The following is a 57,671-nucleotide window of genomic DNA, read 5'->3' as shown; positions in this document are numbered from 1 at the left end:
CGCTCACGGTCTGCCGCTCGGGAGCAGCGTCGACCACTCCGGCCTCGTCCGCGGGCCGTTCCCGCATCCGCAGGATGCTCAGTGTCCGGTCACCCTGCCCGGACGGTGCGGTGAGCGCCGGCTCGGACGGCTGGTTGGGGACGTGCGTGTCAATGCCCTCCCGGTACGGGGTCACCGGATCCCCTCCTTGGCCGGCGTCGTGCGGCCGCTCCGCGGTGCGAAGTCGGGCTCCCCTGTGCGGCCGGCGGTGGCAATCCATCTACTTCCCATCAGCTCCTCTTCCCCCGTAATGCGTGAGCACTATCGACCCTTAAATGCCGAATGTCCGGTTTGTGCCGATTCGGTCTGGTTTGGGTCGAGATGAATTGGAGGAAAAGCTAACACGGCGCAAAGAGGAACACGCCGGAACTATGTGATGGATCAGGTCGATTGTGCACGACGTGTCAGGAGGGGTGCCCGCGCGGCCGACCGAGTCGGACGGTCGGCTGATGTCCACTCTGGTGGCGCCCGCACGAGCCGCGGTCGTGCACGCGAAGCTGGCAAACGGGATCGCCGCGAGATGCGACGCCGTGAAGGTGCCGCCGGCACCGAGCCGGCGGTCGCGCAGCCGACGGGTGATCAACGACGTGCTGAGCGGGCGGTCGGCGCCGACCGCCAGCGTGAACTGTCCTGAATGCTGCCGCTCTGACCTGCGGTTTTACATTTTCCTGCGCAGGGCGCTGACGGTGTCCCCCCGATTCGAACATGCTGCTCAACTGCACTTGGGGTCAGCATTCAATGCTATTCAATATTGCCTGGTGAGACCGTTTTCGTGGGGCAGGGCGGTAAGGGGCTGGTGGCGGTGGCAGCCCTGCCGTACCCGATCAGTGCGTGCCGGCCGGCTCCGAGCTGCGTCGGAACCGGCCGGCACCGTGTCCAGCGGGTGTTACCTCGGGTCCTTCTTGTGGAAGTTGCGGATGCACTGCTGCAGGTCGACCGTGACCGTCTGGCCCAGGTCGACGTTCACCGGCGTCCGCTGCAGGACCGTGCCGTCCGGCCGCTCGCACGTCAGGATCCACGGCTCGGCGTGGAAGCCGGTCTGGTTCGGGTGCACGCCGTCGGCCTGGTACGGCGGCACCGGCCGGTACGACGGGTTGACCGACCAGCGGAACTTGCCGTTCGGCCGGGTGATGTCCAGGTCGGAGGTCAGGGTCGTGGGGAACCCGCTCGGCCGCGTGGTGCCGTCCGGCTGCGGGTACGGCTGGGTGTACATGTCGAAGGACTTTCTGATCCGCAGCACCGCGTCCTTGGGTGCCTTGCCTTCGATGACCGCATGCTGCGCCGGGTCAGCGGTGTTCTCCAACGCCTCGAACATGGCCAACCGGTGGGCCGGGTAGGCGTCCGTGACCTGGGTCTGGAATGTCCTCGCGACGCCCCGGTCGGGGCAGGTCTCGGCCGTCAGCGCCAGCCCCCGGGTGGCGAAGTAGGCCCAGTCGATCGCCTCACCGGTCGTCTCGTAGTCGTGGGCGGAGTCGCGCGCGATGTAATTCGGGCCGTAGCGCTTGGCCATCCTGGTCGCCAGATCCTCGAACCGCGCCACGTCCTGGGTCGGCCCGGCCGCCAGCTGCAGGGGAGGGTAGAGGACGACCTGGATGCACGTGTGCTGGGTGACGAAGGTGGTGGCCTGCCGGGTTGACAGCAGCCATTCGATGTTCCGCGCCTCCGGCTCCGACCAGGGCGCCGCGCCGCCCGTCGAGATCGGCAGCCAGCCGAACCCGTAGTTGCGGTTCATGTCGACGTTGGTGTCGGTCTGCCGACGGTTGCGCACGAACCCGTCCACGTTGACGACCGGTACGACCACGAGCCGGGCGCGGTCCAGCAGGGACGAGACGTAGGGATCGCCGGCGGAGGCGCTGCGCACCAGATCGACGGCGTACTCCATGACCAGTTCACCGCTGGGCCACTCGTTGCCGTGATGCATCCCGACCGTGACGAAGACCGGCTTGCCGTCGTTGTTCCGTACGTCGCGGGAGATCTCGATGCCGCGGACCAGCCGGCCCGACGACGTCGGGTACGGAAGCGTCAGCGGCTTGACCAGATCGGAATGCTCACGCGCCAACGTCTCCATGTCGCGCTCGTAGTCGGCCAGCGTCCGGTAGGTGGTGTTGCCGCTCGGCAGCGCCGACTCGATGGCGGCGACCGGGGCGGCTGCGGCGGGGGCCGCGAGCCCAGCGCCGGCGAGACATGCCGCGGCTGCCGCCGACAGCACCGCCCGCCAGGGAAGCCGGCCAGGTTTGTTGATCCACATTTCGCATTCATCCCCTTGCTGTCGTTGCATGGACAAGGGCGGGCGAGCGAGACCGGCGTCTCACCTCCGTCCGCCAGGTCGCCAGGCTCGGCGCCGCGGCCCGGACTGCCGTCCCCAGGGCAAGATCAAGCGACCGTATCGACACCCGTCACGGCTGGTCAAGAGCATGCGGCAGGCGGCGTGCGGCACGTGGCTGCCGGGGCGCCTGGGCCACGGTGACCGGCGAAGGCTCGGTGCCGGGCAGTCAACTCACGGACCGAGGCAGCCGCGGTCAGGCCGGCGAGCCGAGCAGCAGGGCGGCGACGGTGGCCGTGGTGCCGAGCACGGCGAGGACGGCGCTGGTGGCGACGAACCGGCCCAGCGGGACGGCCACCCCGGCGGCCCGGCAGCGCTCGTACCAGATCAGGGTGGCGAGCGACGCCCACGGGGTGGCCAGCGGCCCGACGTTGGTGCCCACCAGCAGGGCCAGCAACTGGGTGTGATGGTCGACGGCGATGACCGCCTCGCCGGCCACGTACGCGGGCAGGTTGTTGACCACGTTGGCGAAGAGCGCGCCGACGGCGCCGGCCCGCAACGCACCCTCGGCGCCGGGGTCGGTGCCGATCAGCGTGCCCATCACGGTGTCCAGGCCGTGCCGGCCGATGGTCTGCACCACCAGGAACAGCCCGGTGACGAACACCAGCAGCCGCCACGGGACGAGGTGGAGCGTCAGGCTGCGCCGGGCGCGCAGGGCGAAACCGGCGACCAGGATCGCCGCGGCCACCCCGGAGGCGACTCCGATCTCGACCCCGACGAGGATCCCGGCGACGAAGAGCAGGCACGCGCCGAACGCGGTGCGGTACAGCACCCGGTCGGGCGGCACGTGCGGCGGCGGTGGGACGAACGGATCGGCGCCGGCCCGCGCCGGCCGCCAGTACCACCACCACAGCAGCAGCATGGTGATCACGATGGCGACCAGTTGCGGCCACCACATCCGGGCCGCCCACGGCACCGGTGCCAGCCCGATCCGGTCGCTGGCCAGGATGTTGGTCAGGTTGGACACCGGCAGCAGCAGGCTCGCCGTGTTGGCCAGCCACACCGTGGTCATCGCCAGCGGCGTCGGCGGCACGCCGAGCTTGCGGGCCAGCGCGATCATCACCGGGGTGAGCAGGACGGCGGTGGTGTCCAGGTTGAGCGCGATGGTGGTGACCGAGGCGAAGCCGACGCAGAGCCAGAACAGCGTGCGGTAGCTCCCCCGCGCGGTGATCGCCACCCGAGCGGCGAGCGCGTCGAAGACCCCGGCCACCGCGGTCAGTTCGGCCAGCACCACCACCGTGCCGAGGAAGATCAGGATGGGGAGGATCCGGCGTACGGTGGCCTCGGCGTCCGCGCGGGGGAGCAGTCCGGTGAGGACGCAGAGGACGCCACCCGCGGCCAGCCCGATCGCGATCCAGTCCAGTACGTGCAGCCGGCCCCAACGGGATCGGTCCGGTGCGGCGGACGGTGGCTCGCCGACGGTCTCCACGACCCGTGATCCTCGCACACGCGCGCCCGCCCGGCGGCGCCCCACACGGCTGCCGAGGGTGTCCACGAATTGACGATGGGTGGCCATAATGGCCGGGTGGCTGTAGGCGCGCACCCGACCCGGTCCGACCGCCCCATCGACTTCTTCATCAGCTACTCGCCGGCCGACGAGCGCTGGGCGACGTGGCTGGCCTGGGAGTTCGAGGCCGCCGGCTACCGCACCCTGCTCCAGGCGTGGGACTTCGTCGCCGGCACCAACTTCATCGACTTCATGGACCGTGGGGTGCGGGAGGCGGCCGTCGTGGTCGCCGTCCTCTCCGAACGCTACCTGCACTCCACGTACGGGAAGCTGGAGTGGCAGGCCGCGCTGCGCGCCGACCCGGACGGCACCGGCAACAAGCTGGTCACCGTCCGGGTCGAGGACTGCCCGATCGACGGGCTGCTCGCCACCATCACGTACGTCGACCTGGTCGGGGTCACCGACCCGGGGCAGGCGCGGGCCCGGGTGCTGGACCGGATCGGCGAGGCGCTCGACGGGCGGGCCAAACCGGTCCGGCAACCGGCCTTCCCGCACCATCCCGCCGACCCGGCCGGGGTGCTCGCCGCACCCGTCGCCGGTCCGCCCGCGCCGCGCCGAGCCCGGCGTACGCCGATCAACCCGCCGCCGTTCCCGCCCGCGGCGGCGACCGTGCCGGCGACCCGGGGCACGCTGACCGTGCTCCAGGTGGCCGGGCCGCGCTTCGGCCGGGGCGTGATCGAGCCGGGCGCCCCGGTCACCCCCGGCGAGCTGCAGGAACACCTGATGGGTGACCTGACCCTGCTGGTGAACGACGGGGTACCCCGGCCGGACCTGCTGGTGGTGGCCGGCAATCTGACCGAGTCGGGCAGCCCACGCGAGTTCTCCGACGCGCTCACCTTTCTCACCGGGTTGCGGGTGCTGCTCGGGTTGGAGCCGCACCGCCTGGTCGTGGTGCCCGGCCCGCGTGACGTCACCATGGCGGCCAGCCGTGCCTACTTCGCCACCTGCGAGGCCGACGACGTCGACCCGCAGCCGCCGTACTGGCCGAAGTGGCGGCACTACGCCCGGCTCTTCGACGAGCTCTACCAGGGCCTCGACGACCGGATCTTCGACAGCGAGCAGCCGTGGACGCTGTTCCCGGTGCCGGACCTGCGGGTGGTGGTGGCCGGGCTGAACTCCACCATCGCGATCACCCACCGTGAGGAGGACCGGTACGGCTTCCTGGGCGAGGCCCAGTCCACCTGGTTCGCCCAGCGGCTGCGCCACTACCAGCAGTCCGGCTGGCTGCGGCTGGGCGCAATGGCGCACGCCCCGGGCGGGCGCACCCCGTACGCCGACGAGCTGGCCGTCCCGGACGGGGTGACGCTGCGCGACCGCGCCTCGTTCCACCGCCTGGTCGGTCCGATGCTCAACCTGCTCCTGTCCGACGCCGCGTCCGGCGCGCGGGTCGACCCGGTGGTGCCGGTGGCCACCGCCTCCCGCGACGGCCGGGCGCAGGTGCTGCGACTCGCCGCCGACGGGATGACCCGCTGGGTGCTCGGCCGCGACGACCGGCACGACGTGGGCGAGCCGACGGCGGCCGCCTGGCCGCGGGCGGCGGCCACGTTCGGGGCGACCGGCCCGGCCCAGGTGCCCGACCCGCGGCTGCCCACCCCGGCCGAGGGGCCCACCCAGGCCGCGCCGGCCGACGGGCGGGCCGCCGCGCCGGCCGTGGTGCCGCCGGCCCCGCTGGACCGGCTGCTGGACCGGCTGGCCGAGGTCTGCGAGGCACGGCACGACCGGGTGCTGGTCCGCCGGGTGTCGGCCGAGCCGCCGCACCTGTTCGTCACCTACCGGTCCGACGGGGTGATCCGGCAGCAGCGGGTCGGCGCGCACGTGGGCACCCCGACCCCCGCGGACGTCGACCACTTCGCCCGGCGGGTGCACGCCACCGACCCGGACATCCCCTCCGAGCTGGTCTACGACGGCGACCGGGCGCCGCGCGGGCTGGCCGAGGCGGCGCAGCGGCGCGGCGTACGGGTGCTGCACCTGACCGAGTTCCAGGGCCTGCTCGACCTGCGCGAATACGTGGCCGCGCAGACCGCCCGGCTCCAGGCCGACCGGCTCTATCCCCCCGGCCAGTACGTGCCGCAGCGCTACCGGCACCTGGTCGGCGCGGACCAGCGGGTCCGCGAGGACGTGGTGGACGAGCTGCTGGAGCTGGCCTCCGCGCCGGACGGCCGGTTCGTGCTGGTACTCGGCGACTTCGGCCGGGGCAAGACGTTCGCGCTGCGCGAGGTGGCCCGCCGGCTGCCCACCGCCGCTCCCGACCTGATCCCGATCCTGGTGGAGCTGCGCGCCCTGGACAAGGCGCACTCGGTGGACGGCCTGGTGGCCGCGCACCTGGCCAACCACGGCGAGCAGGTGATCGACCTCAAGGCGTTCCGCTACATGCTCCGCCAGGGGCGGATCGTGCTGCTCTTCGACGGCTTCGACGAGCTGGTGGCCCGGGTGACGTACGACCGGGCGGCCGACCACCTGGAGACGCTGCTGCAGGCGGCCGAGGGCAACGCCAAGATCGTGGTGAGCAGCCGCACCCAGCACTTCAAGACCAACTCACAGGTGCTGACCGCCCTGGGTGAGCGGGTCGGGCTGCTGCCGCACCGCCGGGTGCTGGCCATCGAGGACTTCACCCCCGGGCAGATCGAGACCTTCCTGCGCCACCGCTACGGCGGCGACGAGCGGGCCGCCCGCCAGCGGTTGGACCTGCTCGCCGGGGTGAAGGACCTGCTCGGGTTGTCCCGCAACCCGCGGATGCTCGGCTTCATCGCCAACCTGGACGAGGGTCGGCTGGCGGCCGTGGCGGGGGCCGGCGGCGCGTTCAGCGCGGCGGCGCTCTACCGGGAGATCCTGGAGTCCTGGCTGGACTTCGAGGAGCGGCGCACCCAGGGGGTGCCCGGGGCGCCGGTGAGCCTGCGCCGCCCCGAGCTGTGGCACGCGGTGAGCCGGCTGGCGTTCCAGCTCTGGGAGAGCGGGGAGTCCTACCTGCGGCTGGCCGAGCTGGCCGAGACCGCTGGCCAGCTCGCCGGGCTGGCGGAGTCCCGGCTGTCCGGGCCGCAGGCGGTGCACGCGGTCGGTGCCGGCAGCCTGCTGATCCGGACCGACGACGGCCTGTTCGGGTTCATCCACACCTCGGTGATGGAGTGGCTGGTCGCCGAGGGGATCGCCGCCCAGATCAACCGGGGGGAAGAGCCGGCGGCCCTGGCGGTGCGCCCGCTGTCGGCGCTCACCGTGGAGTTCCTCGGCGATCTCGCCGACCCCGCCCGGTGCACGGCCTGGACCTCCCGGATGCTCGGGGACGAGACGGCGGGGGAGACGGTCCGGGCCAACGCGTTGCGGCTCAGCGCCCGGCTGCGGCTGCCCGACCGGGCCGACCTGCGCGGCGCGGTGCTGCGCGGCGAGGACCTGTCCCACCGGGAGCTGACCGGGGCGGACCTGACGTCCGCCGACCTGACCGACACCCGCCTGGTCGCCACCAACCTGGCCGAGGCCCGGCTGGAGCACGCCCGGCTGCGCGGCGCCCGTCTCGACCAGGCCCGGCTGGCCGGCGCCGACCTGCGCGGGGCGGAGCTGGCCGGCGCCCGGCTGTTCCGCGCCGACCTGCGCGGCGCCGAGATCACCGGCAGCAGCTGGCACCGGGCCGCCCTGATCGACGTGACGGCGGACCCGGCGCTGCTGCGCGCGCCGGAGCTGCGTGGCGCGGTGGTCGCCCCGGGCCGCCCGGTGGCGCCGGGCCTGGCCCCACCCGCCGTCGGCGTCTCCTACGGCTTCGAGGTGGGCCGGCTGCCGGTGCCGGTCGCGTACAGCCCGGACGGGGCGGTGCTCGCCGTCGGCAGCGACGACGGTGGCGTGCTGATCTGCGACACCGCCAGCGGCCTGCCGGTGCGTACCCTGCAGGGCCATCGGGGGCGGGTGTACGCGGTCCGCTTCGACGCCGCCTCGCACCAGCTGGTCACCGGCGCGGCCGACCTCACCGTACGGCTGTGGGACGCCGACCACGGCGACGTGCGGCACGTCATCGAGGACGTCTTCGCCGGCTGGGTCTGGCCGCTGCTCACCGACGGGGCGCGGGGCCGGTTGGTGGTGGGCGACGCCGCGGGAGTGGTCCGCCTCTACGACACCCGGACCGCCCGGCTGCGTCAGGAGTGGCCCGGGCACGCCGCGCCCATCTGGGGCACCTCGTTCAGCCCAGACGGCCGGCGGGTCGTGGTGGTGGACAGCGCCGGCGTGATCCGCGGCTGGGACATCACCTCCGGCGACCTCGCCTTCGAGGCGCGGGAGCCGGAGGTGGTCTACCGGGTGGTGCACACCCCCGACGGCCGGTCGCTGGTCGCGGTCGGCCAGCACGGCCGGGTGTGGATCCGCCGGGCCGCCGACGGCGAGCTGCTGCGCCAGCCGCGCGGCCACGAGGCCGACGTGTACGCCCTCGACGTGCACCCGGACGGCGCGCTGATGGCCACCGGCGACACCCACGGCGCGATCCGCCTGTGGGAGGTGGAGACCGGGCGGCCGGTGCGCGTGCTGGGCCGGCAGCGCGGCGCGATCTACAGCGTCCGGTTCAACGGCGACGGCAGCCTGCTCGCCACGGCCGCCAGCGACGGCGCCATCCAGCTCTGGGACACCGCCGACGGCCAGCCCCGGCACGAGCTGACCCGGCACCGCGGCTCGGTCTGGCCGGTGGTCTGGCGGCCGGACCAGGCGCAGGTGGCCAGCAGCAGCAACGACGGCACCACCCGGATGTGGGACGTCCGCACCGGGCAGCTCCAGCACACCCTGCGCGGGCACGGCCGGCGGGTCACCGCGCTGTCCTTCCGCGACGACGGTGAGGTGCTGGCCGCCTGCGGCAACGACGGCGTGGTACGACTCTGGGAGCCGCGCACCGGCCGGCTGGTGCGGCAGCTCGCCAGCCCGGCCGACCGGCTGCTCTCCGCGGTGTTCTGCCCGGGCGAGTCGTTGGTCGCCTCGCCCAGCGGCGACGGCGGGGTCCACCTGTGGAACACCGACACCGGCGTCGACGAGCGGGAACTCAACGTGGACACCGACCACGTCTGGGCGGCCGCGTTCAGCCCCGACGGCGACGCGTTGGCCACCGCCAACGACGACGACACCGTACGGCTCTGGTACCGACGCACCGGCCGGCACTTCGCCACGCTCACCCCGCACCAGGGGCGGGTGCGGGCGGTCGCGTTCAGCCCGGACGGCGAGACCATCGCCACCGGCTGCGACGACCGCCTCGTCCGGCTCTGGGACGCGGCCACCGCGACCTGCCGGCTCACCCTCGAACACCACACCGACCGGGTGTACGGGGTGTCCTTCAACACCGAGGGGACGCTGCTCGCCAGCGCCAGCAACGACGGCACCGCCGTGGTGTGGGACGTGCTCACCGGCGAGCGGCGCACGGTGCTCACCGAGCACACCGGCCGGCTCTGGTCCTGCGCGTTCAGCCCGAACGGCGCGCTGCTCGCCACCGCCGGCGACGACCTGATCATCCGGCTCTGGGATCCGGGCACCGGCCGGCTGCACGGCACCCTGGCCGCGCACACCCGGCGGGTCTGGTCGGTGGCGTTCAGCCCGGACAGCAGCCTGCTCGCCAGCGCCGGGGACGACGGCACCGTCCGGCTGTGGGACGTCGCGGACCCGGAGCACGCGCAGTTGCGGACCACCCTGATCGGCCTGCCGGACGGCTGGGCCGCGGTCAGCCCCGACGGCCGGTACAAACTGGACGGTGACCCGGGCGGCCAGTTCTGGCACGTCATCGGCACCTGCCGGTTCGAGGTGGGGGAGCTGGACCCGTACCTCACGCAGGTGCGGCGGCTGTCGGTGGACGCGCCGTTCTGAGCGAGCCGGCCCGGCGCGTCGCGTCAGTCGGTGACCTGGCGCGACTCGCGCGCCGGGCCGGAGGCGGTCGGGCCGGGTCCGCTCAGCGTCGCCACTTCTGGTTCGCGCCGCCGGTGCAGTCCCAGATCTGGAGTCGGGTGCCGTCGACGGAGCCGACGTCGGTGGCGTCCAGGCACTTGTCGGCCTGCGGGTTCACGATGTCCCCGGCGGAGGTGAACACCCATCGCTGTGCGCCGGTGCCGTTGCAGTCGTAGAGCTGCACCCGGGCGCCGTTGGCGGTCGACCCGCCGGTGACGTCGAGGCACTTGCCGAGGGCGCGCACCGAGCCGTCGGCGTGCCAGCTCCAGCGCTGGGCGGCGGTGCCGTTGCAGGTCCAGAGCTGGACGGCCGTGCCGTTGGCGATGTTCGCGCCGGCGACGTCCACGCACTTGTCGCCGAAGCCGACGATTGGGGTGCCGTTGTCGCCGGCGTTGTCCCAGGCCTGGACCCGGACGTAGTCGACGACCATCGCCTGCGGGAAGACCGTGCTGCCGTCCGGGGAGCCGGGCCACCTGCCGCCGACCGCCACGTTCATGACCATGAAGAACGGGTGGTCGAAGACCCACCGGTCGCCGCCCGCGTCCGCCGGGGTCTTGCGGGAATACGCCACGCCGTCGAGGTACCAGGTGATGGAGTCGGGCGCCCAGTCGACAGTGTAGGTGTGGAACGCGTCGGCGAGGGCCTGGCCGCGGGGCAGCGAGGTCCGGCCGGTCAGCGCGTTGCGACCGGAGTAGCCCGGCCCGTGCAGGCTGCCGTGCCCGGTGGACGGCTCGCGGCCGATGTTCTCCATGATGTCGATCTCGCCGTTGTCGGGCCACGGGTTGGCGGCGATGTCGTTGCCCAGCATCCAGAACGCCGGCCAGAGCCCCTGCCCCCGGGGGATCCTGATGCGCGCCTCGAACCGCCCGTACGCCTGGGTGAACGTGCCGGCGGTCACCAGCCGGGCCGAGGTGTACTGGCAGCTGCCGTACCAGCACCAGTAGCCGGACGGGTTCTCCCGGCGGGCGGTGATCACCAGGTTTCCGTTGCCGTCGAGGGCGGCGTAGCGGGTGCTCGAGGTGTAGTACTGCAGCTCGTTGTTGCCCCAGCCACCGCCGCCGATGTCGTAGCGCCACCTGCTGGCGTCCGGCGGCGCGCCCGCCGCCCCGTCGAACTCGTCGGCCCAGGTGACGGCGCTGGGCGCCGCCGCGGCGGGGGTGCTCGTGGTCACCGTGAGGGCGACCGTGAGGCCCACGCCGGCGAGGGCGACGGCGGCGATGGCGCGGATGCTGCGCAGACGGATACCTCCCCTCGGTCGGCCGGGTGCGGTTGCGGGACCTGCCTGACATATTGACGCCAAACGAAGCAATTGGGAAGGATCCCCTGCCGGGACACGGCCCCCCCGGGCGGTGGCCGCGCCCGCTGGCGTCCTGCAGGCGGCGGCCGTCGTCACAGCCGGGTCAGAGCGAGAGCTTCCAACCGGTGAGGGTGCCGGTGTCGTTGATCGCGGCGTCGTACACCTTCCAGCTGCCAGGCGCCGCCACGTGGCCAGCAGCGTGACGCCGGCGAGCGGTGGTGCGCAGGGCACTGGTCCATAGCGGCACGAGGCCTCCCGGCGGGCTGGTGGACGGGGGTGGCGCGGCGCGGCGGGCGCAGTCCGATCCGCGAGCACAGTCTCTTCGGGCCGGCCGTATCGAGGGTCTCGACCGAATGGCTCAACGCTGTGTCACCATCCCGACACAGTCGTTGTGAGCAACTTCCGCGATCGATGTGCTGTCGCCGACCAGCGCCGTCGGTGACGGCCATCGAACTGGACGAGGTGGCTCATGGTGGCTCTACGGCGGCTGCTGGCCGCGGCGATCGCGGCGGTCCTGACGGCCGCGCTGGCGCTGGTGTGGACGGCGGCGCCGGCCCACGCCGACGAGGCGTGGGAGACCGCGCTCAAGTCCCTGATGTCCCGCACCGCCACCTGGGCCGACGGTGGACTCTCCCAGATCGGGCAGCTCGGCCAGCCGTTGCCCCTGCTCGGGGTCAGCCCCGGCGCGCTGGTCGACGCGGACAAGCTCGCCAAGACGGCGTCCGACGCGCTGGCCAGCGGCCTGACCAAGGACGACGTGGACCTCGGCGGCGGCACCCGGCTCACCAGCTCGGTGACCACCAGCGGCGCTGACCACCTGCTCGACGTGCTGCTGACCACGAAACGCGAGGTGGCCGACAAGGAGTTGACCGTCAACGGGATCACCCTCGCCAAGGCGGTCAGTGTCACCGGCTGGGCCACCCTGCACCTGCGCGCCCGGCACACCGCCGCCGGGGAGACCTACCTGGTCCGCGACGGCGACACCCCACGGATCGACATCGACGCGGCGGCGCGACTGCGCGCCGACCTGGACAAGGCCACCGCCTCCGTCGGCATCCTCGGCGTCACCCTCACCGCCGGCAGCACCCTGACCGCCCGTACCCACCTCAAGGTCACCGTCACCGACCCCAACGGCGACGGCCGGCTGGCCTTCGACACGCCCGCCGGAGCCGGCACCGGTGAACTCGCCGCGGCCGGCTCCCTCTCCGGCCTGGCGCAGGTGGCGCTGGACGGATCCGGCGGCGGCCGGATCTCCGACACCGAGACCGAGCCGGGCCCGGGCTCGGTGCACGGCGTGATCAAGCTCGGCGCGGCCACCGCCGGCGTGCCCTTCGCCCTGCCTGCGGTGGCGGCGACCGTGAACATCGACTGGAATGACATCTCGGCCGGCAGCCCGACGGTGACCACCACCGGGCTGGACGAGACGATCGCCAAGTTCCGCAACATGAGCCCGCTCGACCTCGCCTCCGGGCTCGCCCAGCTCGCCACCCTGCTCAGCGGCGTGCAGCAGAGCGGCCCGGCGGGCAACCTGAACCTGCCGTTCCTGCGCGGCACCTTCGCCGACGCCGTCAAGGTCAACGAGAAGCTCACCGACTTCCTCAAGAAGTACGTCCACCCGCGGCCGGACGACCCGCAGTTCGATCCCACCAAGGACGACCCGGCCCTGGCCGGGCAGCCCAGGTTCAGCTCCATCCAGGAGCTGCTCGCGCTGCTCGCCGCCGAGGGGTTGCCCGTGGACAACCTCTCCTTCGCCGGCGACAAGCTGGCGTTCCGGGTCAAGCTGGAACGGGAGTCCACCGTGGAGGTGCCGCTCGACCCGGGCGCGGCCTCGCTCTCCGGCCGCGGTGCCACGTTCACCGCCAACGGCTTCAGCGTCAGCGGCAACCGGTTCACCCCCGGTGACCTCGTCGGGCAGCGGGTGGTGGCCGGCACCTCCGCCGGCACCGTCGCGGCCAACACCGCCAACTCCGTCACCCTGGTGCAGGACTGGATCGGCGGCCAGCCGGCCAACGACAGCGTCTGGGTGATCAGCGGGTCCAGCCCGAACATCGGCGCGGTCGAGCTGGCCGGCACGCTCACCGACCCGGTCGACGACGACAAGAAGGTCGGCCTGCGGGCGGCGAACGCGCAGGCCAGCTTCGCCAAGGTGAAGCCGCGCTACAGCGCCGCGCTCACCCTCGTCCTCGACCTGCGCGACGACCTCGGCAGCCCGGCGGCCAACGCGGACCGGGTGCTGCTGCGTACCGATCCCGCCGTGCCGCTGTTCACCGCGGACTTCCCGATCACCACCGGGGTCGACTTCTACGCCACCGCCGGATTCCTCAAGGTCAAGCTGGGCGGCGACCTGTCCGTCGGGCCGGCCGCCGCCGGTCAGCGGATGCTGGAGGTGAAGTTCAAGCAGGCCGAGGACATCAGTCTGGGCGCGTTCTTCCACCGGCTGCAGTCCGAGCCGACCACCCTGCTCGCCGCGTCCGCGTCGGTGAAGACCACCGGCCGGGTCAAGGTCAGCGTTCCCGGTGACACCGGCGCCCTGGGACAGGGCATCGGGGTGGATGTGAGCTGGAAGGCCGGGGAGGACCCGGTGGTGAACACCTCCGGGCTGACCGGGCTCTTCGCCGTGGACTTCGACCCGAACGACCCCAAGGCGCTCTTCGCGGTCGTCGTCGAGGCGCTCCGGCTGGTCAACGCGGCGCTCTCCCAGGCGGACGCGGGCAGCGGACCGCTGGACAAGAAGATCCCGCTGCTCGGCCGCTCCGCCCGGCAGCTGCTCGGCGCGGACGAGAGCGGCGTCGGCAAGGACGTCACCTTCGTCGCCGACGGGACGAACTTCCTGCTCAAGGACGGCACCCGCAAGGATGACGCCGGTTTCGACGCCCGGCTCGAGGGGCGGACCGTGGTGATCGGCAGCAAGGCGTACCGGGTGCTGAAGCAGGTGGACGCGCAGACGCTGCGGATCGACGCGGCGGGCACCCCGAAGCCGGCGGACGGCACCGCGTACGCGCTGCGGCCGGAACTCGCCGACGCGCTGGACCGGCTCCTCGCCGCGCCACCGGACAATCTCCAGGACGCCCTCGACGTGCTCAACAACGCCATCGGCGCGGGCAGCGGGGTCAGCTTCACCGTGGACCAGCGCGAGGGCGGCCCGTTCCTGCGGATCGGGCTGGACTGGAAGCGCAACTTCCACACCGGCGGTCCGCTCGCCTTCGGCTGGGGCGGCGGCAAGGACCTGATCAGCCTGGACAGCTCCGGCACCTTCGCCCTCGACGTCTCGGCGAACGCCAAGCTCGGGCTGCTGCTGCCGTTGCGCCTGGACGCCGCGCCGATCCTGGACCACACCTCCTCGGCCAGCGTCACCGTCTCCGGCGGGATCACCAACGGCGCGATCGCCGCCCGGGTCGGCCCGCTCGCCCTCGACCTGGGCAAGGACCCCGACTTCGCCACCGTCAAGGCCAACCTCAGCGTGGGGCTCGGCGGGTTGACCGAGGACGGCCCCATCAGCGGCCTGCTCGGGCTGGCCCCGCAGTTCAGCACCGCGGGCGTCGACTGCGGCGGTGGGGTCGGCGGCGCCAACGTGCCGATCTGCGCCCGCGCCCCGCTCTTCGTCAACAACTGCGAGCCGGCCGACGCCACCAACCTGCTCACGTTCACCATGGGCCTGGACCTCACGCCCACGGCGAACACCCCGAACCTGGACTCCTGCTTCGCCAACCTGACCATGAAGCTCACCGACTTCAACGTCGGCATCGACGGCTACCTGGCGAAGGTGGAGGAGGCGCTCCGGCTGGCCAGCTTCGACGGCAAGCTGCCCCTGGTCGGCGACGACCTGCAACAGGGCCAGCGGTTCGTGGCGCAGCTCCGCGAGCAGATCAAGGCGGCGATCGGCCCGGTGCTGGCCGACGCCACGCTGGACAGCGCCGGCCTGAACGCCGCGCTCAAGGAGGCGCTCAAGCCGGTCGACGAGAACGTCACCGCCGAGGTCAGCTGCCGCACCGGGGTGGCCACCCCCTGCCAGCCGGAGGACTTCCAGGCCGTCCGGATCAAGCTCACCTCGGCCAAGGGTGACCCGTCCGCGAGCGGCGGCTGCCAGACCGGCTGTGCCGAGGCCAACGTGCCGCTCGACCTCGGCATCCCCGGCCTGTCACTGAAGGCGAAGAGGGGCGCCGCCGACGGCATCAAGGCCAAGCTCGGCTGGAAGCTGCACCTGGACCTGGTCCTCGACCGGGACGAGGGCTTCTACATCCCCACCCACGACGGGGACACCACGCCTGAGGTGCAGATCGGGGGCAGCTTCGACACCACCGGCGACCTGGCCGCGCAACTCGCGTTCATCCAGGTCAACGCCACCAAGCAGAGCACCGACCCGCTAGTGCGGGCGTACTTCGGCATCGACCTCAAGGGCTCGCCGGGGGAGAAGAGCTGCTTCGACCCGACGGTCACCGCGGACTGCACGGCCGACCCGGACGCCAAGCTCACCCTCGCCGAGTTCGGCGACCTGGGCTCGCTGCTCGCCACCGACCTCACCGCCAAGGTCGACATCGACTGGAAGCTGGCGGCGGTGGTGAACACCGGCGACGAGGTCGTCCCCGCCCTGCCCGGCATCAGCGCCCGCTTCGGGCTGAAGTGGGGCCTGGAGCACAAGCAGGGCGCCCTCACCGCCACTGGCGACGGCGTCACCACGCCGCTCAAGGTCACCTTCACCGACATCGCGCTGGACGCGGGTGCCTTCTTCGACAAGATCCTCAAGCCGGTCGTGGCGAAGCTCAAGGCGGTCACCGGTCCGCTCCAGCCGGTCATCGACACCCTCTACGCACCCATCCCGGTGCTGTCGGACCTGTCGAAGGCCACCGGCGGGCCGGACATCACCCTGGTCTGGCTCGCCAAGACCTTCAGCACCCTCAACGGCGGCCCGAAGCTGGACTTCGTGGACACCGTGCGGGCGGTGATCACCTTCGTGAACCGGATACCGGACTGCGACTCCGGCTGCTCCATCCCGCTCGGCCAGTTCCTGGTCGACCCGGCGAAGGCGCTCACCACCGAGGTGTCACCCGCCTCCGCCGAGAGCCTGATCAAGCGGGACGACCCGTTCACCCAGGCGAAGTCCGCCGCCGAGGTGAAGAGGAAGATCGATGACGCCGCCGGCGACGACGGGGAGAAGCTGTTCACCCCGAAGAACGCCGGGGAGAAGTCCAACGCGGAGAAGACCGGCTTCAGCTTCCCGATCTTCGACAACCCGGGCTCCCTGTTCGGACTGCTGCTCGGCCAGGACGTTGAGCTGGTCAGCTTCGACTCCGGTCCGCTGGCGCTGGGCTTCAGCTGGCGGCAGTCCTTCGGCCCGGTCTACGCCCCGCCGCCGGTGCTGGTCACCCTCTCCGGCAGCGCCTCGGTCACCGCCCGGTTCATCGCCGGGCTGGACACCGCGGGCATCCGGCACGCCGTCGAGGCGGCCACCGACGGCAGCAAGCTCGACGCCGTCAGCCTGCTCGACGGGCTGTACTTCAAGACCGCCGACAGCACCGGCAAGCCGGTCCCGGTGGTCACCCTGCGTGGCGAGATCGGTGCCGGGGCCGAGGTCAGCGTGCTGATCGTCAAGGCCGGCATCCAGGGTGGCATCCGGCTGACCGTCGGATTCAGCTGGAACGACCCGAACAACGACGGCAAGTTCCGCACCAGCGAATTTCTCGAGAGGCTGCGGGTGAACCCGATCTGCCTGTTCACCACCAGCGGGCAGCTCTCGGTCTTCCTCAAGGTCTACATCACCATCGACCTGTTCCTGTTCTCCAAGACCTTCGACTTCACCCTGGTCGACGCGACCCTGCTCGACTTCCGGGCGCAACCCGACTGCACCCCGCCACCACCGGAACTCGGCGGCACCGTCGGGGACACCCTGGTGGTCTTCGCCGGCAAATTCGGCAAGCAGGAACAGCGCGGCGACAAGGCCTGGGACAACAGCGCCGGCACCTACGCCGGTGACGTGGTCAAGGTGTACGCGCTGCACTACGCCGACGCCGGCACCGAGGGCGCCAGCGACGACTTCGACGGCTTCGCGGTCGAGGCTCTCGGCCGCAAGCAGGAGTTCCTCGACCCGTCCCTGACCCGGGTGGTGGTCGACGGGCGCGGCTACCAGGTCGCCGACGCCGACAAGATCTCGCTGTCGGTGCTGCTGCTCGGCGACGGCGACACCAGCGGCGACGGCACGAAGACCTCGGCCTTCGACAAGACCGCCGTGGTGCTCGGCTCCGACGGCAAGGACCAGATCCGCACCGGCACCGGACCGGCGTACGTGGACGGGCGGGGCGGCGACGACGTGATCGTCACCGCCGAGGCGCCCGGCACGGTCAGCCGGGTCGCCGGCGGGCTCGGCAAGGACACCGTCACCACCGGGGACGGCAACGACGTGGTGGCCGGCGACAGCGGTCTCGGCGGCACCGACCGGGGCGCCACCACCGTGCACACCTCCGTCGGCGACAAGACCCTCACCGGGCTGATCGACTGGACCACCCTGACCGACCCCACGGCCGCCACGGCCGGCGAGGACGACCACGTCACCGTCGGGCACGGCGCCAGCCGGATCTACGGCAACGGCGGCGACGACGTGCTCGGCGTGGTGGTCGACGACCGGCCCAACGGGAAGAACACCCTGGTCGGCGGCCCCGGCGGCGACACGATCAACGGGGGCCGCGGCGACGACACCATCCACACGTACGACACCGCGATTCCCGCCGACGTGGACCAGGCCGGCAGCGGCGACGTCGGGCTGACCAACCAGGTGGACACCGGCGCCGGGCAGGACACCGTCTACGGCAGCGCCGGCATCGACCTGGTGGTCTCCCACTCCGCCAACGGCCAGACCGGTCGCCTCTACGGCTACGGCGGCGACGACGTGCTGGTCGGCGGCTACGGCACCGACGAGCTGTTCGGCGGCCCCGACGAGGACTACCTGATCGCCGAGCCGTCGCAGGTGGGGGAGCCGGGCGCCACCGACGGGTACGGCCCGTTCCGCCAGGTCACCCACCAGCCGCTGCCGGCCGGCACCCAGTCGCAGACCAAGCTGCTCGTCGGTGGGCTCGGCAGCGACCACCTGATCGGCGGGGACGGCGGGGCCACCGTCTTCGGTGACCGGCACCTGCCCGCCGAGACGTGCGTCGACGCCACCCTCGCCGACGCGCAGCCGGCCCCCGCCGACCAGGGCGCGGCCGACCTGATCCGCGGCGGCGCCGGGGTCGAGGTGGTCTCGGCCGGCAGCGGCGCCGACCGGGCCGACCTCGGTGCCGGCGACGACCGCGCCTGCGGCCAGCTCGGCGACGACACCCTGCACCTGGGCGGCGGCAACGACCGGGCCTGGGGCGGCGCCGGCGTCGACCAGCTGCACGGCGACGACGGTGACGACCTGCTCTTCGGCAACACCGGCAACGACGGTCTCTACGGCGACGCCGGGCACGACACCGCCGAGGGTAACGAGGGCGGCGACCAGGTCTTCGGCGGCCCGGACGCGGACGTGCTCTACGGCGGCTCGCGGGTCGCCGGCGCGAGCGACGGCCGGGACTTCCTCTACGGCGAGGAGGGCACCGACCGGATCGTCGGCGACAACGGCACCCCGCGGATCGGGGACGTCGGGCCGTACCCGCTGGACCTGGCCGGGGACGTGGCCGGGGCCGGTGCCGGGGATGTGATCTCCGGCGGCGGGGACGACGATGTGGCGTACGGCGGGCTCGGCGCCGACCGGATCAACGGCGACGCCGGGGACGACCAGCTCGAGGGCAACAACGACGCCGACCTGATCCACGGTGGCCTCGGCCGCGACGAGATCGTCGGTGGCTCCTCGCAGGAGCCGGTCGCCGGCACCGGCCGCCCGGACACCGGCGACCAGCTGTACGGCGACGCGGACGCCGACCTGATCGCCGGGGACAACGCCCGGTTCACGCCGGCCACCACCGACGCGACCCGGGTCACCCAGGGCCGGACCGGCCGGGCGCGCAAGGTCACTCTGCTCGACCTCGGATTCACCCCGGCGGCCGGCACCAGCGGCGGCGACCTGATCTCCGGTGGGGACGCCGACGACGTGATCTTCGGGCAGGGCGGACCGGACCGGGTGCACGCCGACGCCGGGAACGACTACGCCGAGGGCGGCCCGGGCACCGACTGGGTCGAGGGCGACGCCGGCGACGACGACCTGGTCGGCGGCTCCAGCACCGCGTACGACGGAACCGGGGCGACCACCACGGGCCAGCCGGACACCGCGGACGCCGTCTTCGGCGGACCCGGCTCCGACGCGGTCATCGGCGACAACGGCGCGGTGCTGCGCCCGCTCGCCGGTGAGCAGCCGACCGCGGTGACCGTGCGGCTCGGCGCCGACGGCAGCCCGTTCGGGCCGCGGATCGTGGTGCTGCTGGACCGGGCGGCGGCCACCGCCAACCGGTACGGCGGCGACCGGCTCAGCGGCGGCGACGGCGTGGACGCCCTCTGGGGCCAGGACGGCGACGACGCGCTGACCGGTGACGGCGACGGCGACTACCTGGAGGGCAACGGCGGCGCGGACAACCTCCGCGGCGACAGCGCCCTCGGGGCGGCGGGCCGCCAGGCGGTGGCCCCGCTGCCCGACCCGGGCTGGCCGGGCGAGCCGTCGCCGCCGGCCGAGCTGGTCGGGGCCGGCGCCCCGGCCGGGCAGGACGACCTGATCGGTGGCAGCTCGGCGGCGGGCTTCCGGGACACCGGGGACGTGGTCGAGGGCAACGGCGCGGACGACGTGATCCTCGGCGACAACGGTTCGCTGCTGCGGACCGTGACCACGGTCGACGGCAAGGCGGCCGAGCGGGTCTACACCGAGCGGTACCCGACCGGCGCGGTGCCGGTTGACGCCACGGTGGCCCGGACCCACGACCCGGCGCTGCCCGGCCCGTCCACCCGGTTCTGCACCACCGCCCAGGCCACCTGCGAGCCGGCCGGCGCCTTCGGCAACGATCAGCTCTACGGTGACGCCGGCAACGACGGTGTCTGGGGTCAGGACGGCGACGACCTGATCCGGGGCGGCGCCGGCGACGACGACCTCGTCGGTGAGCTCGGCACCGACACCCTGTACGGCGACGACGGCGCCGACGCCATCCTGGGCGACCGGGGCGGCGTGGTGAACCAGTACCTCAACGCCGACGACGTGGCGACGCTGGGCTTCACCGCCACCCTGTCGTCGGTGCCGCAGGAGACGTTCACCGGGTTCCGGGCCGGCGACTACGACCGGCGGGTGGACCTGCTGCACGACACCGACGGCGACGCCTGGATCGGCAGCGCCACCTCGGCGCCGATGCCGCACGCCGGGCTGACCGCCGGCGCGGGTGACTTCATCCGCGGCGGGGCCGGCGCGGACAACATCCACGGCGGGTTCGGCGACGACGTCGCCAACGGCGACAGCGGTGGTGACCAGGTGTTCGGCGGGGAGGGCTCGGACGTGCTCTGGGGCGGCAAGGGCTGCGACCCGGCGCTCGACGCGACCAACCCGCAGTGCCTGGTCGACGGCGTGTTCAGCGCCGCCGCCCGGGGCGACCACGACCAGTACGTCGACCACCTCTTCGGCGGTGCCGGGGCGACCAGCGGCCCGGCGGTGACCGCCGTGCTCAGCTCCGACCTGCTGGACTTCCGTCCGCGCGGCGCCTACCCGGGCAACTGCGCGGCCGGGGCCTGGCCGGTCGACCTCACCTCGGGGACGGTCGACCCGTGCCGCTGGTTCGAGATGACGAACCTGGACAACGACGAGGTGGCCGACAACCAGCACCACCACGGCACCGACTGGATCTACGGCGGCTGGGACCGGGACGTGCTCCAGGGCGACGTCACCGCCAACGGCCCGAACAACGGCGACCGGCTCTTCGACTGGAACGGCGCCTACAACCTGTTCACCCACTGCAACTCGGCGTACGGCGGGTTCAACGACGTCCGCCAGCACAGCCCGGCGATGCAGGACTTCCTCACCCGGCTGGCCTGGGCCACCGGCGCGGGTCGCAGCGCCTCCGACGTGACTACGGCGGGCACCTCTGCCTTCCTGGAGTTGTCCTACGTCTACCCGAGGGACAACAAGGAACAGGGAGCCGGGGCCGCGTTCCCGGGCACCCCGGGGCACTTCGACGAACCGTCCTGCACCGACTGACCGGTCACCAGGGCCCGGCTTCCCGAGCGGGGAGCCGAGCCCTGGCCCGCCTGCGTCCAGGCCGCGTTCGGGTGGGCGTGGCGGGGTGGGGTCAGCGGGTGGGGCGGGCGCCCTTGAGGCGGCGGCCCAGCTCGCGGGCGATCTCCTTGTTGGCGTCCCGCTCGGCGAGGGCCTGCCGCTTGTCGTACGACTTCTTGCCGCGGGCGAGGCCCAGTTCGACCTTGGCCCAGCCGTTGGAGAAGTACATCGACAGCGGCACCAGGGTCACCCCGCCCTCGCGCAGCTTCTCCAGGATCCGGCCGATCTCGATCCGGTTGAGCAGCAGCTTGCGGGTGCGCCGCGGCTGGTGGTTGGTCCACGTGCCGTAGCCGTACTCGGCGATGTGCAGGCCGTACAGCATGAGCTCGCCGTCGCGCTCCTGGGCGAACGCGTCGACCAGCGACGCCCGCCCCTCGCGCAGCGACTTCACCTCGGTGCCGGCCAGCACGATCCCGGCCTCGTACGTCTTGAGGATGGTGTAGTCGTGCCGCGCCTTCTTGTTGGAGGCGATGAGCTTCCGTCCGGTCTCTCTGGCCACGCCCCACCTCCCCGTGCTCTCGGCCCCATGCAGGATAAGCGAACGGTCAGGGCGGCACGCCGCGCACGCCGCTCTCGGTGTCCGGCCCTACCCCGGTCCAGCGGAACCAGGGTCTCCGGGGCGGACGAGGCCCGTCTCGTACGCGGTCACCACGAGTTGGGCACGATCCCGCGCCCCGAGTTTGCCCATCGACCGGTTGACGTGCGTCTTGACGGTGGCGGGGCTGAGGAACAGCATGCGTGCTATCTCGAGGTTGGACAGGCCCCGGCCGACCATGGCGAGGACCTCCCGTTCCCGATCGGTCAGCACGTCCAGCGGGCGCGGATCGGGCCGGTGCGGTGGGTACGCCACGAACGTTTCCACCAGCGACCGGGTGGCCCTGGGCGAGAGCAGGGCCTGCCCGGCGGCAACTGTTCGAATGGCGGCCCGCAGCTCGGTCGGGCTGACGTCCTTGGTGAGGAAGCCGCTCGCCCCCGATCGGATTGCCTCGAAGACGTTCTCGTCCTGCTCGTATGTGGTCAACACCAGCACGCGGACGCCCGGACCGATGTCCCGGTCGGCGAGGATACGGCGGGTCGCCGCCAGCCCGTCTAGCACCGGCATCCGGATGTCCATGAGGATGACGTCGGGGCGACGTTCCCGGGCGAGGGCAACCGCCGCCTGCCCGTTCTCCGCTTCCCCGACCACGGTGATGTCGCCGTCGTGCTCACACAGCGTCCGCAGCCCCGTCCGGACCATCTCCTGGTCGTCGGCGACCAGGACCCGGAGCGTCATCGGGCGTCGCCCGTGGGGAGGCGGGCCTCGACCACGAACCCCCGGGGCGGGTCCGGGACCGGGCCGAAGGACAGCGCGCCGCCGAGGGCGGCCACCCTTTCCAGCATTCCCTGCAGGCCCGATCCCGGAACCGGCCCGCCGGTGGGCGACTGGCCGGGAACGTGCCCGTCGTCCCGCACCTCGACCCGTACCTCGTCGGTGCCGCGTTCGACGAGGATGGCGACCGAGGTGGCGCGAGCGTGGCGTAGCACGTTGGTCAGGGACTCCTGCACAATCCGGTAGATCGCCAGCTCGACGGCGGGCCGCAGGGGCCCCGCATCGCCCCGGACGCTGAGCGAGGCGGTGAGCCGGTCCGAGCGGACCGAGTCGACGAGATCCGGCAGCTGGGCGAGCCCCGGCGTCGGGCCCCGCCGCGTCTCGTCCGCGATGTCCTCGCGAAGGACGGCGATGGTGCTGCGCAGGTCCAGCATGGCGTCCCGGGTGGCCGAGCGCACCAGCTCGACCGCCTGCTTGGCGCGCACCGGGTGGCTGTCGATGCTCTCCGCGGCGACGCCCGCCTGGATGCTGACGACGGCGATCGTGTGCGACAGTACGTCGTGCAGGTCGCGGGCGACCCGCAGCCGCTCGGCCGTGAGGCGCCGCTGGTGCTCCTGTTCCGCCATCCGCAGCCGCCCGACCGCCTCCGCCCGCAGGGCCCGGCGGCTGCGCAGGCTGTCACCGAGGAGCAGCAGCACCGCCAGCAGGGCTACGTCGAACATGGTCGCCAGCGCCACCTGACCGACCGGCTCCGCGCCCGCGTCGAGGAGGCGGAACGGCACGCCGATGGCCAGGACGGCGACAACTGCCGTCACGCCCCACCACAGATATCCCGCCCAGGCCACCGCGAACAACGGGACGCCGAGCGCCAGCGCCGGGGAGAACCCGGGCACGCCGAAGAACAGGGCGACGTACAGGCTCGCGCAGCTGCCCACCAGCGCGGTCCGTGGCACGCGCCGCGCGGCGGCGGTCCAGCTCCCGACCAGCGCCACCGCCGCGATCACCGGCGCGTCGACCGGCCGCGCCGGAAAGTCGTCCGACTCCGCCGCCGCGACGACCATCACGGCCGTCATCACCCCGGCGCTGGTCACGTCCGCCGGTAGCCACCTCCACCAGCCCGAACGCACCAGGCAAGTTTAGGGCCGCACGGCGCGGTGGTCGCGGCGCTGCGCGTACCGCATCCGCGGTATCTCGAACGATCCCCGCAGCCGACGCCGGCGGCGCCTGCGGCCCCATACGTTCGCTTGACGAACAGTTGCACCGGCGATCCGCCGGTGGCCCTGACCCAGGAGCTGATGTCCCGGATGTCGATCCAACCCGTGGCCCACCCGCCCGCACGGCCGCCACGGCGTCGCCGGTTGGCGCGCTGGCTCGGTGGATTCCTGGCCGTCGCGCTCCTCGTCCCCGCCGCCGCTGCCGGGGTCCTGGCCCTGCTGTGGGCCAACGCCGTCACCAACACCGCCGGCCGGACGGTTTTCGTCCGCCCGCTCGCCATCCCCCCGCTGGCCACCAGCCGCGTCGAGGACGGACGCCGCGTGTTCGACCTGCGCGCCATCGAGGGCGTCAGCGACTTCGGCGTCGGCGACCGGAAGACCCTCACCTGGGGGTTCAACGGCTCCTACCTCGGTCCGACGCTCCGCACCAAGCGGGGCGAGCAGGTCCAGATCAACGTCAGCAACGAACTCGGCGAGACCACCACGGTGCACTGGCACGGCCAGCACCTGCCCGCGGCGATGGACGGCGGCCCGCACCAGATGGTCGAACCCGGCGAGACCTGGAGCCCCCACTGGCAGATCGATCAACCGGCCGCCACCACGTGGTACCACCCGCACCTGCACGGCTCGACCGCCGCCCACGTCCATCGCGGCCTGGCCGGCATGTTCATCCTCGACGACGACAGGACCGCCACCCTCGGCCTGCCGTCGATGTACGGCGTGGACGACGTGCCGCTGATAGTGCAGGACAGGTCCTTCGACGCCGACGGCCAGTTCCACGACGGCGATCCGACGTTCAGCCCCGTCGGCTTCCTCGGCGACACCATCCTCACCAACGGCACCATCGGCGCCTACCACGACGTCACCACCGAACTGGTCCGGCTGCGGATTCTCAACGGCTCCAACGCCCGCGTCTACGACTTCGGGATGCACGACGACCGCGACTTCTTCCTCATCGGCACGGACGGCGGTCTGCTGCCGGCCCCACACGCCACCAACCGGGTGCGTCTCTCGCCTGGTGAGCGGGCCGAGATCGTCGTGCGGGTGCGGGCGGGCGAGCACGCCGTGCTGCGCAGCTACCCACCGGAGCTGGGCACCGACTTCTGGAACGAGCGATTCGCCGGCGGCGACGACACCTTCGACGTCCTGCAACTGCGGGCCGCCGACAGCCTCACCTCCTCACCGGCGCCGCCCGAACGCCTCGCGGACGCGCCCGACCTCGACGCCGCCGACGCCAGGAAGACCCGCACGTTCCGGCTGGGCGGCTCCAACATCAACGGCAAGAAGATGGACATGAGCCGGATCGACGAGGCCGTCGAGGTGGACACCACCGAGATATGGGAGGTCACCAACCCCGGCAACACGCCGCACAACTTCCACGTGCACGACGTCCAGTTCGCCGTCCTCGAGGTCGGCGGCCGCCGCCCGGGACCCGAACTGTCAGGCTGGAAGGACACGATCTACGTGGCGCCCGGCACCACGGCCCGACTGATTCTCCGCTTCTCCGACTACGCCGACCCGGACGTCCCGTACATGTTCCACTGCCACGTCCTGCGGCACGAGGACCGCGGCATGATGGGCCAGTTCGTCGTCGTGCGGAAAGGTCAACGCCCCGGCCGGCCACCGGCGGCTGAGCATGATCACCAAGGGTCTGGCGGTGGGCTGCTGCCCGACAGGCCGCCGGCGGGTGCCGGCACCAGCGTTCGACGGTAGCCACTGCCGTCCTCGGCACCCGACCGACTCTGGGTCGCGCAGGTTGCGGTATCCGACACGGGGCGGATACCGCAAGCTGCGCGACCTTGAGTCACAATCCAGGCTGGTCCGGCGGTGGTCGGGCCGCGTCCAGCCGGTGGGTCAGCCGGTCCGTGCCACCCGTAGCGCGAGGGCGGCGAAGCCGACGGCCTGGAGCGTGGCGCCGGCGACCTCGAACCACTCGGTGCCGGCGATCAGGCCGGTCACGTGCAGCACCGGCCAGCAGCAGATCGCGGCCGCGGCCCAGGCCGGTACGGTCCGGGCGCGCAGCAGGGCGATGCCGAGCAGCAGCGTGCCGAGCAGGTTCCCGGCCACGAAGAGCAGCAGCCACGGGATCGCGGCCTCGCTGGCGGCGTCCAACACGGCGGCGTAGTCGCCGGTGGGGCCACCCCGCTCGGCCATGGCCAGGTCGACCAGACCTCTCATCACGGCGCCGAAGTACGCCACGTACCCGGCGATCATGAGTGACCCGCCGATGAGGCCGAGTCGGTTCGCCCGGTGCCGGGTGAAGCCGATGGCGCCGAGCGTGGCCGGGACGATGAGCAGGCAGCCGAGCATGGCCGCGATGGCCCCCACCCGCACTGGCGTCGGATGCGCGGCGGCGAGCGTGAGGCTGTCCGCGCCGGTCGCGTCGCTGCCGCCGTCGCGGGTGGCCCAGGCGTAGCCGACGTTGGCCACCACGAACCCCCACGGGGCGAGCAGCATTGCGGTGGTGGTGCCGACGCGGCGCAGCGCGTCGGTCGGGGCGACCGCGACCTCACGGTCGAGGATGGTGGTCATGACGCGGCCACCGCCGGCCGGCGCAGGCCCGGCCAGATCAGCGCGAGGGCGGCCACGGTGACCGCGAGACCGACGCCGAGGAGAACCTCGTTGGCGGTGGAGATGGTGTCGTCCCCGAACGCCGGCAGCATGGCGAGCCCGGACAGGATCCGGCTGACGACCACCGCCACCAGGCCACCGCGCCGGCCGCGCCAGGCGAGCCAGGTGCCGGCGAGGGTGATCGCGCCGAGCAAGGTGATGACCGCCGCCGCGGCGACCGGCGGCTGGCCCGGGCCGCCCACGCCGAAGAGCCAGGTGGCCACGTCGCTGAGGCCGAGCAGGCCGGCGAGCACGAGACCGACGGTGAAGGTACGGGTGTGTCTCACGATTGCCCTCCTTGAGCGGATGTCCTGGCCAGCAGTGTTGGTCCGCGGGCCGCCGGCGGGCATCGGGGCGGGCGCGGGATCCGGCCTGCGGGGAGGCACGGAAGCGATCTCCGTACTGGCACGCATCCGCCGCTGTGGTGGAGGGCTTACCGTGAGCCCATGACCCTGCCGCGGCTGGTTGCGTACGGCATGGCGGCGCTCACCGCCGCGCTCGTCGGCGCGGGTGGCTGGCTGCTGACCCTCGGCGCCGACGCCGGTCAGGTCGGCTACTTCGCGACCGCCTGTCTGCTCGCCTCGGCCTCCGTGGTCCTGGGCGTGCTGATCGCGACGAAGCGTCCGGCCAACGTGATCGGGGCGCTGCTCACCCTCTTCGGGCTGCTCTCGATCTGGATCGCCGGGACCGACGTGTACGCGTACGTCATCGCGCACCGCCCGGAAGCGTTGCCGGTGTCGCCGCTCCTGGCCACCGCGAGCCAGGGGCTCTGGATGCTCAACTACGTGCCGGCGGCGCTGCTCATGCTGTTCTTTCCCGACGGGCGGCTGCTGCCCGGGCGCCGCTGGCGGGTGGCGGCGGCCGGCATCGTGGCGGTGCCGGCCGCGTTCATCGTGCTCGCCGGTCTCGACCCCGCCCCGTTCCCGGCACCGTTCGCGGGCGTCGACCACGCCTTCGGCAACCCGCCGCCGGCGCTGTGGCGGGTGCTGCAACCGATCGTGTTCGCGCTGCTGCCCGCGCTGCTCGCCCTGCTCGTCGCGTCCGCGACGGCGATGGTCGTGCGGTACCGGCGGGCCACCGACCCGGAACGCCGGGCGCAGCTGAAGTGGTTCGCGCTCGGCGCGCTGTTCCTCCCCGCGACGCTGCTGCTGTGCTGGCTGAGCTACCTGCTGCTCGACGGGCCGGAGCTCGCCGTCGCCGGGCTCGCCGCCACGTTGATCGCGATCCCGGCGGCGACCACGGTCGGCATCCTCCGCCACGACCTGTACGACGTGGACAAGGCGCTGAGCGCCACGGTCACCTACGGCCTGGTCACCGCCGCGCTGCTGGCGTTCTACACGGCCGCCACGGTCGTCGTCGGCGTCGTGGCGGGTCGGTCGTCGCCGGTGGCTGCGGCCGGGGCCACCGCCGTCTGCGCGCTGGCGCTGTCCCCGTTGCGGGTGCGGTTGCAGCGCCGGGTGGACCCGTCGGCTCTATCCCGCCCGCCGGGCGGCGCTCGCGGCGATCGAGGACCTCCGGGACCGGATGCACGCCGGAGAGGCGGCGCCGGAGCGGCTCGAAGCCGCGCTGCGACAGGCGCTGCGTGATCCGCAGCTGCGGGTCGGATATCGGATGCCGGGCACGGACGAGCTGGTCACCGCGACCGGGGCCGGCTTCGAGCCGGCGGACGACGCGGTCGCCATCCGGCTGGGTGGCCAGCAGGTCGGCGTCCTCGTGCGCGGCGCGGCCACCACCCGTGAGCTGATGCGCGAGCTGGCCGACGCCTGTGCCCTGCTCGTCGAGGTGGTGCGGCTGCGGTTGCAGCTACGTCGGGCGCTGCGCGACGTGGAGGCCAGCCGGGCGCGGCTGCTGCGCGCCGGCTACGCCGGGTGCGGCTGGAACGCGACCTGCACGACGGTGCCCAGCAGCGGCTCGTCTCGCTCGGCATGGCGCTGCGCCTCGCCCAGCGGCACCTGCCCGAGACCGACGTCGCCGGCCTGCTCGACCAGGCAGTCGCCGAACTCGGCACCGCGGTCGCGGAGCTGCGCCAGATCGCCCACGGGCTGCGCCCGTCCAGCCTGGACGAGGGGCTGACCTACGCGCTGACGATGCTGGTCCGTGGCGTGCCGCTGCCCGTCACGCTCGACATCGGCGGCGAGCCGGTGCCCGAGGAACTGGCCACCACCGCCTACTACGTGGCCAGCGAGGCGCTGGCCAACGTGGTCAAGCACTCCGCCGCCACCAGCGTCCACCTGCGGGTGTCGCACACCGACGGCCGGCTGAGGGTGACGATCCGCGACGACGGCGTGGGCGGGGCGTGCGTACGACCGGGCGGTGGCCTGGCGGGCATCACGGACCGGGTGGCCGCCGCCGGGGGCGCGCTCACCGTGGCGGGCCGACCCGGCGACGGGACTCTCGTCGAGGCGGTGCTGCCGTGCGGATCGTGATCGGCGAGGACTCGGCGCTGTTCCGGGAAGGGCTGGCCCGGTTGCTCGCCGACGCCGGCCACGAGGTGGTCGGCAAGGCGGTCGACGCGCCGAGCCTGCTGGCCGTCACCGACGCGGCCCAGCCCGACCTGGCCGTCATCGACGTACGGATGCCGCCCGACCACACCGACGACGGCGCGCGGGCGGCCCGCGAGATCCGCACCCGCCATCCGCAGCTCGGCATCGTGCTGCTCTCCCAGCACATCGAGACCCGGCACTCGGTGGACCTGGTGGCCAGCGGACGGTTCGGCTACCTGCTCAAGGACCGGGTGCTCGACGTCGACGACTTTCTCGACGCCCTGCGGCGGGTGGCCGCGGGCGGGTCGGCGCTCGACCCGGAGGTGGTCACCCGGCTCATCGGCCGCCGGCCGCCGGACGACCCGCTCAGCACCCTCACCGCGCGGGAGCGGGAGGTCCTCGCGCTGATGGCCGAGGGGCGTACGAACGTGGGGATCGCCCGCCGACTGTGGCTCACCGAGCGGACGGTGGAGGCGCACGTCAGCTCCATCATGGCCAAGCTCGACCTGGCCGCGTCCGACGAGGACCACCGCCGTGTCCTCGCGGTGCTGGTCCACCTCCGCCAGGCCACCCCACGTCGGACGCACGGCTGAGCACCTCGTGGGTCGGCCCCAAGCCCGCCCGCGCCTTCGGTCAGGACTTCGCTTTGCGGGGCGCGAGCGTGTAACTGAACGAGATCAGGAAATCGATGATCAGGACGATGCCCCATCCGCCCATCGGCCCCCACATCGCCGCCACCCGGGTGTCCCCGACGAGCAGGGTGAAGAGCCCCATGACGGCCGCGGCGACCGCGTACGCCAGGAGATGCCGCAGCCACTGCCGCCGTTCGTGGGCGGCGTGCTCGAGCCCGGTCTTCCGCGGCCGTTTGGGGCTGGGTCCGCCGGCGAACCGGTGCGCGAACCGCTCGTCGGCCCAGCGGAGCAGCTGGCCACCGAAGGCGACCGAGACTCCGAGGTAGATCGCGGCGAGGCCGTGCGCGGTGTCGGCGTCCGCGCCGCGGCGCAGGTCGAGGACGGAGGCGGCCAGCAGCAGCACGTCGACGAGCGGCACGCAGATCAGCAGGACGGTGCTGAGCTTCCGGGCGCGCAGCAGATAGCGAGCGGCGAGGCCGAGCAGGAGTAGGACCCAGAACGCGATCTCGCAGGCGACGATCAACGCCAGCACGGCCGACCCTCCGTTTTATCGCACGAGCGTGTCATTTCCGTTTTTACACGAGCGTGCGATAATCATCAAGTGCCGAAGATCGTCGACCACGACCAGCGCCGACGCGAGCTGGCCGCCGCCGTCTGGCAGGTCATCGCCCGGGACGGGGTGGACGGAATCTCCATCCGATCGGTGGCCGCCGCCTCGGGTTGGTCCTCCGGCGCGCTGCGCCACTACTTCTCCACCCGCGCCGAGCTGCTCGCCTTCGCCTGCGAGCAGGTCATCGAGCAGGTGACCGAGCGGATCCAGGCACTGCGGCACACCGGCGACCCGGTCCACGCGGTCCGCGCCATCCTGCTGGAGACCATGCCCGTCGACGAGACGCGCCGCACCGAGGACTCGATCGCCTTCGCCTTCCTCGCCCTCGGCCTCGGCGATCCCGAGCTCGCCCGGGTCCAGCGCCGCCACTTCACCGGCATGTACGAGCTGTGCCTGCGGCTCGTCCAGGACCTCGCCGAGCGCGACGCGCTGGCGCAGACCGGGCAGACCGTGGAGACACTGGCCCGTCGCATGCACGCGGTCGTCGACGGGCTCACGGTCCACGCCCTCGCCGGTCACCTCACCGCCGAGGAGATTGTCGCGCAGCTCGACGCGTACCTCGCCGACCTCACGGGAGCCGAACTCACCGGTTAGGCACGCAAGATACGGGATGTGGCGGTATCCGTCCGGCGTGGACACCGCCACCTGCGCGACGTGGAGTGGATCAAGCCAGGGCTGGCCCGATCGCGGACGGGTGGCGGTCGGCGGTGGTCGGAGCCGCCGCCCAGCCCGTGGTGATGAGCAGCAGCGCGGCGATGTAGGTCGTCATCACCAGCAGACCGTGCCCGGGCAGGTGGACGCCGGCCGCGTCGAGCCCGATCAGCAGGTCCGAGCCGAGGAAGAGCGCCCCGCCGGCCGCCACCCGCCGGGACACCCCGGTCGCGGCGGCGGCCATCAGGGACAGCGCCAGGCTGTAGCCGAGCACGGGCAGCCGCAGCGGTCCCAGCGCGCCCCAGAGCAGCGCGTTGGCGACCGCCCAGAGCGCCACGTACGCCAGCATCGCCGGGGCCGGCGGCCGGCGGTGCCGGACGAACGCGGTGAGGAACGCCAGCTGGGTGACCAGGAAGCAGCCCATGCCGGCCAGGAACGCGGCCTGTCCCGGCACCAGCAGGGCCACGTCCCCGGCGGTGGCGGCGACCAGCCCGACCGCCACCGGGTCCACCCGTCGCCGCCGGTCCCACAGGTACGCCAGCAGCAGCGGCGCCAGCAGCGGCTTGGTCAGCCACTGGATCGCGGTGGAGTCGACCGCGACGCCGGCCAGCTCGATCGCGGCGACGGCCCCGAACAGGAGCAGCCAGGGGCGCCTCACCGGGCCGGCTGCCAGCCGGGTCGGCCGAAGACGTAGCCGAGCCGGTCCCGCCAGCTGCGGGCGGCCCGGGCGTCGGCCCAGATCGCGGCGAACTCGTGGGTGGCCACCCGCAGCGGGTTGTAGGTGTTGATGTTCTTGGTGAGCCCGTACCGGACCGCGGCCCGTTCCGGCTCGAAGGTGCCGAAGAGCCGGTCCCAGACGATCAGGATGCCGGCGTAGTTGCGGTCCAGGTATTCGGTGTTGGCGCCGTGGTGGACGCGGTGGTGCGACGGGGTGTTGAAGACCAGTTCGATCGGCGGGGGCAGGACGTTGATCCGCTCGGTGTGCAGGAAGAACTGGTAGAGCAGGCTGATCGACTGCTGCAGGAAGATCATCCACGGCGGTACGCCGAGCAGCGCCAGGGGCAGCCAGAACGGCAGCGAGGTCATCGGCGTCCAGCTCTGCCGCAGCGCGGTGGAGAGGTTGAAGTAGACGCTGGAGTGGTGGACCACGTGGCTGGCCCAGAACACGCGTACTTCGTGGTGCAGCCGGTGGAACCAGTAGTAGGCGAGGTCGTCGGCGAAGAACAGCAGCACCCAGGTCGACCAGTGGGTCGGGGAGAGGTGGATCGGCGCGACGAGCCACAGCGCCGCGTAGACGCCGGCGGTGACCAGCTTCCACGGCACGCCGATGAGCACGCTGCCCAGGCCCATGGAGAGGCTGGTGGTGGTGTCGCGCAGCTCGTAGCCGCGTTCGTCGTCGTCGGGCAGGAGCCAATAGGAGACCGCTTCGATGATGATCAGCAGCAGGAACGCCGGGACGGCGTAGAGCACGGCGGGGATCATGCTCGGGCTTCCTTTTCGGACGGGGTGGTGGGGGTGGTGACCGGGGCGGTCAGCAGGGCCCGGGCGTGCCGGGCGGCGGCCGCGCCCTGGCCGGCCGCGATGGCGGCGGCCAGCCGGCGGTGGCCGGCGACGTCGAGCAGCTCGGCGGCCCGGCCGTCCAGCGGCACGTCGTTCACCGCGAGCGCGCCGGCCACCAGGCTGTTGAAGGCCAGCAGGTAGGCGGTGTTGCCGGAGCCGGTGACGATCAGCCGCCACATGGCGATGTCGGCCTCGTGCATCCGGGGCAGGTCGGGAGCGAGCACCGCGTACTCCTCGGCGGCCCGCACCACTTCGGCGGTGATCGCCGGGTCACCGCGCTCGGCGCAGAGCCGGGCCGCGTCGATCCCGACGCAGGCCCGCATCTCCAGCATGTCGCGGACCAGCGTCTCGACCGGGAGTACGTCGCCCGAGCGGGCCAGCGACAGCGCCAGGTCCAGCCCGGCGTGCACCCGCCAGTCGAGCACCCGGGTCGCGCCGCCCTGGCTGACCCGGAGCAGGCCGAGCTGCTGGAGCCGGCGCAGTGCCTCCCGGACGGCGTGCCGGTTGACCTCGAAGGCGGTGGCCAGCTCGCGTTCGCCGGGCAGCGTCTCCCCCGGCCGGTACCGGCCGCTGACGATGGCGTCGCGGAGCTGGCCGAAGACGTGGTCGGAGACCGAGGCGCGGGGCACGGGGGCGAAGGCCATGGCAGCAGTGTGGTCCCCGACACATCAACCCGTCAACTGGTTGGACCAGACCGAACCCGCCACCCTGCGGTGGCCGGATGCGCACGCCTCGTATCCTTTCCGCCGGAAGGCCCGCGACATGGAAGGGAGTCGGTGTGAGCGACCGGGTCGAGACGTTGGAGTTCCAGGCGGAGGCCCGTCAGCTGCTCCAGCTGATGGTGCACTCGATCTACTCGAACAAGGACGTCTTCCTGCGCGAACTGATCTCGAACGCCTCCGACGCGCTCGACAAGCTGCGGTTGGAGTCGTTGGTCGACAAGGACCTGCAGGTCGACACCGCCGACCTGCACATCGAGATCGAGGTCGACAAGGAGGCCCGCACGCTGACCGTGCGGGACAACGGCGTCGGCATGTCCCGCGACGAGGTGATCGGGCTGATCGGCACCATCGCCAAGTCCGGCACGGCCGAGCTGCTGCGCAAGCTGCGCGAGTCCAAGGACGCCGCCGCCTCCCAGGAGCTGATCGGCCAGTTCGGCGTCGGCTTCTACGCCACCTTCATGGTGGCCGACAAGGTCACCCTGCTGACCCGCCGCGCCGGGCAGAACGGGGGCACCCGCTGGGAGTCCACCGGCGAGGGCACCTACTCGGTCGAGTCGGTCGACGACGCCCCGCAGGGCACCTCGGTCACCCTGCACCTCAAGCCGGCCGACGCCGAGGACAACCTGCACGACTACACCGCCGAGTGGACGATCCGGGAGATCGTCAAGCGGTACTCGGACTTCATCGCCTGGCCGATCCGGATGACCGTCGAGCGGTCCGGCCAGGACGGCGCCACCACCCGCGAGGAGCAGACCCTCAACTCGATGAAGGCGCTCTGGGCCCGCTCCCGGGACGAGGTCGACGAGGCCGAGTACAAGGAGTTCTACCGGCACGTCGCCCACGACTGGGCCGACCCCCTCGAGACCATCCACATGCGCGGCGAGGGCACCTTCGAGTACGAGGCGCTGCTCTTCCTGCCCTCGCACGCCCCGCTCGACCTGTTCTCCCCGCAGGGCCGCCGCGGCGTGCAGCTCTACGTCAAGCGCGTCTTCATCATGGACGACTGCGACGCGCTGATGCCCAACTACCTGCGCTTCGTCAAGGGCGTGGTGGACGCGCACGACCTGTCGCTGAACATCTCCCGGGAGATCCTCCAGCAGGACCGGCAGATCCGCGCCGTACGGCGCCGCCTGGTCAAGAAGGTCCTCGCCACCCTCAAGGAGCTGTCGGCGGAGACCTACCGCACCTTCTGGAGCGAGTTCGGCGCGGTGGTCAAGGAGGGGCTGCTCGAGGATCCGGACAACACCGAGGCGCTGCTGGACCTGGTCCGGGCCGCCAGCACCCACGACCCGGCCGAGCTGACCACCCTGCGCGACTACGTGGAGCGGATGAAGGACGGCCAGACCGAGATCTACTACGCTACCGGCGAGAACCGGGCCACCATCGAGAACTCGCCGCACCTGGAGGCGTTCCGCGCCAAGGGCTTCGAGGTGCTGATCCTCACCGACCCGGTCGACGAGGTGTGGGTCGAGCGGGTCGGCCAGTACGACGGGAAGACCCTGCGCTCGGTCGCCAAGGGGCAGGTCGACCTGGAGACCGACGAGGAGAAGGAGAAGGCCGAGGCCGAGCGGCAGGAGTACGCCGACCTGCTCAGCTGGATGAGCGGCGCGCTGACCGACAGCGTCAAGGAGGTCCGGCTCTCCTCGCGGCTGACCACCTCGCCCGCCTGCGTGGTCGGCGACGCGCACGACATGACGCCGACGCTGGAGAAGATGTACCGGGCGATGGGCCAGGAGGTGCCCCGGGTCAAGCGGATCCTGGAGCTCAACCCGACCCATCCGCTGGTCACCGGGCTGCGCAAGGCCCACGAGCAGGGCGGCGACCAGACCGCCCTCACCGAGACCGCCGAGCTGCTGTACGGGATGGCGCTGCTCGCCGAGGGCGGGGAGCTGGCCGACCCGGCCCGGTTCACCCGCATCCTCGCCGACCGGCTGGCCCGTACGCTGTAGCGCCCGCCGCCTCCGTCGGCCGCGGCAGCCACGTCGCGGCCGACGGAGACCACCGCCGTCGCTACTGGGTGGCCGCGGTGAGGGCCGCGGCGAGTGCCGCCGCCCGGTCCTTGCCGATCGCGGCCACGATGGCGGCGGCGGCGTCGGCCGGGGCCTGCCCACCGAGCGCCTGCACGGTCGCCGCGGCGATCGCGGCGGCGGTCGGGGCGGCATGGGTGGTCTGGTAGAGGTCGTTGAGCACGTTCAGCGTCGACATGCCCGCGGGGATGCCGCCACCGATGTACTGCCAGGGCAGCGCGCGCATCTTCGCGGCGACAGCCGGGTCGGACAGGATCGCGGAGAATTCGGCGGGGGTCATGGTGTCGTCCTTCGTCAACAGGGCCCGCAGCTGGGCGAGCGTGCCACGGTATGCGTTGCAGTCGGTCTGTCCGGACGCGCCGGGGCAGGCGACGTTCGACCCGTACTGCCAGATCGACGGGGTCACCCCGCCGTACGCGGCCCAGCCCGGGCCGCCGTCCCCACCACCTTGCGCGTAGACGGCAGCGGGCGCGCCGGTGGGGTTGCTGCCGTAGTCGCTGGCGACCAGGGGTGCGTTGAGCGGCCGGAGGTCGGGCCGGCCGAGGTTCCCGTCCCAGTTCCACTTCGGCAGGTAGATCGCCAGCACCCGCTGGTCGACGGCGTGCCAGCGGTCCACGAACCGGCGTACGTCGTCCCAGCGCGGCCAGAGTCCGTTGGCGACCAACTCCGGGTAGCGCTCGACGTCGACCATCGCCCACACCGCACCGATCCCGTCGAGCGTGCTCCGCAGAAAGTCGACCTGCCGGTTGGTGCTGGCCTGATCGCCCCGGATCAGGTTGTGGTAGCCGCCGATCACGTCGAAGCCGGCGCTGGCCGCACCGTGCGCCATCTCGCTGACGTGGGGGCTGGGCGGGTGATAGCCCTGCGGATCGCCGTAGGTGGCCCGCAGGCACAGGACCGGGGAGGTGGCCCGGCGGACGGCCCCCCAGTCGAACTCGCCCTTCACCCGGTCCCAGTCGTGGTAGGACAGGTCGACATAGATCGTGACCATTGCCATCACCTCTGCCGCCCACCGTAGCTCGGCCCCTCTGACCTGCGCTAACGCGAAAATTGGTCAGTGGTTGGGATGGCCGACGGCCCCGTGGTGGCCCCGTGGCGGCGGCCGCCGGCGGTCAGATCTGGCCGGCGTAGAAGCCGTGGCGGGCCAGTGGCTCGACGATGTTCTGCTCCTCGTACGACAGGTGCGACAGCAGGGTGTCGGTGAGGATGTCCACCGCCTTCTGGACCTCGGTGAAGTCGCCCGGGTTGCGGATCAGGTCGACCAGAGCCCGGTCCACGCCCTCCACGACATCGTGGATCACCACGTGCTCCGCCTCCAGCCGGTCCAGCACCGGGCCCAGCCCGGGGTCGGACCGCCGCAGGTGCGGGAAGATCGAGTTGTCCTCCAGCCCGTGGTGCTGGGTGACCACCGTGCAGTACGCGGCGCAGTATGCCCCCAGCGTCCAGTTGTTCTGCCGCATAGTCATCTGGTTGAGCACGGCCCGGGCGGCACCGGCCGAGACCACCCCCCGCTTGACCTGTTCCAGCAGGTCGCGCACCTGTGCCAACTCCTGGCGCAGGTGGTCGTGCACGTCGACGAGGTGCGCGCCGACGGCCTGCCCGTGCGGGGGGTAGACGTGCCCGGCCGGCGCCGGCGGGGCGACCGGGCGGGTGGACTCGTCCCACAGCTGGTGGTCGGTCAGCCGTACCCCCGGGTCGGGGGTGGGGGTGACCGTGAGCGTGGTCGACCCGCCGGCCTCGATCGCCTCGCGTTGTTCCGCCACCGCGCTGGCCCGGGTGCCCGGCTCGGCGCGCTCCGCGGCGACCAGCTCGCGCAGCGCGGGCGCCACCTCCCGGGCGAAGAGTTGGATGGCGGTGGGGTCGTCGGCGCCCAGGATGAAGGTGGAGATGCCGTGGTCCAGCGCCAGTCCGGCCAGTTCCTCCACCCACTGCTCCGGTGGCCCGGCGAGGAAGTCGGTGGAGGAGCGGGTGAACCGGCCGTTGATGTTCAGCAGCCGGCGGACCGACCGGGGGTCCCGTCCGGTGGCCTCGGCGCCCTCGTCGATCAGCGTGTTCAGCCCCGGCAGCTCGGCCGACCCCTTGGGCAGGTACGACAGCGACGGCAGCCAGCCGTCCGCCGCCCGCCCCACCAGCCGCAGCATCCGGGGCTTGTACGCGCCGACCCAGATCTCCACCGGGTGGGCCGGCGCCGGTCCCCGTTTCGCCCCGACCACCCGGTAGTACGCGCCGTCGACCCGGACCATGTCCCGCCGCCCGGCGTCCCAGACCTCGCGGATCACCCGGATCGCCTCGTCCAGGGCGTCCACGGCCTTGCCGGGGCTGAGCCGCCGACCGCCGACCGCCTCGATCGCCTCCCAGAACGCCCCCGCGCCGAGACCCAGCTCGACCCGGCCGCCGGTGAGCAGGTCCAGGCTGGCCACGCTGCGCGCCAGCACCACCGGCTGGCGCAGGGGCAGGTTGAGCACGTTGCCGGCCAACCGGATCCGGCTGGTCGCCGCGGCCAGGTAGGACATCAGCGTCCAGGTGTCCAGGAAGCCCGGCTGGTAGGGGTGGTCCTGGAACGTGACCAGGTCCAGGTTGACCTGCTCGCAGAGCTTGGCCAGCGACACCACCTGCGCGAACTGGCCGGCGGTGGGGGTGAGGAAGCCGCCGAAGGCCAGCTCGTGTCCGTAGTCAGTCATTTCTCTCCGCCTGCGCCCGGGCCCGGCGACCGTGCCGGACCTCGCCACCGTAGTCGGTGCCGGGGCGGCGCGCGCCCGCTCCGGCAACCGCGAGGACTTTTCGCGCAGGGTGACGAACGCAGTGGTGTTGATCAATGTCTCGCTGGCCTAGGGTTCTGGTGAACGGCCTTCACGTTCCTTCGAAAGGAGCGACCCGTGATCCGCCACCGCCCCCTCGGCCTCGCCCTCCTCGTCGTCGCGGTCACCGCCCTGGCCGCGCCCGCCCCGGCCGCTGCCGCCGGCTACCCGTACCAGGACCCCACGCTGCCGGTCACCACCCGCGTCGCCGATCTGCTCTCCCGGATGACCCTGGACGAGAAGATCGGCCAGATGACCCAGGCCGAGCGCGGCTCGGTCACGGCGAGCGACCTCACCACCTACCGGCTCGGTTCGGTCCTCTCCGGTGGCGGCTCCGCGCCGACGCCGAACACCGCCACCGCCTGGGCGGACATGTACGACGGCTTCCAGCGGGCCGCCCTCGCCACCCCGCTCGCCATTCCGATGATCTATGGCGTCGACGCCGTGCACGGGCACAACAACGTGTACGGGGCGACGATTTTCCCGCACAACATCGGCCTCGGCGCCAGCCGCGACCCGGCCCTGGTGCAGCAGATCGGCCAGGCCGTGGCCGAGGAGGTCGCCGGCACCGGCGTCGACTGGGACTTCGCGCCCTGCCTCTGCGTCGCCCGCAACGACCGCTGGGGCCGCACCTACGAGTCCTTCGGTGAGACCCCCGACCTGCCGTCGAGCATGTCCACCCTGGTCACCGGCCTGCAGGGGGGCACCCTCGGCGGGAGGCCCACCTCGGTGCTCGCCACCGCCAAGCACTACATCGGCGACGGCGGCACCACCGGCGGCGACGACCAGGGAAACACCCAGCTCAGCGAGGCCGAACTACGGACCGTCCACCTGCCCCCGTTCCAGGCGGCGGTGCAGCGTGGCGTCGGCGCGGTGATGATCTCCTACAGCAGTTGGAACGGCGTGAAGCTGCACGGCAACCAGTATCTGATCACCACTGTCCTCAAGGGAGAGCTGGGCTTCTCCGGCTTCGTCGTCTCCGACTGGAACGGCATCGACCAGATCGACGGCAGCGCCGGCTTCACCGCCGCCGAGGTCACCACGGCGATCAACGCCGGCATCGACATGGTCATGGTCCCGACCGCCTGGAAGACGTTCATCAGCACCCTCCGCGCCGAGGTGCAGAACGGGCACGTGCCGATGAGCCGGATCGACGACGCCAACCGGCGGATCCTCACCAAGAAGTTCGAGCTGGGCCTCTTCGAGCGGCCGTACACGGATCGGAGTTGGACCCCGACGGTTGGCAGCGCGGCGCACCGGGCGCTCGCCCGGCAGGCCGTCCGCGAGTCCCAGGTGCTGCTGAAGAACTCCGCCGGGATCCTGCCGCTGGCCCGGGACAACAACAAGATCTTTGTGGCCGGCAAGAACGCCGACAACATCGGCAACCAGAGCGGTGGCTGGACCATCTCCTGGCAGGGCTCGTCGGGCGACATCACCCCCGGCACCAGCATCCTCCAGGGCATCCGCGCCGCCGTCGGTCCGACCACGACGGTCACCTACAACCAGCGCGGCACCGGCATCAACAGCAGCTACGGCGCCGCGATCGCCGTGGTCGGCGAGACACCGTACGCCGAGGGCCAGGGCGACCGTACGGGTGCCATGAGTCTGGACCGGGAGGACCTGCGCACCATCGCGACCCTGCGCAACGCCGGCGTACCCGTGATCGTGGTGCTGGTCTCCGGTCGGCCGCTGGACGTGGCCGGCGAGTTGCCGAACTGGACCGCGTTGCTCGCCTCCTGGCTGCCCGGCACCGAGGGCGCCGGCGTCGCCGACGTCCTCTTCGGCGGGTACGCGCCGACCGGAAAACTGCCGATGACCTGGATGAACTCCGTTGACCAGCAGCCCATCAACGCCGGTGACGGGCAGGTTCCGCTTTTCCCGCAGGGCTTCGGCCTGACCTACTGACGGCCGCTTGTAAGGCACCTGTGGACGTCGCGCAACTCGTACGGTGCGGCCTTCGCCCGGCTGGGTGAAGAACTTCACAAGAAGTGGGCGATCGTCCGAATCCGTCCCTAACGTCGACTGCGTTCGCGATCGCGGACACCACGGGCCGGCAACGCCTAATCCCGCCGCCGGCCCGTCGGTCACTGGACCTCAGGCGGGAGCGGGGGACCCACATGTTCCTCGGTGCTCGACACCTCGGGGTGAAGCCGCCCTTCCGGCGGCCGGGCTCCTCGGCCCGAACCCGACAGCTCACCTCGTCGGCGTGGAGGAAACCAACATGGCAACTGAATACGTCGCACGCCACCGGCGGGCCACGCAGCGTCGCGTCGCCGTCGGGGCGCTCGTCGTCGGTGCCGCCACCGGCGCCGCCGCCATCCTCGGGCCGGCCGCGCCGGCCAGCGCGTCCAGCGTGAACTGGGACGCCATCGCCCAGTGCGAGTCCGGCGGAAACTGGCACATCAACACCGGCAACGGTTACTACGGCGGCCTCCAGTTCTCGAAGAGCACCTGGAACGGCTACGGCGGCCAGAAGTACGCCAGCCGCGCCGACCTGGCCAGCCGCAGCGAGCAGATCGCCGTCGCCGAGAAGGTCCTCGACGGACAGGGCATCGGCGCCTGGCCGGTCTGCGGCAAGAAGGGCGGCTCGACCAGGCACTACTCCACCAAGGACGCCGGCTCCCCGAAGCCGCACAAGAAGGTGACGAAGAAGGGGCCGTCCCGCGGCGACCAGCCGGCCACCCGCAGCCAGCGGCGTACCGCGCCGGCGTCGGGCGGCGCGACCTACACCGTCCAGCCGGGTGACTCGCTGTCGCTGATCGCCGAGGCGAAGCACCTCGCCGGCGGCTGGCAGGCGCTCTACGAGCGCAACGAGCGCGTGGTCGGCGACAACCCGGGTCTGATCTTCCCGGGCCAGCAGCTGCGCCTGCGCTGACCCGCGTTCCGCGCTGATACCCGGAAGGAGTGGCCGTCCCGCCCGGATGGCCGCTCCTTCCGGGTTCCGGGCTCTGGGTGCTCGCGGTGCCCGGGTCGGGGCGGTTGCTATCGTCGCGGTGCTCCGGAAAGACGTGAAGAAGGCGCGGATATGACCAACGACTCGTTCTCCGCGGCCGCGAGCCTCGACGAGCTGCTCACCAGGACGCAGCAGGCGCTGTCGGCCATGCGCTCGCGGGCGGCCGAGCACCCCGACGGCGACCCGGGCGAGCTGCTCCGCGCCGAGGGTACGGCGGCCGACGGCCGGGTCCGGGCCCGGGTCGTCCAGGGCGGCCGGCTGGAGTCCGTCACTGTGGACCCGGCACTGGAAGGGGAGGGGTTGGCGGCGGTCTGCGGGCACGTCGTGGTGGCCGTCAACGCCGCCCTCGCCGAGCTCGACGCCCAGGTCAGCGCCTCGGCCCAGGCCGACGTCGACGCTCTGGCCGCGCGGCTCGGCGGGCTCGAGGAGCAGCCGGTGCGACAGGTGGAGCTGTTCAGCCGGGCGGTGGACGACGTGCTGGGCCGGCTCAACCGCGGCGGTGACGCCCGGGCGGGTCGCCCGGGCTGAGCACCGCCCGCTGTCGGACCCGGACGGCACAATCCCGGCATGGAGAAGCCACGGAGCGGCCGGCCGTCGGGAGGACGACGGCCGGCCGCTCCGGTCGTGCTCAGGAGAGGTTGACCGCGGTGTCGTCGATGACGAAGGAGGTCTGCAGGGAGACGTCCTCCGCGCCGGTGAACGAGATGGTGGCGGTGGTCCCGGCCAGCGACGAGACGTCGAAGGACTTCTGGACGTAGCCGGCGGCCTTGTTGAGGTTGGAATAGGTGGCCAGGGTGGTGCTGCCCGCCTTCACGGTCAGCTTGTCGTAGGCGGTGGTGGTCGTCGACTCCGCGCTGTCGATGTGCAGCCAGAAGGTGAGGGTCGCCCGGCAACCGGACGGGATCGTCACCGACTGGGACAGCGTGTCGGTGTGGGTGGTGCCGTAGCCGTCCAGCCACGCCTTCCACGAGCCGCTGTGCGCGGCCTGGCCGGTGGAGCTGGTGATGACCCCGGAGGAGGCGCTCCAGCTCACGTTGCCGGACTCGAAGCCGGGGTTGGCCAGCTTCTGGCCGGAGCAGGAGCCGGTCGGCGGCGGGGTGGTGCTGCCCGAGCAGGTCGGGTCACCGGACTGCGCCGGCACGCTGACCGCGTCCCAGGCGGCCTTGACGGTGTTGAACTCGGTGCAGCCGGTGCTGCCGTAGAGGTTCTTGGCCGCCTGCAGCGTCCAGGTGCGGTACTTCAGGTACGACGACGACGAGGTCTTCATCAACATCGCGTTGTACATGATCTTGATGGCCTTCTGGATGCCGAGGCCCGTGACCGAGCTGCCGTTGCAGGTCGGGCTGGACGGCTGGCCGTTGGTCGGGCTGCTGCCCATGGCCAGCAGATAGAACCAGTGGTTGCCCGGGCCGGCCGCGGCGTGCACCTCGGTGCTCGGGATGCTGCTGGAGTAGCAGTTCGGGTCGCCGAGGGCCGACGGGTTGTACATGTTGCGGATCGGGCCGCTGCCCACGAGGTTGACCTTCTCGCCGACCAGGAAGTCGGGGGCGTCGTAGGTGGAGGGCTCGTTGGCGAACCACTCGGTGGCCGCGCCGAAGGTGTCGGCGACGAACTCCTGGGTGCCCGAGCCGGAGATGCCGCCCGGGGTGTGGTCGTCGATGCCGTGGCCGATCTCGTGCGCCACCACGTCCAGCGAGCCGATCCACTGGCCCGAGGTGTTCTTGCCGATCTGCACCTGGGTGCCGTCGTAGTAGGCGTTCTGGTCGTTCAGGCCCACCCGGATCGGCCAGTAGCCACCGTTGCCGTCGGCGCCGTTACGGCCCAACCACTGCGAGAGCATCTTGTGCTCGGTCTGGGCGCCGTAGAGCGCGTCGACGCAGCCGGTCTCCTTGTTGGTGGCGGTGCCGTTGCCCCAGACGTCGTCCGAGCCGGTGAACGTCGTGTTGGTGGCGGCGTCCTGGCAGCTCAGGTTGGTGACAGTCGGGTCCTTCATGGAGTACGTGCTGCCCGACAGCGTGGTGTTGAGCGTGAGCGGGCTCGGGCCGTTCCACGCGCCGGTGCCGGTGCCGTGCACGACGTGTTCCTGCGTACGCAGCACCTTGCCGGTCAGGGCGTCGACGTCGACGGTGAGCCGGCTGGGGCCCTCGGCGCCGCTGCCGCGGACCGTGGTCTCCCAGGCCAGCGCCGGCGTGGCGTCCAGCGTGAAGACGACGAGCCGGGTGCCCTCGACGGCGCTGACCGTCTTGAGCTGGGCGCGGGCCGTCTTCTCCGCCGCCGTCGAGGCGAGTTTCGGCGTGGTGGACAGGCTGCCGATGGCGCGCCGCTGCGCGACGGAGGCGTACTTCAGGTTGCCGAGCGAGCCGGTGGCCAGCACGAAGTCGCCACCGGTCACCGGAAGGCCCTTGTAGGTGCGCTCGTAGGGCACGTACTGGGTGCCCTCGGAGCTGATGACCGGCTTCTGCACGAACGCCTCGTCAGAGCTGGCGTGCAGGTAGCCGGGCCGGCTGGCGACCAGCGCGCTGGCCGAGTTCGCGGCGAGCGTACGGGCCTGGGCGGGGTCGGGAGCGGGACTGGACGGCGCGGCCTGCACGGCCGCGGCGGTGCCGGCGGCGATCAGGCCGGCCGCGGCCGCGCCGGAGAGCGCGGCGAGGCGGGGTGAGAGCTTCACGGGGGTACGCTCCTGTTCCTGGGCGCGCAGTATGGAGCCCGGTGGGGACACGCGGCGCGACGTGGTGATGAGGCGGGACGACGGTCGGTCCCCGGGGCTGCCGGCGTGGCCCCGGTTCGACGGATCGACCGTCCGAGCCGCCGGGGGTCGGCGACTCGCTGGAGCACAATCACACGGCCGTCGACCCGGATCAATGGGTGACCCGGGCAACCACCTCGGTCGATCTCCGCGCCGGGTCGCCGGAGCCAGCGATCCAGGGTCTTCTATAGCCCCTGGCCAGGGCTAATACGCTCCGGAGTGGAGGAGCCGCGCCCGAGAGGCGGCTATTGCCGCTCCGCGCGGATGGCGCACGTTCACCCTCGGTCGATATGTCGATCTACCCGACCCGACCGGTCGGGTGCCGGGTGCCGAAACGGACGGCCACGATCATCCGTGGCGTCCGGGGAGATCGCCGTTCGGCTGATCTCGCCGCACCGGGTGCTGGCCACCCCATCGGGACCTTCCGGCCACTTTCGTCTGTCGTGGAGAAAAGTAGTCCGTGAGCCGACGAAAGCTATGGACAGCCTGAGAGGAAGTTAGTACTGTCGGGCACCATCAATATGTTTCGTCGAGATGAACTACCGGCACAGTAGTTCTCGACCGTGGCCTTCAGGCGGCGCAACACGTCCGAGGGTCATGACCGGCCAGCGACGGCCACCCCGGGTCAACGCCGCACCACGGGCGACTCGGCGCGGGCACGCGCCACGGGTCGACCGACCGCCCGTACCCGACAACCTCCGACCAGCTCCGACGCGCCACCCTGCCCGGTGTCGCGGGCGATCCGGCTCGCCGCTGACATCGGAGCCGACCAAGCATCCATATCGGACGACCGTGGCCGCCGCCACGGCCGGGGATCCCGTGCGGCCAGGGAGGGGCCGGCGGGACGCCAGCACGCGACAACGCACCTCTGACGACACCTGACACCGACGGGCCGAATCCGCCCGGTTGTTCCCGGACCGTGAAAGAGGCATCCATGAACCCATCCGCACCGCGGGCTCGGCTCTCCGGGAGCCGGCTCCGGAGATCGGTGGCCGCCATCGCCACGATGGCGCTGCTGCTGACCGCCGGTTTGACCGGCTCCCCGGCGAACGCGCGTCCGATCGACACCGAGCGGTCGGCCACGGCCGGGACCAGCTCCTCGACGCAACTGCAGGCCCAGGTCCTGACCTGGACCGCCGGCGACAACTTCCTGTCGTACCTGTCGGCGCCGACCACCGCCACGGCCGGGCCGGCCACGCTGGTCTTCGAGAACAGCCGGGCCACCGGCAACACCACCGGCATGCAGCACACGCTCACCTTCGAGACGGGCGACCCGAGGTACAACAGCGACGTCGACGTGAACATCCTGGCCGACCCGACGGACGCCAACGGGGGCCGCTGGACCGTCGACGTGGTGTTGTCGCCCGGCACCTACCGGTACTTCTGCTCCATCCCGGGCCACGGCGGCATGACCGGGCTCCTGGTGGTCAGCGGCGGCAGCTCGGACACCACGCCGCCTACCGTGACCGCCACGGTGTCCGGGGAGAAGGATTCCACCGGGGCGTACGTGGGCAGCGCGACCGTGACCCTGTCGGCGACCGACAGCGGCTCGGGCGTGGACCGGGTCGAGTACTCCCTGGACGGCGGGGCGTACGGCACCTACTCGGCGCCGGTGACGGTGAATCAGCCGGGTCAGCACACGGTGAGCTACCGGGCCACGGACAAGGCGGGCAACACCTCGTCGCCGCAGTCGGTGTCGTTCACGGTGGTCGAGACGCCGCCGACGGACACCACGCCACCCACGGTGACGGCCGCGGTGACCGGCCAGCGGGACGCCAACGGCGCGTACGTGGGCAGCGCGACGGTGACGCTGTCGGCCACGGACACAGAATCGGGCGTGGACCGGGTCGAGTACTCCCTGGACGGCGGGGCGTACGGCACCTACTCGGCGCCGGTGACGGTGAATCAGCCGGGTCAGCACACGGTGAGCTACCGGGCGACCGACAAGGCGGGCAACACCTCGTCGCCGCAGTCGGTGTCGTTCACGGTGGTCGAGACGCCCCCGGCGGACACCACCCCGCCCACGGTGACGGCGACGGTGACGGGGGAGAAGGACGCGAACGGCGCGTACATCGGCAGCGCCACGCTGACCCTCTCCGCCACCGACACCCAGTCGGGCGTGGACCGGGTCGAGTTCTCCCTCGACGGGCAGCCGTACGCCACCTACTCCGCGCCGGTCACGGTGAACCAGCCGGGCCAGCACACGGTGAGCTACCGGGCGACCGACAAGGCGGGCAACACGTCCTCGCCGCAGTCGGTGTCGTTCACGGTGGTCGAGCCGACGCCGACCGACACGACCCCACCGACGGTGACGGCCGCGGTGACCGGTCAGCGGGACGCCAACGGCGCGTACGTGGGCAGCGCGACGGTGACGCTGTCGGCCACGGACACCGAATCGGGCGTGGACCGGGTCGAGTACGCGCTCGACGGCGGCGCCTACGCCACGTACTCGGCGCCGGTGACGGTGAATCAGCCGGGTCAGCACACGGTGAGCTACCGGGCCACGGACAAGGCGGGCAACACGTCCTCGCCGCAGTCGGTGTCGTTCACGGTGGTCGAGACGCCCCCGGCGGACACCACCCCGCCCACGGTGACGGCCGCGGTGACCGGCCAGCGGGACGCCAACGGCGCGTACGTGGGCGGCGCCACCGTCACCCTGTCCGCCACCGACACCCAGTCGGGCGTGGACCGGGTCGAGTTCTCCCTCGACGGGCAGCCGTACGCCGCCTACTCCGCGCCGGTCACGGTGAACCAGCCGGGCCAGCACACGGTGAGCTACCGGGCGACCGACAAGGCGGGCAACACGTCCTCGCCGCAGTCGGTGTCGTTCACGGTGGTCGACCCGCCGGCCCCGGACACCACCCCGCCGACCGTCACCGCCGCGGTCTCCGGTCAGCTCGACGACGACGGCGCGTACGTCGGCAGCGCCACGGTCATCATTTCGGCCAGCGACAGCGGCTCGGGCGTGGACCGGATCGAGTACTCCCTCGACGGCGGCGCCTACGCCCGGTACTCCGCGCCGGTCACGGTTAACCAGGCGGGCCAGCACACGGTCAGCTACCGCGCCACCGACAAGGCCGGCAACACCTCCGGGGCCGCCTCGGTCACCTTCACGGTGGTCGCCAGCGGGCCGCAGCCGGAGTGCGTGAAGGACACCCGGCCCACCGTGTGGTTCGGCACCGTCGACAGCGGTGTGCCCAACCGGGTGGTGGCGGGCGACTGCACCATCAACAACGTCATCGAGGACGAGCGCCCGTGGCCGAACCACGGCCAGTTCGTCTCCTACGTGAACGAGGTCGCCGAGCACCTGCACCACCTGGGCGTCATCAGCCACCAGGAGCACGGCAAACTGACCAGCGCCGCCGCCCGCTCGGGCGTCGGCAAGCCGGACACGAAGAACGGCTACCAGGCGATCCTCGACGACACCGCCGCGTCCTTCGGCAAGTGGCAGCAGGTCGGCGCGGGCGGCTTCACCCGCAACGCCGACGGGTCGATCACCAGCAAGCCGGTGCCCGGGCTCGGCATGCTCTGGTACCCGGTCGCCCAGTACGGCGACTTCTCGCTGAAGTTCCAGTGGCGCGACGACGCGCCGGGCGACGCCCGGGCCAACAGCGGCGTCTTCGTCCGCTTCCCGGACGTGCGCCGCCACCCGGCGGAGTCCCGGCCGGAGTGGGTCGCCATCAAGTACGGCCACGAGCTGCAGATCCTCGACCGGCCCGACGGCGACCAGTACAAGAGCGGCTCGGTGTACGGCTTCGACCAGGTCAACCTGGCCGGCGCGGGGGTCACCCCCAAGGGCACCTGGAACGACTACGAGATCCGGGTGGTCGGCCAGCACTACTCCGTGTTCCGCAACGGAAAGCTGATCAACGAGTACGTCAACCGGGCGGACGCCGTGTTCAGCCCGCCCCGGGCGGACGACCCGGGCGGCGCCGGCCGGCAGCACGCCACCGGCTACGTCGGGCTGCAGAACCACGGGACAGGCGACGTCATCAGCTTCCGCAACGTCCGGATCGCCCCGCTGACCCCCTGCTGCCCCGGCGGCGCGGCGGGCGGCCCGAACTCCTGCTGCTGATCGAGCGAAAGGGAACCACCATGGCAAGGAACAGGATCGACAGACGTACCCTGCTGCGAGGCCTCGCCGGCTCCACGGTGGCGGTCAGCGCGGCCAGCCTCGCCGGCGCGCTGCCGGCCGGAGCCGACCAGGGGGGCCAGGGCAAGCTGATCCCGCAGGGGCACCTGGGCATCCAGCTCTACAGCGTCCGCGACAAGATCTCCCAGGTCGGCTTCGCCGCGGTCTTCGAGGAGCTGTCCCGCATCGGCTACCGGGAGGTGGAGTTCGCCGGCTACACCCAGGGCTCGGTGGGCGCCATCACCCCGGAGCAGATCCGTCAGCTGCTCGACGACAACGGGCTGAAGGCGGCCGGCAGCCACCGCGGGCTGCGAGACTTCCGCACCAACTTGGAGTGGGAGCTGGACGTCGCCGAGATCCTCGGCATGCCGGCGATCGGCACCGCGGAGGCGCCCACCGGCAACCGGACCATCGCCGGCTACCAGGCGGCCGCGGCCGAGTTCAACGCGTGGGGCGAGGCCGCCACGGCCCGCGGCCTCAAGCTCTACCAGCACAACCACACCATCGAGTTCAGCTTCGCGACGGACCGGCCCGACGTGCGGCTGTACGACCTCTTCCTGGAGCTGACCGACCCCCGGTACGTGTTCCTGGAGATGGACATCCTGTGGGCGTACGGCGGGGCGCGGAAGTACCCGGGCTTCCGCCCGGTCGACTACGTCAACGCCCACCCGCACCGCTTCCCGCTGTTCCACGTCAAGGACGGCGTGCCGCTGCCCAACCCGCAGCAGGGCAACTCCTACCTCGACGTGGAGTTCGGCGCCGGGGTCATCCCGTTCGCCGAGTTCTTCGGCGAGCTCAAGGGCCGGGGCCGCTTCGAGTTCCTCTGGGAGCAGGACTCCGCGCCGGGTGCCCAGCCGAACCCGCCGGGCTCGCTGGGCGCCGCCGAGCGTAGCTACCAGCGCCTGGTCGAACTGCGGGGTGCCCGATGAGCTCCTGGCGGCTGGTCGAGGACGACCCGGCACCCGAGGCCGGGCCGACGAGCGGGGCCGGGCCGACGAGCGAGGCCACCGGTCCGCTGGGCGGCCGGACCGAGCGCCCGCGTACCGGTGCCCGGCGGATGCTGGTGGTCGCGGCGACCGTGCTGCTCACCCTGATCGGCGCCGGCGGGCTAGCCGTCGCCGGCACCGGGATGTTCGCCGAGAAGCCGGAAGGTTGCAGCAAGCCGGACCGCAGCATCCAGCTGTACGCGGTGGAGCTGCCCAAGGACGGCACCCAGATCCGCCTGGGCTACGGCCTCACCCCGCAGACGGCCTCCTACCCGGGCCCGCTCATGGAGATGATGGAGGGGGAGTGCCTTGCCATCACCCTGCACAACCAGGTGTCCGCCGAGACCCTGGCGGCGCTGCGCACCGACCCGGCCCACCCGCTCGGCGTCTCGCTGCATGTGCACGGGGTCAAGTACACCCAGCAGTCCGACGGCACGGTGCAGAGCGGGTCGTACGTCCCGCCGGGCGAATCGCGGACCTACACCTGGTACGCCCAGCCGCGCAACAACCGGACCGGGGCGCAGGGCACGGCCGGCTACTGGTGGTACCACGATCACGTGGTGGGCGGCCCGCACGGCACCCAGGGCCTCTCATCCGGCCTCTTCGGTGGCGTGGTCGTCCGGCGTCCCGGCGACCCGAAGCCGGACCGGACCTACACGGTGGTCTTCGGTGACCGGCAGAGCATCAACCTGCGCCGTGGTGCCGCCACGGACACCTGCACCGAGGTGAACCCGCAGCCGGGCCCGAGCTGTCTGGTCGCCCGCAAGGGCGAGCGGGTGGAGTTCGTCGTGGTCGGCATCGGCAACGACATGCACACCTTCCACCTGCACGGACACTCTTGGGCGGACACCCGCACCGGGGTGATCAGCAACAACGGGCAGCCGTTCGTCGACTCCATACCGATCATCGACAACAAGACGCTCGGCCCCGGCGACTCCTTCGGCGTGCAGGTGGTGGCCGGCGACTCGGTCGGACCGGGGCACTGGATGCTGCACTGCCACATGCAGTTCCACTCGGACGCCGGCATGTCGACCATGCTGCACGTCCTCGACGAGAACGGGAACATGCCGCCGGGCATGGACCACCAGCACGGCGCCAGCACCGCCGGCACTGCGGGCACTGCGGGCGCCGCCTCGGCGCCCGCCGCCGGCGGCGGTCAGCACCAGCACAACTGACGGGTCCCTGGCTGCTGGCCTCCGTCGAGGGGCCAGCAGCCACCGGACCGGCACCACCACCCGCGACACCGCCGCACCGGCCGCCCCACCCGGGTGGCGCCGGCGGTCGCGCGGCCAATGCTCCGGTGAGCGCCTCACCTCACCGGCAGATGGACGACCCGGAAGAACCTGTCCCTCAATCCAGGAGGAGTCGAGATGGCCGACAGACGCCATTTCCGGTTCTCCCGATGGGTCGGACGCCTCCGCGCCGACTCGACGGGATCCACCACACCCACACCGCTCACCGCAGCTGTACCGCGTCGCACCCAGGGGCGCCGAATCGGTGCCCTGGCGTCGAGCGCCGCCCTGGCGCTCGGTGTGCTGGCCCTGCCCGCCCAGGCGGTCACCCCCGCGGCGGCCGCCGCCGAGGCCGCCGCGGCGGTCAAGGTGCTGGTCTTCCATGGCCCGGTGGACAAGCAGGACGACCCGGTCGCCCGGGCCACCGCCACCATCCGTGAGCTGGGCGAGCAGCAGGGCTTCAGCGTCGACGACTCCGCCGACCCGGCGGTGTTCACCTTCGGCAACCTGGCCCGCTACCGCGCGGTGGTGTTCCTCTCCGCCAACGGCGTCACCCTCAACGAGGCCCAGGAGGCCGCCTTCCAGGCGTACGTGAAGGGCGGCGGCGGTTTCGTCGGCGTCCACGACGCGGCGCGCGCCCAGCCGGAGTCCTCCTGGTTCACCGGCCTGATCGGCACCCGCCCGGCCGCCAGCCTGCCGAACGCCGAGAAGCCCGTCTCGGCCACCGCGAGCGCGGAGAACCCGCCGAACGAGACCGCCGCGAAGGCCATCGACGGCTCGACCGGCACCAAGTGGCTGACGTTCAACCCGACCGGCTGGCTAGCGGCGAAGCTGGCCAAGCCGGTGGTGGTGAGCCGGTACGCGCTCACCTCGGCCAACGACTTCCCCGGCCGCGACCCGAAGAACTGGACCCTGCAGGGCTCGAACGACGGCTCCACCTGGACCGACCTGGACAGCCGCAGCAACGAGACCTTCCCGCAGCGGTTCCAGACCAAGCAGTACAGCTTCACCAACACGACGGCTTACCAGCACTACCGGCTGAACGTCACCGCGAACAGCGGGGAGCCGCTGGTGCAGCTGGCGGAGCTGTGGCTGATTGGGCCGGACGCCGGGCCCGCGCCGGACAGCACGGTGCAGAAGGCCACCATCGACCTCACCGACCGGCAGCACCCGGCCAACAAGGACCTGCCGCTGACCTGGACCCGCTCCGACCAGTGGATCAACTGGGACCCCAGCCCGATCGGCAAGGTCCACACCATCGCCCAGGTCGAGGAGAACACCTACAACCCGGGCCTGAGCGGTAACGGCGCCTTCCACCCGATCTCCTGGTGCCAGGACTACGAGGGTGGCCGGTCGTTCTACACCGGGATGGGCCGGACCGAGGCGAGCTGGACCAGCGACAAGCAGTTCCAGGGCCACCTGGCCGGGGCCATCAAGTGGTCGGCGGGCCTGGTCCGCGGCGACTGCCAGGCCACCATCGCCTCGAACTACCAGATCGAGCGGCTCACCACCACCAACCAGTCGGGGCAGCTCGACCAGATCGGTGAGCCGCACGGCCTCACCATCGCCCCCGACGGCAAGGTCTTCTACATCGGCAAGGCCGCCTGCCCGAGCGGGCCGATCGTCAGCTGGGACGACCCCAAGGTCGGCCTGGGCTGCGGCACCATCCACCAGTGGGACCCGAAGACCAAGCAGGTCAAGCTGCTCACCACCCTCGCCGTGATGGGCAACCGCGGCAGCGGCAGCGAGCTGGTGAAGAACGAGGAGGGCCTGGTCGGCATCACCCTCGACCCGAAGTTCGCCCAGAACGGCTGGGTCTACGTCTACTGGATGCCGCACGAGTCCATCGACCGGGACAAGCGGATCGGCAAGCGGACCGTCTCCCGGTTCACCTACGACGCCGCAAACCAGACGCTCGACCAGAGCACCCGCAAGGACCTGATCAGCTGGGACACCCAGATCCACAGCTGCTGCCACGCCGGTGGCGGGATGACGTTCGACGAGAGCGGCAACCTCTACATCGGCTCCGGTGACAGCAACTCCTCCGGCGGCTCCAGCGGCTACTCCGGCAACAACTGGACCCAGGACTACAAGGGCACCTCGTTCCAGGACGCCCGCCGTACCTCGGGCAACACCAACGACCTCAACGGCAAGATCATCCGGATCCACCCGGAGGCGGACGGCACCTACACCATCCCGGCCGGGAACCTGTTCACCGGCAAGGAGGAGGGCGGCGGCAAGACCCGCCCGGAGATCTACGTGATGGGCGTGCGCAACATCGCCCGGATCGCCTGGGACCCGGTCAACCACTGGCTGACCGCGGCCTGGGTCGGCCCGGACGCCGGCGCCCCGAGCCCGGACCTCGGTCCGGCGAAGTACGAGACCGCCACAATCATCACCTCGGCGGGCAACCAGGGTTGGCCGTACTGCATGGGTAACCGGCAGCCCTACCGGGACCGCAGCAACACCGACGCCAACGTGCTGACCGGCTGGTACGACTGCGACAACCTGAAGAACGAGTCGCCGCGCAACACCGGCCTGGTCAACATCCCGCCAGCCCGGGACAACATGATCTGGTACTCGCCGCAGGGCGGTGGCCCGGTCTACCCGAAGCGGACCGACGGCAGCGGACTGCCCTCGTACGTCGTGGGCGAGGAGACCTTCACCCAGCCGTACCTCAAGGGCGGCGGTCAGGCCATCATGGACGGCCCGACCTACCACCGGTCGAAGGTCGACACCAACAGCGGCGTCGCCTGGCCGGCGTACTGGGACAACAAGTGGTTCATCGGTGACGAGTCCAACGCCAACAACCGGATCGCCGTCACCGTCGACCCGGCCAAGGTCGCCAGCGCCGGCCCGCCGGCGTTCGCCGAGGACCTGCGCCAGATCATCCGCTCCGGCAGCGGCGGCACCCAGCTCCAGTCCTGGATGGACGCCAAGTTCGGCCCGGACGGCGCGCTATACATGCTGGACTACGCCGGTGGCTTCTTCAGCCTGCACTCGAACCAGAAACTGATCCGGATCACGTACAAGGGTGGCGAGGCGACGCCGCGGCCGAGCGACGCCACCTGGCAGGCGGTCACGCCGAGCCAGCCGAAGACGATCGCGTTCTCGTCGGCCCGGGCCGGCGGCGTGGCGTGGGAGTGGAACTTCGGTGACGGCAGCGCGCCGTCGCGCGAGGCCAACCCGACCCACACCTACGCGGACTACGGCACCTACGAGGCCACCCTCAAGGTGACGTACGCCGACGGCCAGGTGTCCACCGCGAAGATCACCGTCACCACGGGCTGCCCCGCGCCGGACACCCGCAAGACGGTACAGCTGCTGGACACCGACACCGGCGTGGCCAACCACGTAGCCGGCGGCGGCTGCACGATCAACGACCTGATCGACGACGAGCGGAACTGGACGAACCACGGCCAGTTCGTCAGCCACGTCGCCGACGTGGTCAACGACCTGCGGGCCGGTGGCATCGTGGACAACAAGGAGGCGCAGAAGCTGCAGACCTCCGCGGCCCAGTCGAAGATTGGCAAGGTCGCCGGGTACCAGTCACTCTTCGACGGCACCGCGGCGTCGCTCGCCGACTGGCGGCAGGCGCCCAGCGGGTCGTTCACCCTCCAGCGAGACGGGACCATCCGCAGCTCGGGTGGGCTCGGCATGCTCTGGTACGCCAAGGACGAGTTCGCCGACTTCTCGCTTCGGCTGAAGTTCCGGGACGTGTCCGCCGGCACCACGTACGCCAACAGCGGGGTCTTCACCCGCTTCCCGGACCCGCGGATCCCGCTGGATCAGCGGCCGGCCGGCAGTTGCGGCACGGTCGGCTCGGCCCGGAGCTCGCAGGCCTGGGTGGCGATCTACTGCGGCCATGAGATTCAGATCTACGACGGGCCGACCGGCGAGGTGCAGAAGACCGGGTCGATCTACAACTTCGACCCGCAGGGTCTGGACAAGGCCGGGGCGACCCCGAAGGGCCAGTGGAACGACTACGAGATCCGGGTGGTCGGCCAGCACTACACGATCATCCGCAACGGCGTGGTGATCAACGAGTTCGACAACACGCCCGGCAAGGCGTCGTCCCGTGCGGGTGACCCGCCGACCGACCTGCGGCAGTTCCTCAGCGGGTTCGTCGGGTTGCAGAACCACGGTACGAACGACCTGATCGAGTTCCGCGACGTGCGGGTCCGCTCGCTGTAATCCGTTCGGCGCCGGGCACGGGATCCTTCCGTGCCCGGCGCCCGCGCCGCTCACGCAGGTCAAAGGCCACTTCCCGGAAACGGGAGGTGGCCTTGCTGGCCCATGGGCAACATCCTCGCTCACCCGCGCCCGGTGGCCACCGGTCAGCTCGCCGCCGGGCTGGTGTTCTCTGATCTTGCAGACGGCACCTCGCACGATGGCTCGGCGCATGAGGAAGACTGGCGGGCATGGCTGACTTGGGCGATGCGAAGGCTGCGCTGCACCACTACCTCCAGGCGACTCGCGAAGACCTGATCTGGAAGCTCGACGGGCTGAGCGAACGCGAGGCCAGACTGCCCCGCACCGCGACCGGCAACAATCTGCTGGGAGTCCTCAAGCATTGCCTCAATGTCGAAGCCGGCTACTTCGGGCCTACGTTCGGGCGCGAATTCCCGACGCCTGAGGAACTGGTCCCCATGCAGGCGTTCGAGGAGGACCCGCAGGCAGACTGGTACGCGCGGGAGGAGGAGACGAAGGACGGGCTGATCGATCTGTATCGCCGTGTCGGGGTGTTCGCGGATCAGACGATCGAACAGCTACCGCTCGACGCGCCGGGGCGGGTGCCGTGGTGGCGGCCAGGTGCACAGGCCGTGACGCTGCAAAGGATCATCATCCACGTGACCTGCGACCTCGCTCGTCACGCCGGTCACGCCGACATCATGCGCGAGCAGCACGACACGGCGATCGGCCTGCGGCGGGAGAACACCAACATCCCGCACGACTATGACTGGCCGGCGTACGTCACCAAGCTGACGAAGCTGGCTGACCGCTTCGGATAGCCGCCGGGTCCCGTCGGTACAGTCGGTGAGTTCAGCGGTGACCTCGCTGCCGATTGCATACTCAGCTCTCGGTGACTGGCCGGGCTCTCAGCGCGTGACGGCAGCGAGCCGCTGCACGCTGTCCGCATGCGGCTGGTGGTGTCCGAAGCGTCCCTGATCAGCTTATTGATCCTGAGTCGGATGGGGTTTCCGGGGTCGTTTCCCACCGTGGTGGGGTCGCGTGGGCGTGGAAGTGGAATCCTGCGCCCAGGGCGGCTCCGCGTGGCTGGTGGCCGGTGGTGGGTGTGCTGGTCGTGTTCACGCCCTGGTGTCGGTGGGCTGCGCGGGGCAGCCTCCGGTCCGTTGGTGCGTGTCCCTCCGGACGCTTTCCCGCCGGGCCGTGGGGTCGGGTGGGGGAGGGTGCCCTGCGTCGCCTGGGCGCGGGGCGTGATGGCTTGCGCCGGGTGGGGCCGGTCTTCGACCGGTCTCCCCGGCAGGTCTTGGTGATGACCGCTGCGGCTTCGAGTTTGTCGACCACGGCGGGGATGACCATGTGCCCGCTGGTCTTGTCGGTGACGGTCTTTGCCTGGTGGGTGAGGCCGCGGGCGGCGATGCGCCGCCAGGCGCCCTGGTCGCGGTCGCCCTGCCAGCTGGCAGGACTGGTGGGGGCAGACGGCCCACCTCCAGCCCGCCACCATGTGGCGGTCGGGGGCCTTGCAGTGCCGTAGCGGGGTCAGGCACTGCGGGCAGTAGAAAGACCTCGAAGCGTTTGGGAGCTGAGGTCAGGAACGTCCTCCCTGGTGGGATAGACGGGCTTGATGTCCCAGACCTACCGAGGAGGACGTTCGTGGCCAAGCGTAGCGGGTTGACCCGAGGGGATCGGCGGCGGAACAACCGGATCGCCGTGTTGCGGGCGCTGGTGCGAGAGGACCGGGCGATCCTGGCGATCGATCTGGGTGAGGACAAGCAGGTCGCGGCGTTGATGGACCACGATGGTCGGGTGCTGGGGCGCAGGACGATGCTGGTCAAGGCTCATGCGTTGGGCGGGCTGTTGGCTTGGGCCGCTGGGCAGGCGGCTCGGCACGGGTATGCCGGGATCGTGGTCGGTTGCGAGCCGACCGGGCACCGCTGGCGGTCGGTGATGGGCCTGGCCGACGCCGCCGAGATGGGATTTGTGTGCGTGCAGTCCCTCGCGGTGCACCTGGCACGCGAGGCTGACGACTACACCCGTGGCAAGACCGACCATAAAGACGTGGTGCTCATCGGCAGGTTGATCGCTCGGCTGGACTGCTACCTGCCCGAACGCGTCGACGCCGACTGGGCTCGGCTGCGGCACCTGGGTGCCCGCCGGTTCCGGCTGGTCGTCGAGACCGTCGCGTGTGGGCGGCAGATCGCTGATCTGCTGTCGTGTTGTTGGCCGGCGGCGCTGGCGTGTGCGGCCAAGCCCTTGGACTCCACGACCTGGCTGGCGTGCCTGGCAGCGACCGTCGACCGCTGCGCTGGCGACCCGGCCCGGCTACGGCGGCTCGGCCGTGACGGGTTCTTCGCCGCCGCACGCGGGCAGCTGCCCCGCTTCGGCGCGAAGCGGCTGTGCCACCGGGTGGCCGGACGGTTCTTCGACGCCCTGGCCGATCGTGGCGGGGTGGGCGCCCAGCGCCGTGGTGGGCTGGAACGGGTGCGTTTCCTGCTCGACGACTGGCGTGCCGCCCTGGCCCGCCTGGATGATGTCGAGCAGCGCATGGTGGATGTCCTGGATACCCTGGGCCTGACCGACCTGGCCGCATCGATTCCTGGGGTGTCGGCAGTCGGGGCGGCGGTGATCCTGGCCGAGACCGGCGACCCGGCCCGGTTCGCCAGCGCCCGCAGCGTGGTCAAACACGCCGGGCTCAACCCGTCCGAGAACACCTCGGCCACCTTCCGCGGCGTGACCCGCGTGTCCCGGCGGGGCCGTCCCGGGCTGCGGGCCGCAGCATGGCGCGCCATGTGGGGCGCACTGCCCCACAACCCGGTCCTGGCCGACAAGTTCACCCACCTGACCACCCGCGAGCGCGGCCGGCTGACGCCGGCCCAAGCCCGGGTGGCCTGCGCCGCAGCCCTGCTGCGCTGGCTATACGCCATTGTCACTCACCGGCGGGCGTGGGATGCCGCCATCGCCGCTGGCGCCGATGACGCCTCCTGTCCCGCCCTCGCCGCCGCAGCCTGACCAGCCCCCGACGACCAGTGCGACCCACGACAACTGCATAGACCGCCCTCCGCCGCGGGGCGAGCCCGTAAGGCAGTTGAGCCACCAAGCTCGTCAAGCACCAAGGGCCGCCCCGCCGCACCCCGTACAAGCTCGGTTGCGCGCTGTCGGGACCCCGCCGAAGCGGGACAAGCCCGGTTAACGATCTACGAAGAGACGCGGGATGTGCAGCGGAGCCCCCGCCACCCACGGACGGCGACCACACCTACGCCGATCGGCAGCCGCCGCCGACCGGTCGCCCCCGCCTGCCCGCGACCGATTCCCCGCTGCCCACCACACGCGCACCCACGCAGCCGCACCACCGCGAACAGCGCAAACTCCCGATCCACGACACTCTCAGCGACCGACTTGACAACCAGCTCTTACGTTGGTGCTTGGAGGTGTTGCGGGCAGGCGTGGTGACCACGGCGATACCGGTCTCGGCGGCGAGGTGCCGCATCCGGTCGGCGATCTGCCCGCGCACCTGCTGCGACAGCCGCGTGTTCAGGGTGGTCCCCAT

The 57,671-nt window shown here is 71.8% G+C and carries 34 protein-coding genes and 1 riboswitch (1 of these 35 running past the window's edge); of the genes, 17 read left to right on the top strand and 17 right to left on the bottom strand.

Annotation, left to right across the window (positions count from 1 at the left end; translation table 11 throughout):
- The 3 genes from FXF52_RS18375 to FXF52_RS18365 all read right to left on the bottom strand — a co-directional run.
- Positions 1–175 carry the beginning of a glycosyltransferase family 2 protein gene (locus FXF52_RS18375; protein WP_222870564.1) on the bottom strand. The gene continues 758 nt to the left of window position 1, outside the view, so 175 of the gene's 933 nt are visible here — the first part of the coding sequence; its start codon is at positions 173–175; its stop codon lies off the left edge, out of view.
- 750 nt (positions 176–925) lie between these two features.
- Positions 926–2,287, bottom strand: coding sequence for a M14 family zinc carboxypeptidase (locus tag FXF52_RS18370; RefSeq protein ID WP_187413573.1), 1,362 nt, complete (start codon positions 2,285–2,287; stop codon positions 926–928).
- 271 nt (positions 2,288–2,558) lie between these two features.
- Entirely contained in the window at positions 2,559–3,791 is a 1,233-nt protein-coding gene (locus FXF52_RS18365) for an SLC13 family permease (RefSeq protein ID WP_148798145.1), read from the bottom strand.
- A gap of 96 nt (positions 3,792–3,887) precedes the next feature.
- On the opposite strand from FXF52_RS18365, the gene FXF52_RS18360 reads away from it, so the two are divergent.
- Positions 3,888–9,686 carry a TIR domain-containing protein gene (locus FXF52_RS18360; RefSeq protein WP_148798143.1) on the top strand — a complete coding sequence of 1,933 codons (5,799 nt, stop codon included), beginning with the start codon at positions 3,888–3,890 and terminating at the stop codon, positions 9,684–9,686.
- An 82-nt stretch (positions 9,687–9,768) separates the two neighbouring features.
- Here the strand turns inward: FXF52_RS18360 and FXF52_RS18355 are convergent, their stop codons facing one another.
- Together FXF52_RS18355 and FXF52_RS41705 are read right to left on the bottom strand one after the other, a co-directional pair.
- On the bottom strand, positions 9,769–11,001 hold the full coding sequence (locus FXF52_RS18355; RefSeq protein ID WP_148798200.1) for a glycoside hydrolase family 16 protein: 1,233 nt from the start codon (positions 10,999–11,001) through the stop codon (positions 9,769–9,771).
- 163 nt (positions 11,002–11,164) lie between these two features.
- On the bottom strand, positions 11,165–11,308 hold the full coding sequence (locus FXF52_RS41705) for a hypothetical protein (RefSeq protein ID WP_187413572.1): 144 nt from the start codon (positions 11,306–11,308) through the stop codon (positions 11,165–11,167).
- A 222-nt stretch (positions 11,309–11,530) separates the two neighbouring features.
- Between FXF52_RS41705 and FXF52_RS18350 the strand changes: the two genes are divergently transcribed.
- Positions 11,531–21,196: a calcium-binding protein gene (locus FXF52_RS18350; RefSeq protein ID WP_148798142.1), complete on the top strand. Its 9,666-nt coding sequence runs from the start codon at positions 11,531–11,533 to the stop codon at positions 21,194–21,196.
- Between the two features lie 91 nt (positions 21,197–21,287).
- Here the strand turns inward: FXF52_RS18350 and smpB are convergent, their stop codons facing one another.
- The 3 genes from smpB to FXF52_RS18335 form a co-directional block, all read right to left on the bottom strand.
- On the bottom strand, positions 21,288–21,773 hold the full coding sequence (gene smpB, locus FXF52_RS18345) for an SsrA-binding protein SmpB (RefSeq protein WP_148798141.1): 486 nt from the start codon (positions 21,771–21,773) through the stop codon (positions 21,288–21,290).
- 87 nt (positions 21,774–21,860) lie between these two features.
- Positions 21,861–22,547, bottom strand: coding sequence for a response regulator transcription factor (locus FXF52_RS18340; RefSeq protein ID WP_148798140.1), 687 nt, complete (start codon positions 22,545–22,547; stop codon positions 21,861–21,863).
- Positions 22,544–23,710 (bottom strand): sensor histidine kinase, encoded by a 1,167-nt coding sequence (locus FXF52_RS18335; protein ID WP_148798139.1) that lies wholly within the window; start codon positions 23,708–23,710, stop codon positions 22,544–22,546. Before FXF52_RS18335 ends, FXF52_RS18340 begins: the two co-directional genes overlap by 4 nt.
- A 147-nt stretch (positions 23,711–23,857) precedes the next feature.
- On the opposite strand from FXF52_RS18335, the gene FXF52_RS18330 reads away from it, so the two are divergent.
- Positions 23,858–25,510 (top strand): multicopper oxidase family protein, encoded by a 1,653-nt coding sequence (locus FXF52_RS18330; RefSeq protein ID WP_255472090.1) that lies wholly within the window; start codon positions 23,858–23,860, stop codon positions 25,508–25,510.
- A 141-nt stretch (positions 25,511–25,651) separates the two neighbouring features.
- Here FXF52_RS18330 and FXF52_RS18325 read toward each other — a convergent pair whose 3' ends face one another.
- Positions 25,652–26,329, bottom strand: a complete 678-nt coding sequence (locus FXF52_RS18325) for a hypothetical protein (RefSeq protein ID WP_148798138.1) — start codon at positions 26,327–26,329, stop codon at positions 25,652–25,654.
- Positions 26,326–26,694 (bottom strand): hypothetical protein, encoded by a 369-nt coding sequence (locus FXF52_RS18320; protein ID WP_148798137.1) that lies wholly within the window; start codon positions 26,692–26,694, stop codon positions 26,326–26,328. The genes FXF52_RS18325 and FXF52_RS18320 overlap by 4 nt, the downstream gene beginning before the upstream one ends.
- Before the next feature lie 159 nt (positions 26,695–26,853).
- On the opposite strand from FXF52_RS18320, the gene FXF52_RS18315 reads away from it, so the two are divergent.
- The 3 genes from FXF52_RS18315 (at position 26,854) to FXF52_RS18305 (ending at position 29,483) form a co-directional block, all read left to right on the top strand.
- Complete coding sequence (locus FXF52_RS18315) at positions 26,854–27,993, top strand: hypothetical protein (RefSeq protein ID WP_148798136.1); 1,140 nt, start codon at positions 26,854–26,856, stop codon at positions 27,991–27,993.
- A 282-nt stretch (positions 27,994–28,275) separates the two neighbouring features.
- Positions 28,276–28,833, top strand: coding sequence for a sensor histidine kinase (locus FXF52_RS18310; RefSeq protein ID WP_187413571.1), 558 nt, complete (start codon positions 28,276–28,278; stop codon positions 28,831–28,833).
- Positions 28,821–29,483 carry a response regulator transcription factor gene (locus FXF52_RS18305; RefSeq protein WP_148798134.1) on the top strand — a complete coding sequence of 221 codons (663 nt, stop codon included), beginning with the start codon at positions 28,821–28,823 and terminating at the stop codon, positions 29,481–29,483. Before FXF52_RS18310 ends, FXF52_RS18305 begins: the two co-directional genes overlap by 13 nt.
- Positions 29,484–29,523: 40 nt before the next feature.
- On the opposite strand, the gene FXF52_RS18300 is transcribed toward FXF52_RS18305, so the two are convergent.
- The gene (locus tag FXF52_RS18300; protein WP_148798133.1) at positions 29,524–30,054 is read right to left on the bottom strand and encodes a 2TM domain-containing protein; all 531 of its coding nucleotides are present in this window, start codon (positions 30,052–30,054) and stop codon (positions 29,524–29,526) included.
- A gap of 69 nt (positions 30,055–30,123) precedes the next feature.
- Here FXF52_RS18300 and FXF52_RS18295 point away from each other — a divergent pair, with 69 nt between their 5' ends.
- The gene (locus FXF52_RS18295; RefSeq protein ID WP_148798132.1) at positions 30,124–30,726 is read left to right on the top strand and encodes a TetR/AcrR family transcriptional regulator; all 603 of its coding nucleotides are present in this window, start codon (positions 30,124–30,126) and stop codon (positions 30,724–30,726) included.
- A 70-nt stretch (positions 30,727–30,796) separates the two neighbouring features.
- Here the strand turns inward: FXF52_RS18295 and FXF52_RS18290 are convergent, their stop codons facing one another.
- From FXF52_RS18290 to FXF52_RS18280, 3 genes are read right to left on the bottom strand one after another with little or no spacing between them, the layout of a single operon-like run.
- On the bottom strand, positions 30,797–31,441 hold the full coding sequence (locus FXF52_RS18290) for a lysoplasmalogenase (RefSeq protein ID WP_148798131.1): 645 nt from the start codon (positions 31,439–31,441) through the stop codon (positions 30,797–30,799).
- Positions 31,438–32,265: a sterol desaturase family protein gene (locus FXF52_RS18285; RefSeq protein ID WP_148798130.1), complete on the bottom strand. Its 828-nt coding sequence runs from the start codon at positions 32,263–32,265 to the stop codon at positions 31,438–31,440. The genes FXF52_RS18290 and FXF52_RS18285 overlap by 4 nt, the downstream gene beginning before the upstream one ends.
- Entirely contained in the window at positions 32,262–32,987 is a 726-nt protein-coding gene (locus tag FXF52_RS18280; protein ID WP_148798129.1) for a FadR/GntR family transcriptional regulator, read from the bottom strand. Before FXF52_RS18280 ends, FXF52_RS18285 begins: the two co-directional genes overlap by 4 nt.
- A gap of 134 nt (positions 32,988–33,121) precedes the next feature.
- Here FXF52_RS18280 and htpG point away from each other — a divergent pair, with 134 nt between their 5' ends.
- Positions 33,122–35,014, top strand: a complete 1,893-nt coding sequence (gene htpG, locus FXF52_RS18275; RefSeq protein WP_148798128.1) for a molecular chaperone HtpG — start codon at positions 33,122–33,124, stop codon at positions 35,012–35,014.
- Between the two features lie 61 nt (positions 35,015–35,075).
- Here htpG and FXF52_RS18270 read toward each other — a convergent pair whose 3' ends face one another.
- Together FXF52_RS18270 and FXF52_RS18265 are read right to left on the bottom strand one after the other, a co-directional pair.
- A complete protein-coding gene (locus FXF52_RS18270) occupies positions 35,076–36,083 on the bottom strand; it encodes a hypothetical protein (protein ID WP_148798127.1) in 1,008 nt (335 codons plus the stop codon).
- A 121-nt stretch (positions 36,084–36,204) separates the two neighbouring features.
- Positions 36,205–37,773 carry an LLM class flavin-dependent oxidoreductase gene (locus FXF52_RS18265; protein WP_148798126.1) on the bottom strand — a complete coding sequence of 523 codons (1,569 nt, stop codon included), beginning with the start codon at positions 37,771–37,773 and terminating at the stop codon, positions 36,205–36,207.
- Between the two features lie 195 nt (positions 37,774–37,968).
- Here FXF52_RS18265 and FXF52_RS18260 point away from each other — a divergent pair, with 195 nt between their 5' ends.
- The 3 genes from FXF52_RS18260 (at position 37,969) to FXF52_RS18250 (ending at position 41,371) form a co-directional block, all read left to right on the top strand.
- Positions 37,969–39,795 (top strand): glycoside hydrolase family 3 N-terminal domain-containing protein, encoded by a 1,827-nt coding sequence (locus FXF52_RS18260; RefSeq protein ID WP_148798125.1) that lies wholly within the window; start codon positions 37,969–37,971, stop codon positions 39,793–39,795.
- 170 nt (positions 39,796–39,965) lie between these two features.
- A riboswitch (cyclic di-AMP (ydaO/yuaA leader) is annotated at positions 39,966–40,112 on the top strand.
- Positions 40,112–40,765 carry a transglycosylase family protein gene (locus FXF52_RS18255; protein WP_148798124.1) on the top strand — a complete coding sequence of 218 codons (654 nt, stop codon included), beginning with the start codon at positions 40,112–40,114 and terminating at the stop codon, positions 40,763–40,765. (Overlaps the previous riboswitch by 1 nt.)
- Positions 40,766–40,915: 150 nt before the next feature.
- The gene (locus FXF52_RS18250; RefSeq protein ID WP_148798123.1) at positions 40,916–41,371 is read left to right on the top strand and encodes a YbaB/EbfC family DNA-binding protein; all 456 of its coding nucleotides are present in this window, start codon (positions 40,916–40,918) and stop codon (positions 41,369–41,371) included.
- Positions 41,372–41,471: 100 nt separating this feature from the next.
- Here FXF52_RS18250 and FXF52_RS18245 read toward each other — a convergent pair whose 3' ends face one another.
- The gene (locus tag FXF52_RS18245) at positions 41,472–43,511 is read right to left on the bottom strand and encodes a M4 family metallopeptidase (RefSeq protein WP_148798122.1); all 2,040 of its coding nucleotides are present in this window, start codon (positions 43,509–43,511) and stop codon (positions 41,472–41,474) included.
- Between the two features lie 1,066 nt (positions 43,512–44,577).
- Between FXF52_RS18245 and FXF52_RS18240 the strand changes: the two genes are divergently transcribed.
- The 6 genes from FXF52_RS18240 (at position 44,578) to FXF52_RS18210 (ending at position 57,133) form a co-directional block, all read left to right on the top strand.
- Complete coding sequence (locus tag FXF52_RS18240; protein ID WP_222870563.1) at positions 44,578–47,664, top strand: family 16 glycoside hydrolase; 3,087 nt, start codon at positions 44,578–44,580, stop codon at positions 47,662–47,664.
- Between the two features lie 20 nt (positions 47,665–47,684).
- On the top strand, positions 47,685–48,650 hold the full coding sequence (locus FXF52_RS18235) for a sugar phosphate isomerase/epimerase (protein WP_148798121.1): 966 nt from the start codon (positions 47,685–47,687) through the stop codon (positions 48,648–48,650).
- Complete coding sequence (locus FXF52_RS18230) at positions 48,647–49,882, top strand: multicopper oxidase domain-containing protein (protein ID WP_222870562.1); 1,236 nt, start codon at positions 48,647–48,649, stop codon at positions 49,880–49,882. The genes FXF52_RS18235 and FXF52_RS18230 overlap by 4 nt, the downstream gene beginning before the upstream one ends.
- A 195-nt stretch (positions 49,883–50,077) precedes the next feature.
- Entirely contained in the window at positions 50,078–54,133 is a 4,056-nt protein-coding gene (locus FXF52_RS18225) for a ThuA domain-containing protein (RefSeq protein ID WP_148798120.1), read from the top strand.
- Between the two features lie 227 nt (positions 54,134–54,360).
- Positions 54,361–54,951, top strand: a complete 591-nt coding sequence (locus FXF52_RS18220; RefSeq protein WP_148798119.1) for a DinB family protein — start codon at positions 54,361–54,363, stop codon at positions 54,949–54,951.
- A gap of 826 nt (positions 54,952–55,777) precedes the next feature.
- Positions 55,778–57,133 (top strand): transposase, encoded by a 1,356-nt coding sequence (locus tag FXF52_RS18210; RefSeq protein ID WP_148798118.1) that lies wholly within the window; start codon positions 55,778–55,780, stop codon positions 57,131–57,133.
- Positions 57,134–57,671: the final 538 nt, after the last annotated feature.

The sequence above is a fragment of the Micromonospora sp. MP36 genome (assembly GCF_008119785.1).
GTDB lineage: Bacteria > Actinomycetota > Actinomycetes > Mycobacteriales > Micromonosporaceae > Micromonospora.
Note: the sequence above shows the minus strand (reverse complement) of the source record. Positions and strands in the feature narration are given on the sequence as shown.

Coding starts and splice junctions, on each gene's coding strand:
- FXF52_RS18265 (WP_148798126.1), bottom strand. CDS start 37,773: ATGACTGACTACGGACACGAGCTGGCCTTCGGCGGCTTCCTCACCCCC.
- FXF52_RS18325 (WP_148798138.1), bottom strand. CDS start 26,329: ATGACCACCATCCTCGACCGTGAGGTCGCGGTCGCCCCGACCGACGCG.
- FXF52_RS18270 (WP_148798127.1), bottom strand. CDS start 36,083: ATGGTCACGATCTATGTCGACCTGTCCTACCACGACTGGGACCGGGTG.
- FXF52_RS18370 (WP_187413573.1), bottom strand. CDS start 2,287: ATGTGGATCAACAAACCTGGCCGGCTTCCCTGGCGGGCGGTGCTGTCG.
- FXF52_RS18340 (WP_148798140.1), bottom strand. CDS start 22,547: ATGACGCTCCGGGTCCTGGTCGCCGACGACCAGGAGATGGTCCGGACG.
- FXF52_RS18285 (WP_148798130.1), bottom strand. CDS start 32,265: ATGATCCCCGCCGTGCTCTACGCCGTCCCGGCGTTCCTGCTGCTGATC.
- FXF52_RS18350 (WP_148798142.1), top strand. CDS start 11,531: ATGGTGGCTCTACGGCGGCTGCTGGCCGCGGCGATCGCGGCGGTCCTG.
- FXF52_RS18220 (WP_148798119.1), top strand. CDS start 54,361: ATGGCTGACTTGGGCGATGCGAAGGCTGCGCTGCACCACTACCTCCAG.
- FXF52_RS18230 (WP_222870562.1), top strand. CDS start 48,647: ATGAGCTCCTGGCGGCTGGTCGAGGACGACCCGGCACCCGAGGCCGGG.
- FXF52_RS18315 (WP_148798136.1), top strand. CDS start 26,854: ATGACCCTGCCGCGGCTGGTTGCGTACGGCATGGCGGCGCTCACCGCC.
- FXF52_RS18235 (WP_148798121.1), top strand. CDS start 47,685: ATGGCAAGGAACAGGATCGACAGACGTACCCTGCTGCGAGGCCTCGCC.
- FXF52_RS18280 (WP_148798129.1), bottom strand. CDS start 32,987: ATGGCCTTCGCCCCCGTGCCCCGCGCCTCGGTCTCCGACCACGTCTTC.
- FXF52_RS18225 (WP_148798120.1), top strand. CDS start 50,078: ATGGCCGACAGACGCCATTTCCGGTTCTCCCGATGGGTCGGACGCCTC.
- FXF52_RS18250 (WP_148798123.1), top strand. CDS start 40,916: ATGACCAACGACTCGTTCTCCGCGGCCGCGAGCCTCGACGAGCTGCTC.
- FXF52_RS18255 (WP_148798124.1), top strand. CDS start 40,112: ATGGCAACTGAATACGTCGCACGCCACCGGCGGGCCACGCAGCGTCGC.